Raw genomic sequence first — 55,124 nt, forward strand, 5'->3', positions numbered from 1 at the left:
ATCGACAAGGTCGCCAAGGTGCTGCAGATCGGCCATCTGCTCGACCGCAAGCCGAGCCAGCTGTCGGGCGGCCAGCGCCAGCGCGTCGCCATGGGCCGGGCGCTGGTGCGCGATCCCAAGCTCTTCCTGTTCGACGAGCCGCTCTCCAACCTCGACGCGAAACTGCGCGTCGACATGCGCATCGAGATCAAGCGGCTGCACCAGGCGACCGGCAAGACCATCGTCTACGTCACCCACGACCAGATCGAGGCGATGACGCTCGCCACCCGCATCGCGGTGATGAAGGACGGCATTGTCCAGCAGTTCGGCACGCCGGCGGAGATCTACAACAATCCCGCCAACATGTTCGTCGCCGACTTCATGGGCTCGCCGGCGATGAACCTGGTCAAGGCATCGGTCGAAAACGGCGCCGGCGGCCTTGCCGTCTCGCTCGAGCGGCCGAACGCCGCCCCGCTGACGCTGCCCGTCACGACAGGCGCCAACGGCCTTTCCTCCTATGCCGGCCGGCAGGTGATCTTCGGCATCCGCCCCGAGGCGCTGACCGACCCCGACGGCGCCGACCGCAATGCCCGGTCGCTGACCGAAGGCGACTGCCTGATCGAGGTCGTCGAACCGGCCGGCTCCGACACCTTCGCCGTCACCAAGCTCGGCGGCAAGGAAGTCGTCGCCCGCCTGCGCGCCGATGCCGGTATCGCACCCGGCCAGCACACACGCCTCGCCTTCAATCTCGACAAGGCTGTCTTCTTCGATCCGGAAACGCAGGCGCGGATCGCGTGATCACCAGGTGTTGACATGAGCGGTTCACCAGACATCGTCATTATCGGCTCGGGCGTCGGCGGCGCCACCGTCGCTGCCGGCCTGGCTGTATCAGGTGCGCAGATATTGGTCCTCGAAGCCGGCGATCATATTGCTGATCTTCCCGTCAATCGCGACCAGCGCGCCATCTTCCAGCGTGGCCACTTCCGGCCGAATGAGACGTGGTACGAAGCGAACGGCAGGGGCTTCAACCCCGGCAACTATTACAATGTCGGCGGCAACTCGAAATTCTACGGCGCAGTCCTGTCACGCTACCGCAAAGAGGATTTCGACGTCATTGAACATCGGGAAGGCGTGTCGCCGGCGTGGCCCTTTCCCTATGAAGAGCTGGAGCCCTGGTATTCGAAGGCGGAGCTGATGTATCAGGTTCGCGGCAGTCTTGGCGAAGATCCGACCGAACCGCATCACTCGGTTGCCTACGAATTCCCGCCCGTGCCCGATGAGGCGCCGGTCGCCGACGTCAGGGCACGCCTCAAGGCGAAAGGCCTGCATCCGTTTTCGCTGCCGCTCGGCCTGGATCTCGATGCCTGGCTCTCCAAGGCACGCACGCCCTGGGATGCGCATCCGAATTCGCGGGACGGCAAGATGGATGCCGAGACCGCAGCGCTCGCGGTGGCGCTGAAACACGAGAACGTGCGCCTTGAGACCAATGCACGGGTGATACGGCTCGACACGGGGGCGGGGAGCCGGATCGACCGGATCACCTATGTCAAGGACGGACAGACGCTGACCGTCTCGCCCAGGATCGTTATTCTTTCCGCCGGTGCGGTCCAGTCATCCGTGCTTTTGCTCCGTTCGAAGAACGACCGCTTCCCGAGGGGGCTCGCCAACTCTTCCGATCAGGTGGGCCGCAACTTCATGAACCACAACGCCTCGGCCGTGATAGCGGTCTCGCCGCGCTTCAGGAACACCGCTGTCTACCAGAAGACCTTCGCCTTCAACGACTTCTATCTCTCGGACGGGGAGGGCGGACCGCCGCTCGGCAATGTGCAGTTGCTGGGGCGTATTTCCGAAAAGGTCCTCAAAGGCTCTCTGCCGCAGGCGCCGGAATGGCTTCTGCGTTTCATGACGGACCATGCCATCGACTTCTATGCGATGAGCGAGGACGTTCCGAATCCCGAAAGCCGCGTAATGGTCGACGGCGATCGGATCATCCTTAAATGGCAGAGGACCAACTGGGACGCGCATCTTGCGCTTGTCGCCAAGCTGAAGGCGATCCTGCGGTCGATCGGTTTTCCGATCGTGCTATCCAGACCCTTCGACAAACGCACGCCGTCCCATCAGTGCGGAACGATCCGCATCGGAAACGACCCGGCAACAGCACCACTGGATCCATACTGCCGGTCCTACGATCACGGCAATCTTTTCGTCGTCGACGCCGGCTTTCTCCCCACATCGGCTGCGGTCAATCCCGCGCTCACCGTCGCCAGTCAAGCGCTCAGAGTTGCCCATCACATCGCATCGACGGATTTGCAGACACAGGCAGATCCATTAATGCGCGCCGGCTTCAAATAGGACAGTAAAATGGGATTCGATTATATCATCACCGGTGCCGGTCCTGCGGGCTGCGTTCTTGCAAGCCGCCTCACCGAAGATCCCGATGTCAAGGTACTGCTGCTGGAGGCGGGCGGAGGTGACTGGAATCCTCTTTTCCACATGCCCGCCGGCTTTGCCAAGATGACCAAGGGCGTCGCCAGTTGGGGATGGGAAACCGTTCCCCAGAAGCACATGAAGGGCAGGGTGCTTCGCTACACCCAGGCAAAGATCATCGGCGGCGGCTCGTCGATCAATGCACAGCTCTACACCCGCGGAAGCGCGGCCGATTATGATCTCTGGGCCAGTGAAGACGGCTGCGAGGGCTGGGACTACCGTTCGATCCTGCCCTATTTCAAACGTGCTGAGGACAATCAACGTTTCGCAGACGACTACCACGCCTATGGCGGTCCGCTGGGTGTCTCGATGCCGGCTGCACCGTTGCCAATCTGCGACGCCTATATTCGCGCGGGTCAGGAGCTCGGCATACCCTATAATCACGATTTCAACGGCCGCCAGCAGGCCGGCGTCGGATTTTATCAGCTCACCCAGCGCAACCGCCGCCGGTCATCGGCATCGTTCGCCTATCTCTCGCCAATCAAAAACCGAAAGAATCTCATGATCCGGACGGGCGCGCGCGTCGTCCGCATCATGCTGGAGGCAGGCCGCGCGGTCGGCGTCGAGATCGCGACCGGACACGGTCTGGAGGTCGTGCGGGCTGAACGCGAAGTCCTCGTCTCATCAGGCGCGATCGGATCGCCGAAGCTCCTGTTGCAGTCCGGGATAGGGCCGGCCGACCATTTGACCTCGGTTGGCGTCAGGCCCCTCCACGATCTGCCCGGCGTCGGCGGCAATCTTCAGGACCATCTCGATCTCTTCGTTATCGCCGAATGCACCGGCGATCACACCTATGACGGCGTCGCGAAGCTCCACCGGACAATTTGGGCCGGAATTCAATATGTTCTCTTCCGCACCGGTCCGGTCGCCTCGTCGCTCTTCGAGACCGGCGGCTTCTGGTATGCCGATCCCGACGCACGGTCTCCCGATATCCAGTTCCACCTCGGCCTCGGTTCTGGCATCGAAGCAGGCGTCGAGCGGCTCAAGAACGCCGGGGTCACGCTCAACTCGGCCTATCTGCATCCGCGCTCGCGAGGGACGGTGCGTCTCTCATCCGCCGATCCGGGTGCGGCTCCCTTGATCGATCCCAACTACTGGTCCGATCCTCACGACAGGAAGATGTCGCTGGAGGGGCTCAAGATCGCCCGCGAAATCATGCAGCAGGCGGCGCTGAAACCCTATGTCATGGCCGAAAGGCTTCCCGGGCCGAAGGTCGTGACCGACGAGCAGCTTTTCGACTATGGCTGCGCCAATGCCAAGACCGACCATCATCCGGTGGGCACCTGCAAGATGGGAACCGGGTCCGACGCGGTTGTCGGGCTCGATCTCAAGGTCCACGGCCTGGAAGGCCTCAGGGTCTGCGATTCCTCAGTCATGCCGCGCGTGCCGTCATGCAACACCAACGCGCCGACGATCATGGTCGGCGAAAAAGGATCGGACCTCATTCGGGGCCTGCCTGCGCTGCCGTCGGCGATCTTCGCCCATGAGCGCAATGATACGAGGCCGCGGGCCCGCGCCGAGATCCGCTAAGGAGTAACGACAATGTCTGAAGTGAAAGTTGCAGTGCTTGGCGCCTCGGGCTGGATGGGAAAGGTCCACACGATGGCCTATCAGACCTTTCAGCATTTCTTCGGCGTGTCGGACGGAACGGCGCGGATCGTGGCGCTTGTCGACAGCAACCCTGACGTAGCGCAGGATATCGGCAACAGGGCGCCGGGGGCCAGGATCTACCAGGATTGGAAGCTGGCGGTCACCGATCCCGAAGTCGATCTGATCGATATCTGTCTGCCCGATCATCTTCACTATCCGGTGGCCAAGGCCGCGCTGCTGGCCGGCAAACATGTCTATTGCGAGAAGCCGCTGGCAAACACCGCCGATGAAGCGCGGGAGCTGGCCGAGATCGCTAAAGAGAAGGGGGTTATTACACGTGTCGGACACGCGTTTCCCCGAAACCCCGTTCATGATTTGGCGAAAGAGATCATCCAATCCGGTGAAATCGGCGAGATAAAGCTGTTTCGCGGCTGCCAGCATGTCGACATGTATGGGGATCCCACAGCGCCCTACATGTGGCGTGCCGATGGCAAGCTCGCGCCGACCGGGATCGTCGGCGACACCGGTTCGCACATCTTCAGTTTCATGGATTTCCTCGTTGGCCGCGTCAGCTCCCTGATCGCCGACAATCTCATCGTCACCCCGCGCCGGCCGATCGTCGAGGGGCTTGCCTATGGGGAGCAGGTGAAACTGTCAGGCAACGAGGCCTGGGCCGATATCACCAATCCCGACGCGACGAACCTGCTGTGCCGGTTCGAAAACGGCGCCGCCGGCATCGTCGACTTCAGCCGCGTCGCCACCGGCCGCAAATTCATGCAGACCTATGAAATCTACGGAACGAAGGGCAGCATCGCCTATACCTATGACGAGATTAACCGGCTGCGTTTTTACTCCAACGACGACAGCACGGGACGCCGGGGCTTTCGCGAGATCGACGTCGGTCCTGAGAACCCCACCTTCAGGGCCTTCCTTCCGCTGCCGAATTTCGGCATTGGCTACAATGAAAGCAAGATCATCGAGGTGGCGGAGGTGATCCGATCGATTGTCGCAAACAAACCGATGTGGCCGACATTCGATACCGGCCACCATATCTGCCAGATCGTCGACGCATGCATGGAGTCCTCCCGGCAGAGACGCTGGGTGGATATCCCGCTCAATTGATTGTGGCGAGCCGATGACAATAGACGTTCCGCAGGAAATTCTTGACGCACTGACCGACGTCGATATGCCGCGGCTTCCGCCGGAGGCTCCTGCTTCCGGAGTAGCCCGCCTCGCAGGCATCGACGTGCCGATCCACCGAGCCAGCTGCGTCGTCGTCGGATCCGGCGCTGCGGGTTTGCGTGCGGCGGTGGAAATGAAGCGGCGCGGCGTCGATGTCGTCATCATCAGTCAAAGTGCATGGGGCGGAACTTCGGCCTGCTCAGGCTCCGATAAGCAAACCCTTCACACCGCAAACACGGCCGATCAGGGCGATAATTACAGGGCGATGGCCCGCGCCATCGGCAGCGGCGGCGCCATGGACGAAGACACGGCCTATGTCGAGGCGGTGGGCTCGTCGCGGATGATGGCGTCGCTGCAGTTCTTGGGGCTGCCGCTGCCCCAGGATCCGCTTGGCGGAACGCTGAGATATCAGACCGACCATGACGAGGTCGGCCGCGCCACCAGCTGCGGCCCGCGCACGTCGCGGCTGATGGTCAAGGTGCTGGCGGAGGAGGCGATCCGGCTCGGCGTGCCGTTCTACAATCAGACCACCGCGGTCAAAATCCTCACCGAGGGCTCGGGGGCTGATCGTCATGTCGCCGGCATGCTCGTCATGCGCGCCGGCGACCGTAGGCAGGAGAACCCGCTCGGCATCGCCTTGTTCGTGAGTGACGTGATTGTGCTCGCCGGCGGCGGCCCGGGCGAACTCTATCGCGACAGCGTGTACCCGAACGGCTGCTTCGGCTCCCTTGGATTGGCGCTGGAGGCAGGCGTCGAGCTCGTCAATTTGACCGAAAGCCAGTTCGGCATCGGGACGCGCAGGGAGGGCTTCCCGTGGAATCTGTCCGGCACGTACGTCCAGGCAATCCCACATATCTATTCAGTCGATGGCGAAGGCGCCGAACACCATTTCCTGGCGGAATATTATCGAAGCACCCGGGAGTTGGCGTCGAACATATTCCGCAAGGGCTATCAATGGCCGTTCCACGCCACCCGGATGCTGGATTTCGGCTCGAGCCTGGTCGATCTCGCCATTTACCGTGAGACCGCAGCGGGTCGGCGCGTCTTTATGGACTTCAATCGCAATCCTCTGCCCGTTCCCGGCGACCTGCCATTCAGCCTGGAAAGGCTGGACGAGGATGTTCGGCTCTATCTCGGCAAGGCTGGCGCCGATCAGGAAATGCCGATCGATCGATTGAAGCATATGAACCCCCTCGCGATCGAACTCTACCGCCGCTACAAGATCGATATTGCCGAAGAGCCGCTGGAGTTCGCGGTCAACAACCAGCACATGAACGGCGGCATCATGGTCGATAGCTGGGGCCGCACCAATCTGGGTGGCTGCTACGCGATCGGGGAGGCGGCGGGCACACATGGGGTAACAAGGCCCGGTGGAGCGGCGCTGAATGCCGGGCAGGTCTTCGGCACCCGGGTGGCCGAACACATCGGCGCCGGCGGCGGGGCGAAGCGGGCTGCCGCGGGACGTGTACCGGAGGCGGCGGAGGCGGGCATCGCCAATCTTCTTTCCGCGCTGCGGACCGAAAGCCCGCTCACCGTGAAAGTGGTCCGCTCGGCGGTGCAGGCACGCATGAGCGAGAAGGCGGGCATCATCTGCGATCAAAGGAGCGTCCGCCAGGCCTTGGTCGAAGCGCGGAAGCTGAACGCCGAAATCCGCGCCAACGGCCTCGCCTACGGCCGCGCGGCCGAAGCGGTCCGAGGCGTGCAATGGCGGCACATGGCGCTCGCCTCGGAAGCGGTGCTGAGTGCGCTGGACTTCTTCATCGGCAAGGGCGGCGGCAGTCGAGGAGCACGCGCGATCTGCGATGCACAGGGCGAATTCCTTCCGCTGGCGAGCGTCGGTCCACTGGAGCACTATCGCTTTCGCAAGGAAAGCGAAGCGCATCGCAAGGAGCAGATCATCGTCCGGCTCGAAGGCGATGAGATCAGGCTTTCAACCCGTCCCAACCGCGAACTGGATGAAAGCGCCAGATCCTTTTTCGAGCGGGACTGGCCCGCCTGGCTGACGGGCCGCATCTACGACCTTGGCGCTGGCGTATGAGGCGACGCTGTAACCATATCAATCGGGATTTGCGACCGGCGGAGGAACTCGGATGCGCTCCGTATCGTCAGAGCCTTCTGTGACGGCTTCTTCGCTTTTGCGCACATGCCTCGGCGGATCTTTTCCTTCGACCGGTTTCGGCGACAACTGGTCGTCGGCCTGGATTTCGTCGGTATTGAGATAGTTCTTGCTTTCGCCCATGACGATCATTTCCGATTGGAGAATTGCGGGGCAGGAATGCGACCCTTCTGATCGGCGCGGCCTGTCTCAGGGTCGGAGCCGGGGACGCCGTCGCCCGCCTCGCGGCTGTTGCCCATGCTAACGGGAGGCTTGCGCTGGTCGTCGACATCTGCCTCGGGCAGCTCGTCGTCCTGAGTATCCTCATTCAACGACTTCGGCGGAAGCTTGGCGGAATTGGGAATGGATTTCGTGCGCATCGGACAATCTCCTTTGCAGGCAAACTCCGGCAGCCATCGCAGGTTCCCTGATATTCTGCGATCGCTTACACGGCTTCAGCTGCGGGAACATCGAGCTCTATCATGACGGGTGCGTGGTCGCTCGTATGCTCCCAGCCCCGCGGCTTGCGCCGGACGGTCGCCGATCGAAGCCACGGCGCCACCGTCGGGCTGAGGAGAAAGTGGTCGATCCGAAGCCCGGCGTCGCGCTCGAAACTGTTCCGCCAATATTTCCAGAAGGTGTAGATGCGCTTGTCCGGATGCAGATGCCTGATGGCATCCGTCCAGCCCTGGGAGACAAGCTGGGCATAGGCTTTGCGGACTTCCGGCCTGAAAAGCGCATCGTCTCGCCAGCGCTCCGGCTTATAGACGTCGATCTCCGTCGGCATGACGTTGAAATCGCCGGCAAGGATGGAAGGCACCTCGATTTCGAGCAGTTCGGCGGCATAAGCGTGCAGGCGACGGAACCAGCGAAGCTTGTATTCGAACTTGGCGCTGGGAAAAGGATTGCCGTTCGGCAGATACAGGCATCCGATCAGCATGCCCTCGATGACGGCTTCGATATATCGGCTGTGGGTATCGTCAGGATCGCCCGGAAGACCGCGCCGGGTCAGTATCGGTATCTTGTCCTTTGCCAGTATGGCGACGCCGTTCCAGGATCGCTGCCCGTGCCAGACGGCGCCGTAGCCGGCCCGTTCGACCTCCTTTCGCGGAAAATTGGCGTCGTCGGTTTTCAGTTCCTGAAGGCAGGCGATATCGGGGGCATCCTCCTTCAGCCAGCGGAGCAGGTTGTTCAGTCGCCCGTTGATGCCGTTGACATTGTAGGTTGCAATTTTCATGGGCTCACGCCGCGACGGTGGCCAGATCCAGAAGCTGGCCGCAATCTACTTGTTCACTGGTCGGGCGTCACGGGCATAATTTTTCGCGGCATCCTTCAGAAACGCTCCTGAGTTTCCTCCTCCGGTAGTCCGCGCCCGCAGTCGGCCCAGTCAAGCCGGCTCTCAACGCCGTAATGACCTGCCGGGCGTATCCTGTCGGGGTGATCGAGCGAACCGACTGTCACGCGGATCAGTTCGTCGCCGTCATACTGAAGAAAGAGCGGGGTTCCGCATGCGCCGCAAAAGCCACGTGTCGCGATGGGTGAGGATCGGTATACGGCAGGGGAAGCCTTTGTCCAGGCGAGATCTTGAACCTTGGCCTGGACAAGAACCGCGAAAGGACCTCCCGTCGCCTTCTTGCACATGTCGCAATGGCAGTATCCCGAATGCGGCTGATCGCCGCTGAATTCATATCGGCAGGATCCGCACAGGCAGCCGCCGGTCCATTGGCTCGCCATTGTGGTCCTCTCAGCGCGTTGCGCCGAAGACGAAGGCGATGCCGGCGACGATCGCTGCAGCCGTCAGCGGCTGCCGGCGGATCCGATCCTCAATGTCCTGGACAAAGCTCTTCGCTTCGGCCTTTGCCAGGCGGGCTGTTCCGGAAGCCAGCTCGGAGGCGGATTCGGCCACCCGGCCGGCTTCTTTCTGAAGCGCGCGCAACTCTTCGCGATTTGCATCGAATCTGTCCGAGGCGCGGGCTGTTTGGCCGGTAGAGCGCAAGGCTTGATCGACCAGCGGGTACTCTTGGTCAATCGCGGTCGGATCAGGCTCCCGCTTCACTCGCTCAGCCGCCTCTACATCGCTGCGGCCGGCGGGAATGGAGGTATGAGTGGCGGAAACAGGATCAGAAGCAGGAAACGTGTCTTCGATCGCTTTGTCGAGTTCGCCCTTTCGGGATTGTTTGCGCTGCTCTGCCTGCTCTTTTCGCAAGGACTGGACGGCGGGTGATTCATTCGGGTTCGGCATCGCGGTTTCCTCCGTTGCATTTTGATAATCAAAAGCGACCACGACGAAAGAAGTTCCAGAAAAATGCGTCCGCGCCTCATCCAACATCACGATGGCGGCAAAGTCGACAATACACGCGCAGAGGCAGTATTTTTGATGGCAGCGCTCGTATTTTTAGGGGCGCATCCACTGTTTGCCGGACCAAAGTCCTGCCTTTTCTTAGTACCTAGGTCCGGTTGCATTTAGTTCTCAGAAAGGCGAAAATTCCCAGGAGTCCAAGGAGCGTAGGAACGGCGAAGAACGGATGAACAAGGCAATGGCATTGACTGTCTCGAAACGAGGTTTTTTGAGATTGGGCGGCTGCGCTGCCGTCGCGCTCGTGGTTGCCGCATCACCCGTGACGATTAACCTCGACGGCTCCCTTCGCGTTCTGAGGGCGAAACACGCAGAGGCAAAAGACGGCAATAATGGGAACGGCAACGGTAGCGGAAACGGCGGCGGAAACGGCAACGGTGGAGGAGGGGGCAACGGGGGAGGCAATGGCAACGGGGGCGGAAACGGCAATAGTGGCTCCGGCAACAGCTCAGGTGGAAGCTCCAACAGCAGCGCCGGATCCTCTTCCTCCTCGGCTTCGACGTCGACAGGATCGAAGGCCAGAGCGACCGAAGGTACCGATGGGTCGATCAACGTTCGCCACGCGAACGGCATCACCGAAAGCCTGCGCAGTGGCCGCTATATCATGAAGGACTCGAAGGGCAGGACGATCATAAGCCGACAGGCGACGGCTAGCGACGCAAGCCGGCTGAGCCGATTCCTTCGCTAAGGCAGAATGCGGAAATGCCACCGCAGCGATGCCAGGTCGACCCGGTGCTATCGTCGTTCGCGCCACTGGAGGGCCGCTTCGGTCCTGTTCGAGGCGCCGAGCTTGCTCAGGATCTGGGTCATATGGTGCTTTACGGTCTTTTCCTGCAGGTTGAGGCGCAGGCCGATATGCTTGTTGGACAGACCTTGGGCGACGAGATCCATCACCTCGCGCTCCCTTGGCGTCAGACTGTTCTTGTCGGAGTTTCCGTTATGTAGCGAATTTTCCATCGCCTTCGCCGACATCGTCGGCGAGACATATCGCGATCCGCTGAGGACGGTTTTAATCGCTTCGGCGAGACCGCGGGAACCGACACCTTTGAGAACGTAGCCCATCGCGCCCTGCTGCAGGGCTCCGAGCAGCGTGTCCACCTCTTCGGATACCGTCAACATCAGCACTTTCGTCGTCGGGCTGAGCGCCAGGACGTCGCCGATCGCAGCCAATCCGCCGCCGGGCATCGAGACATCGAGGAGCATGATGTCGGGACGGTTGTTTGAAGCGATCATGGCAGCGTCTTCGCTGTTGGCCCCTTCGCCAATGACCACGAAGTCGCTCATCTCCGACAAGCTGCGCGTTACGCCCTCGCGAAAAAGCGGGTGGTCGTCCACGACGCCGACGGTGATTGGTGTCATCTCTACTCTCCAGCTTCCATAGGCTCGAAGGTCATGGTCACGGTCGTTCCGCCTTCACCTGTCTTGATATCGAAAGATCCCCCCAGGCTGTCGATGCGTTCGCGCAGCCCAACCAGGCCGAGGCTTGTCGGCCTCACCTCCGTCGGGTCGAACCCATCGCCACGATCACTGACCTCCACACAAACATGACCATTGTGCGACACGGCTTTCACGCTCTGCTGAACGCCGCCGCCGTGGCGATAGGCGTTGTTCAAGGCTTCCTGAACGAAGCGATAGATACAGATCTTTACGGCAGCAGCGAGCTCGGGTCCATCCTCGTCGATGTTCGTTTCGACAACGGTTTCGGTCTTGTGCCGATGCGCTTCGACGACCCGCAGCACGATATCGGTGATGGAGGACTTTTCGATCTGCGGCAGCACCAGTCCGCTGCAGATATTGCGGATTTCCGTCATGGCCTCGGCGAGGCTCGAGCGTATCCACGCAAGTTCTTTTTCGCGCGCTTCGGGCTCGGTGGACGCATTGATCAATAAATCGCTGTCCAGTCGCAGTGAAGCATAGGCAATGTGCTGTGCCGGACCGTCGTGAAGATCGGCGCCAATGCTGCGCAGATATGTTTCGTTCAGCGCCGCTACACGCTGCGAAGCGCGCTGCAGCCGCCGCTGGAGCCCGCGATTTTCAGCCAGCAGCGAAGACAATTCCTGGACCCGTTCCTTGAGATCCCTGCGCTGCGCTTCTATCGTGCGGCTTCCGCGAAAAACCAGGGCGGAGAGAACGAGGAAAAAGACGCCAGTGAGAGCGGCGACCGCCCCCCAGCTCTGCAGCCTCGCGTGAGCCAGGCTGTCGCCAAGGCCTTCCGCCGTTTCGTAGAATTCGAGCACAGCGACCGCCTGGCCGGACCACGGCTGGAGAACCGGATTGTAGATTTCCATCAGCGGCTTGCCGAGCGCGCGCTCGGCGCCGCTTTCAGGGTCATCGGAAATCTCGTAGCGCGCAACGAGCGAGCCGGCGAATGCCTTCTCCAGCTTGGCGTTCAGGGGAAACTTCTGGCCCACCAGTTCCTTGTCGTTCGAATAGAGGATGGTGCCGTCGTTTCGCCACAACCTGAATGAGACAAGGCGCCTGCCAAGCGCCCCCTGGCCGAGCGTTTCGTCGAGAGCCTGGGCGCTGCCTTCGTCCAGCAGCGATTCCGTTTGCATGTCGGGAAGCAGCGGCGCCACCACACTGTCGACGTAAAGAGCCGTCGCCGCGCCGGAATTATGAATGACGGCTTCCTCGATCAGATGAGTGACAAGGATGCCCACCAGAAACATGGCGGCGATCGAGACCAAGCCACCCGCGATGAAAAATTGCGAGGCGAGTGAGCGGGCATTCCAGCGGCGCAGCCAATTCATTTTGATACCGGTAAGAGACTTTCCCGACTAAACCTACAGCGTCTTTAGAGTTTTTCCAGACTGTATCAGGGCAGATTCCTGGTATCGAAGACCTCAGCGCCTCTGATGCTCTCGGTCAGTTGGAGGCTATCGCCTGACATGGCTGCGCCGAAGACATAGAGAAGGCCGGCCAGAACGATGACGAGGGCGATGACGGACACGTTCCAGGCATCATTCGTATGAGATCTGTTCCTTTGGGTCATATGCGGATCTCCTTCCGTATCGCTCAAACGACACGGTCAGGCGACCGTTCCGCGTCGGGGACTTCGGTCGAAGGGGCTTGGGACCAAGGTCCGTCCCCGTGGACAACAGCGGATTTAGCCATATCTCAATTTCGATAGAGTTTGGCTTGGAGACTTGTGGTGACAGTTTCTGCGAACATCGAAGGCGCCGCATTTGCCGCGTCTCCCCCTCCGTTCGGGGCAGGCGTCGCCGACCTTTACCAAGCCCTTCTCGTGCCGATTCTCTTTGAGCCCTATGCGTTGGAAATGGCAATCGCAGCCGAACGGTCGAAGCCGGTCAGCGTGCTCGAAGTCGCGGCGGGGACCGGCGCCTTGACACGCGCGCTGCGGGCGAAGCTTGATCCGGCCGCAGAGATCGTTGCCACCGATCTCAGCCAGGCGATGATCGACGTCGGCGCACCATCTGTGACGATGTCGCGAACGCATTGGATGCACGCGGATGCGCAAGATCTGCCGTTCGCCCCTTTGATGTTCGATCTCGTCGTTTGCCAGTTCGGCGTCATGTTCTTTCCGGATAAGCCGAAGGCCCACGGCGAGGCGAAAAGAGTGTTGCGGAGCGGAGGCCATTTCCTGTTCTCGACGTGGGATTCGCTTGCTGAGAACGATTTCGCAAGATGTGTGGACGAATGCCTGACAAGCCTCTTCCCGTCGGATCCTCCCGATTTCCTCAGGCGCTTGCCATATTCTTACTTCGACCCCACCCCGATCAAGGCTGAAGTATCATCGGCGGGATTCGAGGCGGTTTCCTGCGAACGGCTCGAACTGACTTCCATCGCGGCCACAGCACAGGATGTCGCGACCGCTTTCTGCCGGGGCACGCCGCTCAGCGGAGAAATCGAATCGCGGGCGCCGGAGCGCATGTCGGAAATCGTTGATGAGGTGGCCGAGCGGGTGGCGTCCCGCTATGGCGCCCGTCCTTGCGGCAGCATGAGTGCCCTGGTCGTCTCCGGCCGCGCTCCTTAACCTCTTCGGTGTCCTCTCGCGCGTGATTGTCCGTGCCGGGGCTCGTGCGGACAATCATTGTCCTGGCGCCTGGATTGAACCTACGGTCGCGGATTAGGGGATGAGGCGGTAGTTGAGGTAGGGAGAGGCATCGCGCCCATGACGTGCTGTTCGATCTCGACACAGGTTTCGTCATATTCCCGCACCAGCTTCAAATTGAACCGTCGCCTTCGAAGCCGATCACGCGCTTCGACCGCCATCTGATAGGCCTCGAAAAGCTCGAGCTGCCACGGGTCGCGCGCCTGCATGATCAGCGTCCGCATTTGCGGCAGACGCATGGCCAGGCGCCTGCGTCCTGCTTCCCGGCGGTTGGATCGTGTCATCTCCTCGGTCTCCTGCCCAAGCCCGCGATGCGATGGCGTGCGGCTCGAGAATAGCGCGGCTGACGAATAATAAAATCCAGACCAAGGGCCGGGATGCCTCAGACCGAGGTCCGGGGCGTGGAACGACCTCGTCGCGAGCAAGTTGGTTTGGCAGCGGCAAGCAGGCCGCATTGAAAGGAAGGAGGAAAAGATGCTCTTCAAGCTTATTGCAGGCGCGGCAACTGCCATGACCCTGATGTCAGGTGTCGCATTCGCCCAGTCCTCGACCGTCAATGGTGCGGCTGGTGGCGCAATCACCGGAGCTATCGTTGGTGGTCCGGCCGGTGCTGCTATCGGCGGCGTTGCCGGTGCAGTCGTCGGCACGGCGATCGATCCGCCGCCGCAAAAGGTCGTCACCTATGTCCGCGAGGCTCCGGCACCGTCGGCACGAGTGGTCGTGAAGGAAAAGGTGGTCGTCGGCCAGCCCCTGCCGGAAACGGTCGTCGTGACCCCAGTTCCGGACGATCCGAAATATGCCTACGCGGTGGTCAATGACGAGCGTGTCATTGTCGAACCCTCGTCCCGCAAGGTGATTCAGGTGATCAAGTGACCTGATCGTTCACGTGGCTCTGCCGCGTCTTCCAAATCATCTTCAGATCAGCCGCACGATGGACGGCAGGGTCATCGTGCGGCCGCCAGGGTCGAGGAGAGGGAACATGATTTATCCCGAAAAAAAATCTGCTGGTTTCGCCGTGCCGCTGATCGCCATCCTCTTTGCGATCGTAGGCATTCTCGCCGTGCTGGTCGCCACCGGAGGTCACGGCAGCGCCGCGGCGCGCGTCTGGGTTCCCCAGGCGCAAGAGCAGGAGGCGGGCTGATGAATGGCATTGCGACGGTCGCCTTCGGCATCGTCAGCTCGGTTGGCGCCTGCATGGCAGCGGCATCCGTTGCCTCGCATGTTGTGGCGGATTCCGAACCGCGCGCGTTCACGGACCTTGCGGCCCCCGATCTGTGGACGACGAGTCCGGTGAAGGTCGATCCCCATCGGCAGCATTATGAACGAATTCCACCTGTCTATTCCAGCTATGTCACCGAGGCTCCGACCACCACGGTGCCAAGGGTGGCTTCGCAACCCGCTCGTCCGTGGACAGAACCTCAGAAACCGCGGCCAGAATTCGCTGCCGAGCACCTTGCCTGGTGCGCGCAGCGCTACCGTTCCTTCGATCCTGCGACCAACAGCTATCGATCCTATAGCGGCAGGACCCGCGAATGCTCTTCGCCGTTCCAGCAGGATATCGCCGAGAGCCATGAAGGCGGCGGCCCGAAAGTCAATGCCCAGGCAGCAGCCCGATGCGCCGCCCGCTATAGATCGTACCGACCGGAGGACAATACATATCAGCCATGGGAAGGACCGCGCCGCAGTTGCGACATGTCGGATCTGGTCGCGACGAGCAATTGACCGTTGATGGGCGAGCCGTACGAAACTGAACCGAACTGGCTAGCCAGACTAAAGTCCGTGTTGTAATCGCAGCGGTTGTGATATCCGGTTGTATTTGAGGGGCGGAGAGCGGGGATGGCAACGACGCTGATAGCAGAAATCCACCTGGCGCAGACAAGGCTTCCGTTCTTGAGCAGGGCGGAACGCGGAGCCCTTATCCGTCGTATTCTTCGCGAGTTGAAGATACTCCGTCGCGAAGTTCTCGGAAATGTGCCGGCCGATCGCTGCGTTTGGATCGATAAACTGATTGCGTCGGTTTCTTCGACAGTATCGGAAATCGTTACGATGCCGGACGCCGAGTTCAACCGTGTCTTGAACGAGTTCGAAAAGCTCATGGCAACGCTGCATAACATTTCGCACCCGCAGAAGCCGTCGAAGACGGTTCACTAGCGTCGTTAAGGCGACGTACGGCTGCGCCGGAAACCGATCCCGACGCGGGAGCGTTCTCCTTCTATGATCGAAACAAAATCGCCCGCTGACCAGGACGAGAGATCGCCCCGTGACGATGAGCCGAAGCCAGGTGCAGAGGTTTCCTTCCCTTACGACAGGATGACTGTCGAGCAGTTTCGAAACCGCTTCCCTCGTGCCCGCTGGAACGACGTGCGAAAGGCCTGGTTCGTTCCCGGCCGAACGGCGTCCCGTCGCATCGGCCGATGGCTTGCCGAGCTGGAGAGCGAAGCCGACGCGCATGCGGATGCGAAGGGACGCGATGCCTTCGCCTTCGATCCCATCGACAGTCCATATCTGGAACTTGGCAAGGCCGGCTTTCGAATCCGAACGCCCTATTCAAAAACCGTCGTCGACGAACTTCGCGAGGTGCCGTTCTCGCGATGGGGCGGCGATCTTCGAATATGGCACGTGCCCTTTCGATCCTATGAGGAGCTGAGACGCAGATGGCCTGAGATTGAAGCGGCGGCTCGCAGAAACGAACCGGAGGAGAGGCGACGGCGCGCCGACGAGCGGAAGGGAACCGAACAGGAGATGCGCAGCAGGCTTCGCGCAGCGGAACGCAAGCGCCGCCGTTACCCGCTTCCGACCGACGACCTGCCGCCGACAGGACGCCCGGTGGCCACCTCGTATGGGATCGTCGTTTTCACAGAAATCACCGGCGAACTGGTCGATCCGGCTCTCGTCGCGGATTTCTACCCCGGGGTCACCGAGGATCATCTCTGGGGGTACTGGCGGGCCCCGACATTCGACGAACTCGTCCGTACCTGGCCTGCGAAAACGCCTCCCCGTCGGGATGCCGAATGGTGGCAGCCGACGATCGAAGAACTGAGGCCCGCCCGGCGCGCCGCAAGAGCACGCGAAGCCAGGAAGCAAGCGAAGGCGCCGTGACCGGAGCCTGCCACCGGTCCTGCGGACTCGTAGCAGATGCTGTGTCGGAGGATGTCCGGCTGGTGTGGGAACAAATTCCCACGTCGGCCATTTGTTGTCCATGAAAACAGCCCTGCCGATGTCGCTGCTCGCTCTGGCCCTTTCCGTTGGCGGCGCCTCCGCGCGGGAGCTTCTCCCCGAAACGATCAACGCCGCTTCCATTGCCGACATCGGGAAAGGAAAGCTGCAACCCGCAGATCCGGACCCGGCGATCATCCGCCTACAGGTCCTGCTCGACCGCGCGGGCTCGTCTCCCGGCGTGGTCGACGGTCTCTCCGGCGAGAATGTCGACAAGGCGGTGGCCGGCTTCGAGGCGATGAACAAGCTTCCCGTGGACGGCAGGCCGGATCCGGATGTCGCCTCCCGGTTGGAAGACAATTCCCCCGTGGTTGAGAGCTATGTCGTCTCGCCGGAGGACGCCACCGGGCTGGTCGACAGGATTCCTGAGGATTACGGCGAGAAGGCAAAGATGCAGAGCCTCGGCTATACCAGCGTTGCGGAGAAGCTGTCCGAGCGCTTCCACATGGATCTCGATCTCTTGAATGCACTTAACCCTGGCTCGCATTTCGCGCCCGGCGAAAAGGTGTGGGTCGTTAATCCCGGCCCTCCCAGGCAAGGCAAGGTCAAGAGCATCGAGGCTGACAAGAAGACAGGGCAGGTGCTGGCCTATGGCGAGGATGGGTCCCTACTTGCCGTCTATCCCGCGACGATCGGCAGCGAGGACAATCCCGCGCCTTCAGGAAAACACAAGGTCAAGGGCGTCTCGAGAATGCCGGTTTACCGATACGATCCGAAGCGAAATTTCAAGCAGGGAAAGAACAACAAGGTTCTGACGATCCCGAAGGGGCCGAACGGTCCCGTCGGCAGCGTTTGGATCGATCTGACCGAGCCGACCTATGGCATACACGGCACACCGGAGCCGAAGCTCATCGACAAGGTCGGCTCGCATGGCTGCGTGCGGCTGACGAATTGGGACGCCGAAGAGCTGGCCGGCATGGTCAAGCCGGGCGTTCTGGTCGAATTCGTCAATCGTAGTCCCGCCGCTCCGAAGTGAAGCGCAGGATCTGCGACTACCTACACGCTACCGCAGCGTCGAGTTCACGAAGCCTTGGCTTCGAAAGCCGGGGCGAAATCCCCCAGTGATTTCGCTTTGAGGATCGCGCCGCCGATATCCTGCTCCACTATCGCCTCGAGATCGGCAAAGCTATCGATGACATAGTAGATCGGCTGAAGGATATCGATGCGGTAGGGCGTCCTGAGCACGCTCATCAAATCGAACGGTCGGAATTCGCACGACGTGCCTTCCGTTGCCGCCTTCGCTTCGCTCGGAGAGGAGACGATGCCGGCGCCGAAGCAGCGGCGGCCTTGCGGCGTGTTGATCAGGCCGAATTCGACGGTGAACCAGAAAATCCGGAACAGATGCCATGAATAGCCCTTGCCGAGGCGCATGGCGGTTTCGCCGAAATGCCGGACGAAATTGGCATAGCTCTGATTGGTCAGCAATGGGCAATGGCCGAACACCTCGTGGAACAGGTCCGGTTCCTCGATATAATCGATATGCTCGCGGCGGCGCAGGAAGGTCGCCAGCGGGAACTTGCCCTGCGAGAGAAGCTCATAGAAGCGCGAAGGCGGAATAAGTGCCGGCACGCCTTCGACGCCGAAACCTGTGGTCTCGTTCAGGCGTCTGTTCACATCGAGGAGCTGAGGCACTTTTTCCGGCTTGAGCCCCAGCAGTTTGACGCCGTCCAGATATTCCTGGCAAGCCTTGTCGGCCAAGAGCTTCATCTGACGCCGGTAGAGTTCGCCCCAGATCTGATCTTCTTCAGGGGTATAGTCATAAAGGCCGTCCGGGCCGGGCAGTTTGGCGGTGTAGCTGCTTTCCTTGGTCATCGGCTGATCCTCCCGGGAATGGCGATATTTCTGTCATTATGCTCCATGTTTGACGGATTTTCTTTTCTTTCATACCGGGTATCGCCATAGTGGTGGGAGATATTTCCGAGTACGATGGCTACAATGAAAGAATCTGGGAATTTCCGCCGCAAGCTTCTGCAACTGATCCAGGCCGACGGCACTCTGTCGCTGGCGGATCTGGCGGAAAAAGCCGGCATGTCGCAGAGCTCGGCCTGGAGGAAGATCCAGGAACTGGAAGCCGACGGCGTCATCCGCAAGCGCGTCACGTTGCTCGATCCCGGCAAACTCGATCTCAAGCTCTGCGTGATTGCGCACGTCACGCTGGAGGATCACCATGAGGAGGCGGTGGCTTCTTTCGCTTCAGTGGTGCTGGAGCGGCCGGAGATCATGGAGTGCTACGCCTTGTCGGGCGCCTTCGACTACATGCTGAAGATAAGGGCGAGGGACGTCGAAAGCTACGAAGCCTTCATGACCCGCTATCTCATGCGCAACCCGCATGTGCGCACCGTCGTATCAAGCTTCGTGCTGCGCGAGCTGAAATTCTCCACCGAACTGCCGCTCTAACGTTTATCGCGCGCTGTCGCCATGCCGGCTGCCCGGCATCATCACTGGATAGCCTTCGAACGTCTTCAGCGTGTCGAGCACGATCGAGGTTTTCACGTGCTGCACGGATTCGTGCGGCAGCAGAACGTCGTTGACGAATTTCGACAGATCGGCGAGCCCACGGGTCGCCACCTTGAGGTGATAGTCCATCTCGCCGGTCAGCGCATAAGCTTCGAGAACTTCGGGCAGACCGTTGATCAATTGCGAAAATCGGCGGGCATTGTCTCGGTTGTGGGTGGCAAGCGTGACGGAAATGACAACCAGCATATCGAGCCCCAGCTTCTCCCGATCGAGGTGGGCACGGTAGCTGCGAATATAGCCTTCGGCTTCCAATCTGGTACGCCGGCGCGAGCATTGCGACGGTGAAAGCGCGATCCGCTCACCAAGCTCGTTGTTCGTGAGCCTTCCATCCTTTTGAAGTTCCAGAAGGAGGCGTAGATCCAATTTGTCTAAGGGCTCATCCATTGCGCAAAATCTCAAGAATGCTCACAGATCGTGCATAATCTGTTCCTCCGGCACCAAGAACGCAAGAACTTTGCGCCAGTTTTAAGCCATAGTTTGCATAGAATTGAACTCTCCTCTGGAGGAAAAGAAAATGGGTCCGTTCCCGCATGATGCGCCTCCGTCGGAAATCACCGCCGACAATCCGGCCGGCACCGACGGCTTCGAATTCGTTGAATTCGCCCACCCCGAGCCTGAGAAGCTCAGCGAGCTCTTCACACGCATGGGCTATATCGCGGTCGCCAAGCACAAGACGAAAAACATTACCGTCTGGCGCCAGGGCGACATAAATTATGTATTGAATGCCGAGCCCGGTAGCCATGCCGCTGGTTTTGTCGCAAAGCATGGTCCCTGCGCCCCGTCGATGGCCTGGCGCGTGGTCGACGCCAAGCACGCCTTCGATCACGCCGTGTCGAAGGGCGCCGTTCCCTATGAAGGAAATGACAAGGTGCTCGACGTTCCGGCGATTGTCGGCATCGGCGGTTCGCTGCTCTATTTCGTCGAGACCTATGGGACAAAGGGATCGGCTTACGAGGCCGAGTTCGATTGGCTTGGCGAGCCCAATCCAAATCCCACAGGGATCGGCTTTTATTATCTCGACCATCTCACCCACAACGTCTTCCGCGGCAACATGGACAAGTGGTGGGATTTCTACCGCGATCTGTTCAATTTCAAGCAGATCCACTTCTTCGATATTGACGGCCGCATCACCGGTCTGGTCAGCCGCGCCATCACCTCGCCCTGCGGCAAGATCCGCATTCCGCTGAATGAATCGAAGGACGACACCAGCCAGATCGAGGAATATCTGAAGAAGTACCGGGGCGAGGGCATCCAGCACATCGCTGTTGGGACGGAGGATATTTACGAAGCGACCGACCGGCTTGCCGATAACGGCCTGCGCTTCATGCCAGGCCCTCCCGAGACCTATTACGACATGTCCTATGATCGCGTGCATGGCCATGACGAACCGATCGACCGCATGAAGAAGCACGGCATCCTGATCGACGGCGAAGGTGTGGTGAACGGCGGCATGACGAAAATCCTGCTGCAGATCTTCTCCAAGACGGTGATCGGTCCGATTTTCTTCGAATTCATTCAGCGCAAGGGCGATGAGGGCTTCGGCGAGGGCAACTTCCGTGCGCTGTTCGAGTCGATCGAGGCAGATCAGATCAAGCGTGGTGTCATCGGCACGGCAGCGGAGTAAACTCTACGACGTAGTAGAGTTTTCGGGGAGGAGTTGAGCATGGACCAGACATCGATCCAGGCTTCCGACGCGGAAGCGGCGAAGGCAAACAGACTGAAATATATGCCGGGCTTCGGCAACGACTTCGAGACGGAGTCGCTGCCCGGCGCCTTGCCGCAGGGCCAGAACAGCCCGCAGAAATGCAACTACGGCCTTTATGCCGAGCAGCTTTCCGGCTCGCCCTTCACTGCGCCGCGCGGTACGAATGAACGGTCCTGGCTGTACCGCATTCGCCCGAGCGTGCGCCACACCCGCCGCTTCTCGAACGCGTCCTATCCGCTCTGGAAAACCGCACCCTGCCTGGACGAGCATTCGCTCCCGCTCGGTCAGCTCCGCTGGGATCCGCTGCCTGCTCCCACTGAGAAGCTGAATTTTCTGCAAGGGGTGCGGACGATGACGACGGCGGGCGATGCCACGACCCAGGTCGGCATGTCGGCGCATGCCTATGTCTTCAACGAAGACATGGTCGATGATTACTTCTTCAACGCCGACGGCGAACTGCTGATCGTGCCGCAGCTCGGCGCCATCAGAGTGTTCACCGAAATGGGCATCATGGATGTCGAGCCGCTGGAAATTTGCCTCATCCCTCGCGGCATGATGTTCAAAATTCTGAAGAGCGGCGAGCAGGCGGTCTGGCGCGGCTATATCTGCGAGAACTATGGCGCGAAATTCACTTTGCCGGACCGCGGGCCGATCGGCGCCAATTGCCTGGCAAACCCGCGCGACTTCAAGACGCCGGTCGCCGCCTTTGAAGACAAGGAAACACCCTGCCGCGTTCATGTGAAATGGTGCGGCAAATTCTATGTCACCGAAATCGGCCACTCGCCGCTGGATGTGGTTGCCTGGCACGGCAACTACGCGCCCTACAAATACGATCTGCGAACATTTTCGCCGGTAGGCGCCATCAGTTTCGATCATCCCGATCCGTCGATCTTCTCGGTGCTGACCGCGCCCACCGAAGATGCCGGCACCGCGAATGTCGATTTCGTGATCTTTCCGCCGCGCTGGCTGGTCGCCGAGCACACCTTCCGCCCGCCATGGTACCACCGCAACATCATGAGCGAGTTCATGGGTCTGATCCATGGGCAGTATGACGCCAAGGAGGAGGGCTTCGTGCCGGGCGGGATCAGCCTGCACAATATGATGCTTCCTCACGGCCCGGACGCGCTCGCCTTCGAAAAGGCATCGAATACCGAGCTCAAACCGATGAAGCTCGATCACACCATGGCCTTCATGTTCGAGACCCGTTATCCGCAGCAGCTGACGAAATATGCGGCCGAGCTCGAAACGCTGCAGGACGATTACCTCGAATGCTGGGATGGCCTCGAGCGCAAGTTCGACGGAACTCCGGGTATCAAGTGACAGGATCGGTCAAGATCGGCGAAGCTCCCTCCGGCACGGAATTGAGACATGAAACTTGCGACCTTGAAGGACTCCACCAGGGACGGCCGCCTCGTCGTCGTGTCCCGCGATCTGACCCGCTGTTCGGAGGTCGGTCACATCGCCCGCACCCTGCAGGCGGCGCTCGACGACTGGGAGCATGTCGCTCCGAGGCTTCGGCTGATTGCCGAAGGCATCGAGACGGGGGCTCAGCCGACCATCCGCTTTCACGAACATGACGCCGCATCGCCTTTACCGCGCGCCTATCAATGGGCCGACGGCTCGGCCTACGTCAACCATGTGGAACTGGTGCGCAAGGCGCGCGGCGCCGAAATGCCGGCTAGCTTCTGGACCGATCCGCTGATGTATCAAGGTGGCTCGGACGGTTTCCTCGCGCCGCGAGACCCGATCCTGGCAGCAGATGAGGCCTTTGGGATTGACATGGAGGGCGAGGTCGCTGTCATCACCGGCGACGTCGCCATGGGCGCGAGCGCGGAAGCTGCCCGTGGCGCCATTCGTCTGGTAATGCTCGTCAACGACGTGTCGTTGCGCGGCCTGATCCCGGACGAGCTGGCGAAAGGTTTCGGCTTCTTCCAGTCCAAGCCGGCCTCGGCATTCTCGCCGGTCGCGGTGACGCCGGACGAGCTCGAAGAGGCGTGGGACGGCAGCAAGCTGTATCTGCCTCTGCTTGTGAGCCTGAACGGCAGACCATTCGGCAAGGCAAATGCCGGCATCGACATGACGTTCGATTTCGGCCAGCTGATCGCCCATGCCGCCAAAACCCGCCACCTCGTGGCCGGAACGATTATCGGCTCCGGCACGGTCTCCAACAAACTCGACGGCGGCCCCGGCAAGCCGGTGGGCGAGGGAGGAGACGGCTATTCCTGCATTGCCGAATTGAGAATGATCGAGGCGATCGAGAACGGATCGCCGAAGACCCCCTTCATGAGGTTCGGCGACCAGGTCCGCATCGAGATGAAGGATCATGCCGGCCATTCGATTTTCGGTGCGATCGAGCAGACGGTCGGAAAATACGAGGGAGCTGACCGGGAATGAACGAGATCATTCTCTACGACTACTGGCGGTCGTCGGCGAGTTATCGGGTGCGGATCGCGCTCAATCTTCTGGGCCTCGACTACCAGACTGTACCGATCAACTTGCTCGACGGTGCGCACAGAATGCCGGACTATCTCGCGCTCAACCCGCAGGGGCTGGTGCCGACATTGATGATCGATGGCAAAACGCTGACGCAGTCGCTGGCCATCATCGAGTATCTGGCCGAGTTCCGGCCGGAATGCGGATTGCTGCCATCGGATAGGCTCGACCGCCACAGAGTGCGCGCCTTCGCATATGCGGTTGCCATGGACATCCATCCGATCTGTAATCTGCATGTTGTCTCGCATCTTCTGACGCTGACCGACAAGGCCGAGGCTCGCGAGGAATGGATGAAGCATTTCATCGGCGATGGACTTCGCAAGCTGGAGACCATGCTCGGCGAATCCGATGGCGCGTTCAGCTTTGGGGGCAGGCCGTCGATGGCCGATCTCTGTCTTGTTCCCCAGGTCTACAATGCCCGCCGCTGGGGCGTTGATATGACGGATTTCAGACGCATCAGCGACATCGACGCCAGATGCGCCGAACTCCCCGCCTTCCAGGCAGCGCATCCGGACCGCGTTAAACCGTAGCAACTACGCGTCCCGCCAAAAAGAGAATATCGCCGCCTGGCCCAACCGCTTGCCCGTCTCATCGATGAGCTGCCAGACAGTGAAATTTTCGACCCAGAAACGGCGCCCCGATTTCGCGACTCTGAGGCCGCGGCCATTATCGACGAAACCACTGCGCGTGACAGCATCCAGCAGCCGCTGGCGTTCGGCGCGATCAGGCTGCTCGGCCGATAGTCGCGACGGCAGCATGATGAATTCGTCCCAACTATATTCGAAGCAGTTCTGCGCAGTCCGGTTTGCGTAGATGAAGCGCGGGTCGGGCAGTGTATTGTGCGCGAGGACCACGAAAGGTGCATGGCTGTAAAGCCAGTCCGGCCCTTGCCCATCCTCGATAAGAGCGCGGCCGACGATGCGTTTGTAGCTGCCGGTCAAAAGGGCGAAGAAATTTGGATCATTCCTCAGGTCGAGGGCGTGATTGTCGTAGGGGGAAGTCACGAACGGCCTCACTGGTCAAATGTGTCGGTGCAGCCGACATAGCCGATATCAATTGCACGCGTCTATGATGCCTCCAGAACAGCGAAGGGCCGGCATTTACCTTGTCTCATCACTTCTGATTGTGACGCTTGCCAGAAGATTGCCCTTGTGCATTGATCTGACCTGCTGGGGTAGCTGTCAACATTCTCTGCGAAGCTATTGTTCTTCGGACCGTAATTGGCGTCGGCTGGTCGCGAATGAGGCGGGGTAGAGCAGGTTTTCATCATCCGGCTATTCAGACCTGCGAAAGCTATGCTGCGAATGACGACAGGAGAAATCCAGGTGCTTGGGGACCGGGGTAGAATGCGGAAATCCGTCTCGTTGATATCGATGCTGCTGGCGTTCGTCGCCCTAGCCGGGGAGGGGCATGCGGCCATTTCCTACGAACGTCTGGAGACCGCGCCGGGAGAGCGCGCCCTTACGATAAAAGGCGTGTTCGAGAGTTCCGACGATGCGATGACGCTTGTCGACGAATATACGCAGTACCAGCCGAGCTATGTCACCTTTGACTCGCCCGGCGGAAACGTGGTCGCCGCGATCAGGTTCGGCCGGGCCCTCCGCCTCCTGAATGCAAAAACGATACAGATCAGAGCCGCCGAGTGCGCGTCGGCTTGCGCCTTCGCCTTCGTCGGCGGCGTTGAAAGATTTGCCGAGCCGGGCTCTATCGGCGTGCATCGGGTTTTCCTGTCCGACGATGTTGCCATCGACAACAAATTGGCCGTCTCGACTGTTCAAGCACTGACCGGCGAGATCATCGGCTATCTCACCGACATGGGGGTAAGCCCCAACCTGCTGCAGCTCAGCCTGTCGATCGACAGCACCGATATACGGTATCTCACCGCTGCGGAAATGCGGGACTGGAATATCAACACGCCCGAGGATATGCCTTCGGCACAGGAAAGCGCGCCGCCCTCGCCAGGCGCCGCACCGCAGGAGAGCGCAACACCCGCCGACATGCCGTCAGAGCCGAGTGATTCCGAGGAGGCGGGCGCACCGGAACCCGGCGACCTGACCACGGAGGCGGTTGATTTCGCAAACCGATACAATGACGAATGGTCGAAAGACAGCGCATCGGCGTTGGCCTTCATGAAGGGCGTCTATGCCGACGAGGTCTCCTTCTTCGGAAACTCGGTCGACAAAGACGCCGTCCTGAAGGAAAAGGCAGCCTTCGCCCAACGCTGGCCGGAGCGCATCTACAGCGTCAAGCCGGGCTCGGTGACTGCCAGCTGTGCCGGAAAATGCGAAATGTCGGGAATTGTTGAATGGTTTGCCGGAAATAGGGACACGGGTAAGACGTCCTCCGGGATGGCCGAATTCTCTTACGTGTGGAACACGGCCTCCCTGCAGATCGAGTCCGAGACCGGAAAGGTGCTCGCCACGGACAAGGGGGCCAAGGCGCCGGATCGGTTGATCCATCAGTGGACAGGACTGGACGACATCTGCCGCACGAGCGTCGATCGCACTGGACCCGAAACGCTGCGGGCATGCAGACGGCGCGACGAACTCGGTCCGCTGCTCAATCGCGCCGACTGGTGCTATGGCGAAAAGGACGAAGCCGAAATAAACTGGGAGTGGCACAAATGCGATGCCAACTCCCGGAGGTACGCAGAGTAGATATTGCCGGTCCGCAGGCAATGACCGCAAAGTTCGGCAGCTTGCCTGAAGGAAGAGATCGGTGAAAACTCATCTTCCTGAGTGAGGCCGAGCATGTCGGAAGACGAGCATGCCCCATCGAATGCCGTCTCTTCGGGATCCGACGATCCCGAGAAGCCGGCGGAGCGTTACAAACTCGGCCTCTGCCTCTCGGGCGGCGGCTATCGGGCCATGCTTTTCCATGCGGGATCGCTTGTGAGGCTCAACGAGGCCGGTCTTCTGGCGAAGCTCGATTTGATCTCGTCGGTCTCGGGCGGATCCATCGCCTCCGGCCTGCTCGCCTATATCTGGCCCCGGCTGGTGTTCAAGAACGAGGTCGCCGTCAATTTCAAGACGGAATACCTGGATCGCATTCTCGCCCTCGGTCAGGTATTCGCGGATGGCCCGAGCTTCCTGAAGGGCGTGTTCAATCCCTTCTCAAGCGCGGCCGAGGAAGCCGCCAAACTATACGAGCGACATCTGTTCGACGGACGATCGCCAACCCTCAGAGATCTTCCGCGCTCGCCCTGGTTCGTATTTTGCGCCAGCAATCTCAGCACCGGTTCGCTCTTCCGGATGTCCAACCGCTATATCGCGGATTACCGGATCGGTGTGTCGTTTCGTCCGGCATTGTCGCTGGCAACCGCGGTTGCCGCTTCGGCAGCATTTCCGCCAGTGCTGTCGCCGCTGCGATTGGACCTGTCGCAGTTTTCCTGGGAAAGGCAAAAGCTCGACGACACCGTTGGCGATCCCGTTGCTCCGGAAAGGGCAATATTGAGCGACGGCGGCGTCTACGACAATCACGGCATCGAGCCCGCGCTGAAACGCTGCGACTGCCTGCTCGTCAGCGATGCCGGCGCGCCTTGGCGCTCCTCGACCCGCGGATACTGGAACTATCTCTCCCAGCTGAAGCGCGTTCTCGATACGACAGACAATCAGGTGCGGTCGTTGCGGCGCCGAGACCTGATTAGCGGCTTCAGGGCTGCAAAACAGGCCGATATGCTTGGCCTCGACGATCTCGCGAAATCGGCGCTGCGCGCAAGAACCCATGGCGTTTATTGGTCGATCGACAGCAAGGACGCCGAACTCAAACCCTACGCCTCTTACACGCTGCCGCCGTCATCGGTCGTTCCCTCCGAGATCGGCACCTACCTCCATTTCCTCGGCGCTGATGAGACGGAGCACCTGACGAATTGGGGGCACTATGTCTGCGATGCTATGCTCAACCGGTTCTATCAACCGCTGCTGGCGCCGTCCTCCGGCCCGCCGTTGGCATCCGGGACGGTGAAACCCTCCTGGGCGGCGAGGGCGAGCAAGCGCCTGTTCGACATTCTGCCGTTTTGACGAGAGCCGGAGGTGTCGGGCTACACGACCGTGCGCCATGTCTGCCAATTCAACCGGAAAGTGGCCTTATTATTCCAAGGATCGGGGGGTTACGAACCTCTCGAGATAACCGGTACCTGCCGCGATCTCGTCCCATCCGTCGAGATCGAAGTCAATGACGGCAAGCCCCGCTGTCGGGAACTTCTTCCGCATGCGTCCCACGGCATCGGCATTGCCGTCCGCCACGATAAGCGAGGCCGCATTCTCCATGCCGGGATTGTGGCCGACGATGAGCAGCGTGCGAATGCTAGGTTCGACGGCTCGGATCACATCGAGGATGCGCTCCCCCGATACCTCGTAGATATCCGCCGCTTCGCGTTCGGGGATCTTTTTCAAAAGGGCCCCGCGGACAAGCTTCCAGGTTTCCTGCGCCCGGCGGGCCGGCGAGACGAGGGCTAAATCGGGGATCAGCTTTTCGCGCCTCATATAGGTGCCGATAACGGGTGCTGCCTTGCGCCCGCGATCCGCCAATGGCCGTTCATAGTCGGACACACCGTCGGGCCAGGCGGATTTGGCGTGGCGCAGAAGGATGAGGCGGCGTTTCGGCAGCATGGTTTCGGCGTCGCTTCGTTTCGTGGTGACTCCCGGAGCATGAAGGCCGCCTGCGATACAGCTCGCAAAATAAACGGATGTCACTGGCAGGTCCAGTTGTCTCGTCTTACGTTTACGAACTTGAGCATCCCGCGGATAGGGCGTTTCGCTGCTCTTGCGATTGTTTCTCTATTTGTTCCTCAGAGGATTCTCCGGGCACTTGTTAGTGCCCGGACGGCCTCCTGTATCGGGTTGGCCATTTCTTCTGTCGGAAATGGCCAACGCTTTTGACCAGACTTGAAGTCTATTCCTTAAAACACTGAAGAACCGCAATCCTGCTCAGCTGCACCCGCTCGTCGCACCGCATGTGTCGCACTTTTCGCAGGTGCCGTTCCGCACCATCGTGAAGTTCTGGCACTCCGAGCACATGTTGCCGGTATAGCCCTGCATGATCGAGCGCTGGCGGCGTTCGGCTTCCATCTTCTTGGCTTCGGCCTTGGCCGTTGCCGCGTCGGCTGCCGCCTTGTCGGAGAAGAGGGCGGTGGCGTCGCTGGCGATTTCCTCGAGCACCTCTTCGGCAATCTCCTCGGCCAATTCCTTGGCGCGCTCCTCGTAATCGCGCTTGAAGGCGACGATCTCGGAGGTGGAGACGGCAACCGTCGGTTCCAGCTTGCGGGCAGCGGCACCTGCAAATGCTGTTACCGTGCCGGTGGAGGCGGCGCGGGCAGGGGCTGCGGTGGCCGCACCCTTGGGTTCGCCGACCTGCCGTTCGCCGCCGGTGCCGGGCACCAGCGTCGGCTTGTAGCCGCGGGTCCAGCCGGTGGAGAGCAGGTTGGTCTTGCCTTCCTGAATGCCCTTGCCGAGCGCCGTGTTCGAGAAATCCGACGTATCGACATGCGCGAGGTCATGACGGCCGAGATAGGAGACGGCCAGTTCACGGAAGACGTAGTCGAGGATCGAGGTGGCGTTCTTGATGGCATCGTTACCGATGACCATGCCGGCCGGCTCGAACTTGGTGAAGGTGAAGGCCTCGACATATTCCTCGAGCGGCACGCCATATTGCAGGCCGAGCGAGATGGCGATGGCGAAATTGTTCATCATCGCACGGAAGGCAGCCCCTTCCTTGTGCATGTCGATGAAGATCTCGCCGAGGCGGCCGTCGCCGAATTCGCCGGTTCTGAGATAGACCTTGTGTCCGCCCACGGTGGCCTTCTGGGTATAGCCCTGGCGGCGGTTCGGCAGCTTCTCGCGTTCGCGCGAAACACGCTCGATCACCCGTTCGATGATCTTCTCCGTGACGGTAACGGCTTGGGCGGCGACCGGCGCCTGCAGCAGCTCCTCCAGCGCATCCTCGTCGTTTTCATCCTCGATCAGCGAGGCATTGAGCGGCTGCGACAGCTTGGAGCCGTCACGGTAGAGGGCATTGGCCTTCAGACCGAGCTTCCAAGAGAGCATATAGGCGTTCTTGCAATCCTCGACGGTTGCCTCGTTCGGCATATTGATCGTCTTGGAAATCGCGCCCGAGATGAAGGGCTGGGCAGCCGCCATCATGCGGATATGGCTTTCCACGGAGAGGTAACGCTTGCCGATCTTGCCGCAGGGATTGGCGCAATCGAAGACCGGCAGATGCTCGGCCTTGAGAAAGGGCGCGCCTTCCAGCGTCATCGCACCACAGACATGGATGTTGGCGGCTTCGATGTCCTTCTTCGAGAAGCCCATATGGTCGAGCAGGTTGAAGCTCATGTCGGCGAGCTGCTCGTCGGAAACCTTCAGCGTGTCCTTCAGGAAGTCGGCGCCGAGCGTCCACTGATTGAAGACGAACTTGATGTCGAAGGCGCTCTTCAGCGCGGCGTTGACGGCTTCCACCTTCTCGTCGGTGAAGCCCTTGGCCTTCAGCGTCGACGGGTTGATCGCCGGCGCCTGGTTCAGGTTGCCGTGGCCGACTGCATAGGCTTCGATCTCGGCGATCTGGCTTTCCGAATAGCCGAGCGTGCGCAGCGCTTCCGGCACGGCGCGGTTGATGATCTTGAAGTAGCCGCCGCCGGCGAGCTTCTTGAACTTGACGAGGGCGAAGTCAGGCTCGATGCCCGTCGTGTCGCAATCCATGACGAGGCCGATCGTGCCCGTGGGGGCGATGACCGAAACCTGGGCATTGCGGTAGCCGTGCTTTTCGCCGAGTTCGAGCGCCTTGTCCCAGGCCGATTTGGCATGGGCGGCGAGATCCTGGTCGGGGTTTTCCGAATGGATCAGCGCGACCGGATCGATCGACAGCGCCTCATAGCCGGAGGTTTCGCCGTAAGCGGCGCGGCGATGGTTGCGGATGACCCTGAGCATGCTCTCGCGGTTCGGCGCGAAATTCGGGAACGGGCCGAGCTCGCCGGCCATTTCAGCCGAGGTCGCATAGCAGACGCCGGTCATGATCGCCGTCAGCGAACCGGCGATGGCACGGGCCTCAGCGGAGTCGTAGGGGATGCCCGACGACATCAGCAGGCCGCCGATATTGGCGTAGCCGAGGCCGAGCGTGCGGTATTCGTAGGAGAGTTCGGCAATGCGCTTCGACGGGAACTGCGCCATCAAGACCGAGATTTCGAGCACGACGGTCCACAGGCGAACGGCATGTTCGTAGTCGCCGATATTGATGCGCTTGGTGGCCTTGTCCTTGAACTGCAAGAGGTTCAGCGAAGCGAGGTTGCAGGCCGTGTCGTCGAGGAACATGTATTCCGAGCACGGGTTCGAGCCGCGGATCGGGCCGCCGGCCGGCGAGGTGTGCCAGTCGTTCATCGTCGTGTTGAAATGGATGCCCGGATCGGCCGAAGCCCAGGCGGCATAGGAAATCGTTTCCCAGAGGTCGCGCGCCTTCAGCGTCTTCATGACCTTGCCGTCCTTGCGGGCGGTCAGCTTCCATTCGCCGTCGTTCTCGACGGCGCGCAGGAAGTCGTCCTTGATCGAGACGGAGTTGTTGGAGTTCTGGCCCGATACCGTCAGATAGGCTTCCGAATCCCAGTCCGTGTCGTAGGTCTTGAATTCGAGATCCTTGTAGCCTTGGCGGGCGAACTGGATGACGCGCTGGACGTAGTTCTCCGGAACCTGATCCTTCTTGGCGGCGCGGATCTCGCGCTTCAGGGCAGGGTTCTTGGCCGGGTCGAAGCAATCGCCGTTGTCGCCTTCGCAATTGAAGCAGGCCTTCATAATCGCCTTCAGGTGCCTGGCGACGATCTTGGAGCCGGTGACGAGAGCCGCAACCTTCTGCTCTTCCTTGACCTTCCAGTTGATGTATTCCTCGATATCGGGATGGTCGATGTCGACGACCACCATCTTGGCGGCGCGGCGGGTCGTGCCGCCCGATTTGATGGCGCCGGCGGCGCGGTCGCCGATCTTCAGGAAGCTCATCAGGCCGGAGGAGCGGCCGCCGCCGGAAAGCTTCTCGCCTTCGCCGCGCAGCATGGAGAAGTTGGAGCCGGTGCCGGAGCCGTATTTGAACAGGCGCGCTTCACGCACCCAGAGGTCCATGATGCCGCCTTCGTTGACGAGATCGTCCTCGACCGACTGGATGAAGCAGGCATGCGGCTGCGGGTGTTCGTAGGCGGACTTGGACTTGGTCAGCTTGCCGGTGAAGGGGTCGACATAGAAATGGCCCTGGCCGGGGCCGTCGATGCCATAGGCCCAGTGCAGGCCGGTGTTGAACCACTGCGGCGAGTTCGGAGCGACCCGCTGGGTGGCGAGCATATAGGCAAGCTCGTCCTTGAAGGCGGCAGCATCTTCTTCCGAAGAGAAATAGCCGCCCTTCCAGCCCCAATAGGTCCAGGTGCCGGCGAGGCGATCGAAGACCTGGCGCGCATCGATTTCGGAGCCGGTCTGCTCCTCCTTGGGCAGGGTCTTCAGCGCCGCATCATCGGGAACGGAGCGCCACAGGAAGGAAGGAACGTCATTCTCCTCGACCTTCTTCAGCCGAGTGGGGACGCCGGCCTTGCGGAAATACTTCTGCGCCAGAACGTCGGTCGCGACCTGGGAGAACTGCGCAGGCACGTCGATATTCTCGAGGCGGAAGACGATTGACCCATCCGGGTTCTTGATCTCGCTCGTCGCCTTACGGAATTCGATATCCGCATAGGCGCCTTGGCCGGCCTTCGTGAAACGACGTTCGATGCGCATAGTCTTGACCTCGCGTTGGCGCCCGTCCCCAGGGCGCAAATTTCCTATCCGGCGGCACATTGTCGTCGTGCAGCCAGTCTCGTTTCCGTATCGTGACAGGGGTGTCATCCGGAGATGTCCTTCCTGTATCTTGTGGTGATGGTGGCTGCAAACACTAAATATAGTATTAACAGCTTATTATCGCCAGCCCCGATGTCACTTTTTTTGGAGGCAGAAAACCGCGCAGAAATCCTCTCTGGCTTAGGCCGGTTCCGGCACAACAGCCTGATTCTGCGTCTTGTTTTTCAAAGGGAACCGGGCTCGTACCTCCGGTCCTGTCGCCGCCGCAACATCAGGAACAGTAAAGTTTGAAACCGCTGATTCCGTCAAGGGCTGGTTTTTAATTGAATGGTAACCACAACATCTTGTGGACGCGCCTGTGGAGATTGGGGAAAGCCAGGGAGCGCTGAAAATACAATGACTTGCGGACGTTACCGGCTAAGGAAAGTGCCGCAGCGGCAAAAAAGTGTCCTGCGGCAAATCTTGTGATGGCATTTCCGGCGCAAATGAGCTTGCCGATTCGCTGAGGAAATCAGCGCTGTCTAAAGTGCGCCGAGGATGACGGCGCAATGCGGGTTTGCGGCGATCAGCGCGCGCCAGCGCCCTTGGCGATCGGTTCCTGGTAGGTGAAGCCCATGTCCCAGGGGAAATAGATCCAGGTGTCCTGGCTGACCTCGGTGATGAAGGTGTCGACGGTCGGCACACCCTTCGGCTTGGCGTAGACGCAGGCGAAATGCGCCTTCGGCAGCATGGTGCGAACCTGCGCCGCGGTTTTGCCGGTATCCGTCAGATCGTCGACGACCAGCACGCCTTCGCCGCCGTTTTCGGCAAGCTCGGGCGCAATTCCCTTGAGCAGCACCATGTCGCCCTGATTCACATAGTCATGATAGGAGGCGATGCAGACTGTCTCGATCAGCCGGATGTTCAGTTCCCGGGAGATGATCGCGGCCGGCACCAGGCCGCCGCGGGTGATGCAGACGATCGCCTTGAAGGCTTGATCGAGGCCGGCAAGCCGCCAGGCAAGGGCGCGCGCATCGCGGTGGAATTGATCCCAGGAAACGGGAAAGGCTTTATCGGGAAGGGACATCGGGCTGCTCCGCGGCATGAATAGAGACGAAACGCCGTTGACCGGCGACCGGACGGCTTCAGCGGCAAAACACAAATCGCGCAGCCGGAACTGCGCGAGATCGCGAGCTGCTGCGCGAGGCATGGCCGGGGCTCGAAGCCTTCATCGGTCGCAGCAATTAGCGGGATTTGCCGGTAAAACGCAAGAGGAGCCGCTCATCGCGACAACAGGGTCAGCGCCGTCATTGATTGCAGCAGGCTCTTCGTCGTGCCGCCGAAGATCGCCTGCCAAAGCCGGGAATGGGTATAGGCGCCCATGACGAGAAGATCGATGCTGCTGTCCGACAGCCGGTTTTCGATGACATGCGAGGTATTCCTGTCGACGCTGTGGCCCGTCGCGAGCGTCGTCTTCACGCTATGGCGTGCAAGTGCGGCGGCGATCTCGGCGCCTGATGTGAGCGGCGACTGCAGAGCGGTATCGGCCCGGTCGACCGAAAAAATCTCCACTTCCTCGGCCGCTTTCAGGAAGGGCAGCGCATCGAAGGTCGCGCGCGCCGCCTCCTTCGAGCCGTTCCAGGCGATCAGCACGCGCTTGATCGGCTTCGGCTGGCGGATGACGTAAGGGATCATCAGCACCGGCCGGCCGGCTTCGAAGAGGAAGCCGTCGACGTCGACATGGCTGTCGGAGGGGTTGGCCGGGTCGGCCTGCGATGCGATCAGAAGATCGGCGCTGCGGGCGCTTTCGATCAGCGGTGCGGAACCGTAGCCGGTGGAGGTGGCAAAGCTGCGCCATTCCGAGGAGGCGTCGGCGGCCTGCGCTTTGGCGCGAAAGATGCGTTCCACGGCGACCGTTTCACTATGCGCCATATCCTGCAGCGCCTGGACGGCGACGGGATCGGGAATTTCCATCGGCGCCACCAGCGGCACGGCCGGTATGGTTTCGGCATGCAGGCCGATCACGTGAGCACCGTCTTCGGCGGCAACGGCAAAGGCAAAATCGGCAACGGCGGCGCTATTGTCTGCCGTATCGAGAATGGCGAGAATAGTTTTGTAAGACATATCAATTCTCCTTGCGCTGAAATGACGTGCGCGAGGGACGGAATGCACCAGACCGTTCTCCCGTTCTTCCTTGACGAGGATCAAGTCCGGCTTCTCATGCCTCGGCGGAATGGTTTTCTGCGATCTCCTTGTTCCGGCGGATGGCGTCGATCATCGCGTGGACCTCGGCGCCGGCCGCATCGATTGCCGCCTGCGTGCGGCCGCGCACGACGATCTCGGTCGAGAATTTCTGGCCGATATAACGCGGGTAGGAACCGATGCTGGTATCCGGATGCGCTTTCTGGATCGCGGCAAGGGGCGTGCCGATATCACCTTCGCCATAAGGGCAGGCGATGGCGAGCGAGAGAACCGGCGTGCCGGTCCGAAGCGTCGGCAGCACATTGTCGACCATCGCCTGAAAGACCTGCGGCACGCCGGCCATGACATAGACATTGCCGATGATGAAGCCGGGTGCCGTCGACACCGGATTGGGGATATGGGCGGCACCCCGCGGCATGCGGGCCATGCGCTGGCGCGCCTCGGTGAATTCCATCTCGCGGCGACGGTACATATCGGCCAGCAGCGTCATCGCCGCTTCGTCATATTCGCAGGGCAGGCCGAAAGCTTTGGCGATCGCATCGGCGGTGATGTCGTCATGCGTCGGCCCGATGCCGCCCGAGGTGAAGACGTAGTCATAGCGAGCGCGAAGCGCATTCAGCGCCTCGACGATCGCCTGCTCGTCGTCGGCGACGATTCGCACTTCCTTGAGATCTATGCCTGACAGGGTGAGCAGATCGGCGAGGTGGCCGATATTCTTGTCCTTGGTGCGGCCGGAAAGGAGTTCGTCGCCGATGGCGAGCATGGCGGCGGTGACGACGGTGTCATGGCTCATAGGATGTTCCGTGATGTGAGGCTGGTCAATAGGTAGCGCCCTCAGGCTGCTTTGCAAACACGCGCGCGTAATGCCGAAAAGGATGAGCGATTTCGGACGATACCATGCTCTTTAGAACGAGCCGATGCGTCACTTTCGCGCCAAATCAGAACCGCAAGCGAATTTTCGTCTACGCACGTTGAACACTGAGTTCTCCCGCGCAGGGCTACCTTCGGCCCTGGGCGCTGGTAGAAATCCGCCGGTTACGAAATTCCCCGCTGTTTCAAGGAAAATGGAAGATGGCGAAAGTTCTCGTTCTTTATTACTCGGCCTATGGCCATATCGAAACCATGGCCTATGCCGTTGCTGAAGGCGCGAGGTCGGCTGGTGCCGACGTCACCGTCAAGCGCGTCCCGGAACTGGTACCGGAAGAGGTCGCCAAGGCCTCTCACTACAAGATCGACCAGGCCGCGCCGATCGCCACCGTCGATGAACTGACGGATTATGACGCAATCATCGTCGGCGCCGGCACCCGCTTCGGCACGGTCGCCTCGCAGATGCGCAATTTCTGGGACCAGACGGGCGGCCTTTGGTTCACCGGCAAGCTCGTCGGCAAAATCGGTTCGGTCTTCACCTCTTCGGCGACCCAGCATGGCGGCCAGGAATCGACCATCCTCGGCTTCATCCCCACCTTCCTGCACCAGGGCATGGTCGTCGCCGGTCTGCCTTACGCCTTCCAGGGCCAGATGGGCACTGAGGAAGTCAAGGGCGGCTCGCCTTACGGCGCCTCCACCATCACCAACGGCGACGGTTCGCGCCAGCCTTCCGAGATCGAACTCGAAGGCGCCAAATACCAGGGCGCCCATGTCGCCCGGCTCGCTGCCAAGCTCGCTTGATCTCGATGCGTAAATGATGAAGGCGCGATGGGCGTGAGCCCGCCGCGCCTTTTCAGTTTCTCGGGCCAGACGAAACGAGCGGCGCCGACAGTCACTTTCGCGTTAAAATACCTGCCCATTCATTCCGTGGCGCTGCCGGCAGAGCCAATATTATTTTTACGCCCCACGGCTCTTCCCATCGCCCATGACGCAAGATATTGAAAACGCCGCAAGCGGGCGTGGCGAAACTGGTAGACGCAAGGGACTTAAAATCCCTCGGCCTTAGGCTATACGGGTTCGATCCCCGTCGCCCGCACCAGCCTACGCTCTGTGAGCTTCGGCTCGGCGAGCCGAAGAGAGCAGCCAAGCGAAGTTTGTCGCGCCGTAGTTCCGTCAGGAACGAAGGCGGACCGGTTCGATAATGCCCCGGTTAGCTGCAACAATCGTTATGATCCTGTTGGAATATGCCTGTATCTTGCGCGTAAGAGCGCGTTATTGCTTGACAATGACATTTTCGGTGCAAGGATTGCGCCGCGGCGGTAGAGTAAGTGTTGTCTTGTGGGAGTAAGACGATGGTTTACGATTGGAGCGGGACCAGGGTTCGGCGCGTCCGGATCTTCAGGACGAGCGTCGCATTTATTCTTGCAACTGTTGTGGCTGTGATACCGCTGTTTTTCTGGGCAACGGATTTGCCGGGTTTCTGATCCGCAATAGTCAGCGTTCTGTGAAAGGCAGGCTGTTTGGAGCTCTGCTCTCGCGCCATCTGTTGATCACCCAGCCGGCAGCGAGGCCGAGGGCAGCGCCCATGGCCTTGATGCCTGCGTCATGCAGGCGCGGATGGCGGGTCGGCGCGAAATACTGCAGATATTCGATGGCGACCGCCCCAATGATCAGCAGCACGGTCACCAGTTTCCACTGCTTCGGATAGGCGAGCGCAAAGGCAAGGCCGAGCAGAACATAGGCGGTGCCGCGGTCCGCATCGACCGTCGTCACCGTGTCCGGTCTCAGCCCGATCGGCGAAACCGTGACAAACAGGATGAGGGCGAGCAGCAGCCAGGCGAGCGGTCTTGCGAATTTGAAGATCATCATCGCTCCATATAAGTGGCAGGCCTTTCCATTGACAGTTAAAATCAGTTCATCTGCCGCCGATTTTGCAATTGGCTTAAGAAAGGCTCTATGGGCTGAGCCGGCCGGTCATTCAACCTTTCCTTTAGCCGCCGGCCTGTGCCATAGCGGCGGTGACCAATCATGAGAATGGACCACGCCCGTGACGAGACTTGACGTCGAAAGCGCCGAAGAGGCAATGCGCAGCCTCTTTCCGGCAACGCCGCTGCAGCTCAATGACCATCTCTCGGCCCGCTACGGTGCCGATATTTGGCTGAAGCGCGAGGATCTGTCGCCGGTGCGCTCCTATAAGATCCGCGGCGCCTTCAATTTTTTCCGCAAGGCGATCGGGCAGGGGGCGGCCGGCAAAACCTTCGTCTGTGCCTCGGCCGGCAACCACGCCCAAGGCTTTGCCTATGTCTGCCGTCATTTCGGCGTGCCGGGCGTCGTCTTCATGCCGGTGACGACGCCGCAGCAGAAAATCGAGAAGACCCGCATGTTCGGCGCTGAATTCATCACTATCCGGCTGTTCGGCGACTTTTTCGATCAGTGCTATCAGGCGGCGCGCGAGCATGTCGAGGCGGTCGGCGGCGTCATGGTGCCGCCCTTCGACCATGCCGATATCATCGAGGGGCAGGCGACGGTCGCTGCCGAGATCATGCAGCAGCTGCCCGAGGGAACCGTGCCCGATATGGTGGTTCTGCCCGTCGGCGGCGGTGGACTGGCCGCCGGCATCACCGGTTATCTCGAGGGCATCGTGCCGAAATCGGCCTTCGTCTTCGCCGAACCGGCCGGTGCGCCAAGCCTCAGGCGCAGCATCGAGGCAGGCAAGGTGACGACGCTTGCCAAGGTCGACAATTTCGTTGACGGCGCAGCGGTCGCCCGCATCGGCGACCTGAATTTCGCCGCCCTTCGCGATTTTCCGGCAAGCCAAGTGCAGCTGATGCCGGAAAACGCCATCTGCGTCACCATCCAGGAGATGCTGAACGTCGAGGGCGTCGTGCTGGAGCCGGCGGGCGCCCTGTCGCTGACGGCAATCGCCGCGATGGACGCCCAACCGATCCGCGGCAAGACCATCGTCGCCGTCGTCTCCGGCGGCAATTTCGATTTCGAGCGCCTGCCTGACGTAAAGGAAAGAGCCATGCGTTACGCAGGGCTGAAGAAATACTTTATCCTCAGGCTGGCCCAACGTCCGGGAGCGCTCCGGGATTTCCTCAATCTGCTCGGCCCCGACGACGATATCGCCCGCTTCGAATATCTGAAAAAATCGGCGCGCAACTTCGGCTCCATCCTGATCGGCATCGAAACCAAGGCGCCTGAGAATTTTGCCCGACTGGTTGCAAATTTCGAAGCTTCCGGCATGGGTTACGAGGATATCACCGAAAACGAGATCCTCGCTAACCTGATCATTTGACTTGGCGATCGGAAGGGCGTCGTGCTAGAGACACGACATGGCTTCGTTCATTTCAAATCTCTTTTCGATGTTCTCCGGCGGCGGCAAACCGGCCGGTGAGGCGGCAGCCCCGTCCGGCGAGCCGCAGCTTTATGGCGATTGCACGATCTATGCGGAGCCGCGCAAGGAGGGCAGTCAGTATCGCCTTGCCGGCCGTATCGAAAAGAAGGTCGGCGACGAGGTGCTGGTGCGCAATTTCATCCGCGCCGATATGTTTTCCTCCTCCGACGATGCGATCGAATGCACGGTTCGCAAGGCTCAGCAGATTATCGATCAGCATGGTTCGTCGCTCTTCGGTGACGGCGAGAAGGTTCGTCAGGTCTGAAATCGATCCCGATCAATCGGAATCGGCCGCAGCCCGGAAATCCCGTTGCTTTTCAACACCGTGACTTGCGCTCTAGAAGGAAGCAGGTTTGCATACGTAATCTTAAAGGATTGCGGTGAAAGCTATTGCCTGCAGGATTTGCAGGGCTGCCCTCGTGTTCCACTTTTTCAGACGCTCGATCATTGGATCCGCCGCCGTGCCGGCAGGGTGCCGAAGGCACCGGCCTGAAGCCGAGGTGTTGTCATGGAAGCGCTGAACCTCGCGCTCTTCGTCGTCGAAGCCATCGCCTATTTCGTGCTGATGGTGACGCTTCTGCATTTCCGCCATCGGCTTGGCCTCGGCGTCTTTCTGACGGCGCTCGGCGTCATGCATTTCATGGAGACTTATCTGGCGGCGGTCTTTTACGTCTCGCTGCCGTTCGGCGATGTGTCGCCGGGCTCATCCGTCTTCTTCTCCGGCAAGCTGATGATGATCCTGATGCTGTATCTGTGGGAGGATGCCGCGACGGTGCGCCAGCCGATCTACGGCCTATTTCTCGGTAATCTGCTGACCGTCGGCATCGCCTGGGTGCTGCAACTGCACCAGCCGCTGCAGCTGTCGTCGAACCACACGCCCGACGTCGATTTCCTGAAAGAGATGGGCTGGCTGATGATTTGGGGCACGGCGCTTCTCTATGTCGATTCGCTCGGCATCATCCTGCTCTACGAAAAGCTCGGCGATTTCTTCCGCAGGCGTGTCGTCCTGCGTTTCATGATCTCCGGCTTTGTGCTGCTGACTTTCGACCAGATCGGCTTCTTTGCCGCACTGCACTATTTCCTCGATGTTCCAGTCGCCGTATTCTGGGGTGGCTTGAAGGCGAAGATGCTCTCCGTCGGCCTCTATGGGGCGATGTTTGCTGTCTATGAATATCGGATCCGCCGCCTTGGCGCTGACGCCGCCGCGCGCTCCATCAGCGACGTTTTCAGTGATCTCACCTTTCGCGAGCGCTATAATGACCTTCTGGAGCGCACCGGCCGCGATATGCTTACCGGCGTCTATGACCGCACACGCATGGAACTCGAAGCGCCGGTGATGCTGCGCGAGGCCTTGAGGCAGGGGCTGCTTGCCACCGTCCTCATTATTGACGCCGATCACTTCAAGGATGTCAACGATGGTCATGGCCATCTTCAGGGCGATGAGGTGCTGAGGGCGATAGCCGCCCGTCTCGGCACGACGCTGCGGTCCAGCGACCGCATCTTCCGCTTCGGCGGCGAGGAATTCGTCGCCGTCTGCCCCGGCACAAGCCATGAGGAAGGGTTGCTCCTTGCCGAACGCCTGCGCTGGACGATCGAGACCAGCGTCAAAACACCGGACGATAAGCCGGTCACGGTCAGCATCGGCGTTGCGACCGCTGACGAGGACGGCATAAGCTTTACGACGGTGCTCACCGCCGCCGACGGCAGGCTCTACGCGGCAAAGAAAAGCGGCCGCAATTGCGTCGTCGGCCGCTCCGCCATGGTGCAATCAAGTTAGGCGGCGGGTCGCGTCACCCACCGCAGCGCGGCGTTGCGCTGTTTGGGATGTTGAGAAATCGAACAGATTCCTTCAAGCCTATGGTTTTTGCCACCCTCAATGTGGCAATCGTCCTATTTCGTATTGCTCACCCGCGCCATGCGTAAGAGTTGGGATAAAGTAGCCGTAGCAAGGCTGGCTGCGCAGGGAGCGGGGGCTGGGCAGGTTTTGCCAACCCCTGCTGCAGTCAGGCGGCACGGAAGATCTTGGCGCCCGACGGCGCGCTCGTCATGCCGCCATCGACGGTGATTTCTATGCCGGTGACGTTGGCAGAATCGTTCGAGGCGAGATAGAGCGCTGCCTTGGCGATTTCCTCGGCTTCGCTCATGCGGCCGAGCGGGCTCAGGCCGCCCATGCGAGCCTCGAGCGCCGACATCGCATCTTCCGTTGGTGCCATCGGCGACCAGATCGGCGTCTTCGTGCCGCCTGGCGTCACCTGGTTGACGCGGATGCCGCGCGGCGCAAGTTCCGACGCCATATTGCGCGTCATGGCGCGCACCGCAGCCTTCGTCGCCGCATAGGCCGACCAGCCGGGAGCGCCGAGCACGGCATGCACCGAGCCGTTGAGGATCACCGAACTGCCGTCGCTGAGATGCGGCAGGGCTGCTTGCACGGTGAAGAACACTGCGGTCAGGTTGGTGTTGATGATCCGATTGAACTGCTCCGGCGATGTGTCACCGAGCGGTGTTGCGCCGCCGATGCCGGCGTTGGCGAAGACGATGTCGAACTTACCGACCTTCGCGGCCGCTTCCGCAAAAGCCTTCTCGGTGGCGACGGCATCGGTGACATCGACGTTCAGCGCCAGCACACCGGCCCCAAGCGCCTTTTCGGCGGCGGCAAGCGTTTCCGGGTTGCGGCCGGTGATCACCACCTTGGCACCCTCGTCGATGAAGACTTTGGCAGTCGCAAGACCGATACCGCTGTTTCCGCCGGTGATCAGGGCGACCTTGTTTCTTAGACGCATGATTCATGCTCCTCTTGGAAATGACAACGATCTGGATTACGATCGCTATCTATAAGGATTATGATTGCAATCCACATGAGTCAAGAGGCAATACGGGAGAGTCCGATGGGCCGTTCGCAGCTGGAAAAACAGAAGACGCACGAGAAAATCGTCGAGACTGCGTCAAAGCGGTTGCGCGAAGAGGGGTTGGAAGGCATCGGCGTCGCCGACCTGATGAAGGAGGCCGGGCTGACCGTCGGCGGCTTCTACAAGCACTTCGCCTCCCGTGACGATCTCGTCGCCGAAGCGATCGAGTCCGCTTTCGATTCATGGGGGCGCAGGCTGGAAGCAGAGGGTGTGGACCCCGCGAAGATGACGGCTGCCGATGTCGCCGATCGCTATGTCAGCGCCTATCATCGCGACAATCCTGGCGAAGGCTGCCCTTTCGCCGCGCTGACCTCCGATATCGCGCGCAGCAGCGAGAAGGCGCGGCGCATTGCCACGGAGCGGCTCGAACGCAATTTCCAGGCTTTGGCCGGCAAGGCCACCGGAGCAAATGAAGGGGAAAGACGGCGAAAGGCAATCATGGCTTTCGCCATGATGGCAGGCGGCGTCGGCCTTGCCAGGGTTTCCTCGGATGAGCCTCTTTCGGGCGAAATCCTGGAGACGATCCGGGATTTCGTCGCCGATATCGGCAAATGACGAACGGCCAGCAGGTGCCGGCCGTTCAATGGAGGATTCGGAAGCCGATCAGGCTGCGAGTGCGATTTCCTCGACGCGCGACTTGGCGGCGCCAATGGCCTTTTCGGCGGCTTCCGGGCCGAAAGCAAGGCCTTCGACATAGATGGTCTCGATGTCGGTGATGCCGAGGAAGCCGAGAACCGATTTGAGGTAAGGCACGGCATGGTTCAGGGGAGCAGCCGGTCCCTGCGAGTAGACGCCGCCGGAAGCAAGGACCACATAAACCTTCTTGCCGGTTACGAGGCCGACCGGGCCGCTTTCCGTGTACTTGAAGGTCACGCCTGCCCGGGCGACATTGTCGATCCACGTCTTCAGCGACGAATAGATGTTGAAGTTGATAAGGCCGGTGCTGATGACGATCGTGTCGGCGGCAAACAGCTCGGCGACGAGTTCGTCGGAGGTCTTGATCGCGGCCATCTCTTCGGCGGTGCGGGCTTCCGCCGGCTTGCGGATCGCGCCGGTGAAGAGGTCGTCGATATGCGGCAGCGGCGTGGCGGCAAGGTCGCGGCGGACGACGACGCTGCCCGGCTTCTGGTTTTTCAGCTTCTCGGCGAGATCGGCGGCGATCGGGGTCGAGAGCGATTCGGCACGCGGGCTGGACGTCAGAAGAAGAATGGACGACATGGATCATTTCCTTTCGAATTGAACGGAACGGCTCGTTGCTGGGAGATGAGCCGCGGTGTCGAACAGGAAAATAAGTCTGGCCTGCTATCGAAAAAACGGAGATAATGTCGATCGAAGCTATCGATGGAATGGATGGAAGATGCTTCCGAACCCCACCCTGGATCAATTGCAGGTGTTTTTGACCGTTGCCGAAACCGGCAGCTTCTCGGCCGCTTCGCGGGCATTGAACCGGGCGCAATCGGTCATCAGCTATACGATCGCCAACTTGGAGGCGCAGCTCGAAGTGCCGCTGTTTGAGCGTTCTGGCGCACGTCAGCCGAAGCTGACCGAGGCGGGCAAGGCGATGCTCGAGGATGCGCGTCGCATTCTCGGTGACCTGCAGGTCATGCGGGCTCGTGTCAAAAGCCTGAGGGAAGGTCTCGAAGCGGAGGTCTCCGTGGCCATCAGCGTCATGGTGCCCTCGCGGGCCGTGGTGGACGTGCTGCACGAATTCCGCGAGAGGTTTCCGACCGTTTCATTGAACCTCAACGTCGGCGAGCTCGGAATGGTCATGGATCTCATATTAACGGGCAAGGTGACGATCGGCATCGGCGGCGCTGTCCTCAAGCAAGATGATTCGCTCATCACCGAGCGAATCGGCCACTCCTTCATGTTGCCCGTTGCCGCGCCCAACCATCCGCTAGCCCAAATCAGCCGGCCCTTGACACTCGGCGACGTGCGCGAGGAAGTGCAACTCGTCGTTAGCGACGCCTCAGGCCGCACGAAGGGGCGGGATTTCAACGTCCTGTCCTACAAGACCTGGCGTGTCAGTGATATCGCGACGAAACATCAGCTTATCAAGGCCGGGCTGGGCTGGGGCGGTCTTCCGGCCTCGATCTTGCATGACGACTTGCGGAGCGGCGCGCTCGTCCATCTCGATCTGGATGCCTATGAGCAGGGCGAGTATGCCATCTATTCGATGCGCCAGCTCGCGAACCCGCCCGGACCTGCCGCCGCCTGGATGATCGAGGCGTTCCGCACCCGGCTTTCCTTCTGCCCCAACCAAGCCGATTTCCACGCCCAGATGGCGGAACTGCGCGACACCGTTTCGCCGCTTGCGGCCGAATGACGAAGGCGCGCGGCCGCGCCTTCGCTGTCTGTCTCCGCTTAAAGGACCAGCCGGAACTTCGAGAAGCCGTCGGCACCGTCGCCGGCCTCCTCGATCTTGACGCTCTTGACTGCAGCGAGGAACTGTTTTGCCTTCGGGCCGCTGTCGAAGGTAACGGTCGTGCCCGGCAGCGGCTTGAAGGTCCAGTTCGCATCGGCCGACGGATTGATCGTGCCTTGGTCGTGGACATAACGGACGATGACGTCGCGATTGGTATCAGGCGCCTGGAAGATCACCTTATCCGCTGCAATCTCCGGGAAATTGCCGCCGCCGCCGGCGCGGTAGTTGTTGGTGACGACGACGAACTTGTGAGCCGGATCGATCGGCTTGCCATTAAAGTTGAGATTCTGGATGCGGTTGGCATCCGGATTGATGGCCTTGCCGGAGGAATCATATTTCGGCGGCTGCGACAGGTCGATCTGATAGGTCACCCCGTCGATGACATCGAAATTATAGGACGGGAAGTCATTGTTGAGCAGCGGCGCATCCTTCGATCCGGCTTCGATATGATTGAACATGCCGGCCGACATTTCGAGCCAGTTCTTCACTTGCGCGCCGGTGATGGCGACCGCCTGCACCGTGTTCGGATAGAGGTAGAGGTCGGCGACGTTCTTGATGGCGATATCGCCGGCCGGAACGTCGGTATAATAATCCGCGCCGCCGCGACCGCCGGCCTTGAAGGGAGCCGCAGCCGAAAGCACCGGCAGATCCTTGAATTCGGTGTCGGCGAGCATCTGCTTGATGTACCAGGTCTGAGCCTGGCTGACGACCTGGACGGAAGGATCGTCGGCGACGAGCGCGAAATAGGAATAGAGCGGCGCGGAGGTCTTGCCGACGGGCGTGCGGACATAGGCGAGCGTCGCCTCATGCTCTGATTTGGCGGCCTCGACCACCTCTTTCTTGTCGGCGTAATCGGCGACTACTTTCTTCTTGTCGTCGCGATGATAGATCGGCCGGGCTTCCGAGGTGAAATCGACGATCTTCCAGCTGTTGCCGTCCTTTTCCAAGAGCAGGTCGATAAGGCCGAGATGCGAGCCCCAGAAGCCTGCCATCACGGCGGGCTTGCCATGCAGTGTGCCCTTGACCGGGTCGGCATTGGCGATGCCGTCCCAGCTCTTCGGACCGGGGAAGACGAGATGCTGGTGACCGGTGAAGATCGCGTCAATCCCGTCGACTGCGGCCAGATGCAGCGACGCGTTTTCCATTTTTTCGGACGGCGCGGCTCCGTCGATGCCGGAGTGGGAGAGTGCGATGACGATATCGGCGCCTGCCTCCTTCATCGCCGGGACCCAGGCTTTGGCGGCCTCGACGATGTCGCGCGTCTGCGCCTTACCCTCGAGGTTCTTGATATCCCAGAGCATGATCTGCGGCGGCACGAAGCCGATGAAGCCGATCTTGACCGGGCTCTCCTTGCCGGCGCCGTCCTTGATCTGCTTTTCCACGACGACGTAGGGTTTGAAGAAAAGGTCGTCCTGCTTCGGGTCCGAGGCGAGCTGACCTTTGGTCAGGTTGGCGCAGACGAAGGGGAAGTTGGCGCCCGACAGCACCTTGAACATGAAGTCGAGGCCGTAGTTGAACTCGTGATTTCCGAGCGTGCCGACGGTATAGCCGAGCGTGTTCATCGCCTTGATCACGGGATGGACGTCGCCGTCCTTCATGCCGTGCTGATAGGCCATATAGTCGCCCATCGGATTGCCCTGGAGGACGTCGCCATTGTCGACCAGCAGCGAGTTGACGGCCTCGGCGCGGATCGCGTCGATGATCGTTCCGGTGCGCGCCAGACCCATCGTGTCGTTCGGCTTGTCGGCATAATAGTCATAGGGGAAGACGTTGACGTGAATGTCCGTCGTTTCCATCAGCCGGAGATGCGCCTGGTTGGCGCTGGCGCGCGCGCTGAAAGGGTGCAGCAGCACGAGGGCGGAGGTGGCGGCAATGCCGCCAAGCAAGGAACGGCGGCTCATCAAGCCAACGTCGAAAATGGAAGACATGGAAGCTCTCCTTCAAAGATCGTGCATCGTCCGGCTCCTCAGAATTAGGACGATTTGGCGAGGAGTACACTGCGAAAATGACAGCACGGCAAACAATCAGTGGCAAAGGCGCAATGGTTTTGAAACGCAACTTGTAGTCTGAGGCAGTATCCCTTGGGAAGGGGCACGAGCAGGGTCGTGATTGCAAAGGACAAAGATTTCGGAGGCAACGCATCCAGTGCGGACGACAACGCGGAGACGTTTACGGCGGCGATACGGAAAGTCGCTGGCGGCGGCAGATCCTCAATCTACATCGCCCGCGGGCGGCACCAGCACCAACCGCAGCTCCTGACCGATCTCAGCCGCTCCTCGGCGTAATAGCGGTGCGGCCCTACGCTTTCAGCGTCGACGGATGAGGTGGGCGGTCGCCGCCGGTCGCGGCTCTCAGCTGACGAACCGCCAGCACCGGCCGTATTTCCTTATGGAAAAAGCGGAAATAGGAGGCGACCTGTGCCCGCGCATTCGAATTCACATCGAACTGCACGCCGATGCGGCCATTGTGCTTCCAGCGGATGATGCCTTCGAGCAGTCCGAGATTTTCGGCTTCGATGCGCACCTTGCTGCCGGAAGCGGCATGGAGCGGCGTCTTCGTCTCCAGGGCGGCGCCGGTCGCCGACAGGTTGAGAATGCGGACATCCACTTGGCTGTTCAGATATTTGACGCTGCCGAAGACACGGCAGTTTTGCCGGTCGGCCTTTCTTGCCGTGATTTTCAAGTTGCGGGTCATACTGTCTCCCTTGGATACAGTCGGAGAGCATAGCGCCCGAAAAATTGAAATGGTTTTAGTGGCTTGGCTAAAATTGCAGTGAAACTGTCAGTTAGGGTTACTGCATGTCACGGAGATGCGTGCAGCGATTCTGGAAGCCAATCTGTGTAAAACGGGCTAACGCAGGTCGACACTCAATCAACTGCGACGCCGCTGGCTTTGGCAGCCCTGCGTCCCACAACATGTTCGCGCCAGACCGTGAAGATGCCGGCGGCGACCACGATCGCCGAGCCGACGATCGTGTTGAGGCTCAGCGTTTCGCCATAGATCGTCACGCCGATGATCGAAGCGTAGACAAGCGACAGATAGGTCAGCGGCTGGACGGCGGCGGCATCGAGACTATCGTAGGCGCGGATGAGGAAATAATGGCTGGAAATGCTGGTCATGCAGACGAGCGCCATCCAGCCCCAGTCGCCGGATGACATCCAGCTCCAGTAGAACGGCCCGATCAGCGTCATCGCAACGGCGCCGACGACACCCGTATAGAAGAAGCTGGTCGTCGAAGAATCGTCGCGGCTGACGAGCCGTGTGGCGATGACGTAAAAGGCGAAATTGAAGCAGGAGGCGACGGCGAGAAGCAGCTTCACGTCGAAGAAATCGCCTTCCGGCTTCAGGATCAGCAGCACTCCGAAAAGCCCGGCGCCGATTGCCGCCCATCGCCGCCACCCGACCCGCTCGCCGAGGATCGGCATTGCCAGCAGTGCGATCAGGATAGGCGTCGCGGAAAAGATCGCCTGCGAACGGGCAAGGCCGATCACGGCAAAACAGGTGATGGCCAGAACCACCTGAACCGCAAGCAGCAGGCCGCGGGCCACCTGCAGGGCGGGGCGTTTGGTGCGAGCCGTCGCCTTGAGACCGCCGTGCATCTTCGAAGCGAGAATGATTGTGAAAAGCCCGAAGGCCCAGTAGCGGATCATCGTCACGAAGATCGGCGGATAGGCGGATGCCAGGTGTTTGGAGATGGCGTCCTGCAGCGAAAAGATGGTCAGCGCCAGCAGGGCGAAAATGTAACCGTGGGTCTTCGATTTCATGACATGCCAATCAGCGGGAGACGCCCGCGCGCGGCGAAAGTCTGGTCAGGCATTCGGAAAATAAGCAAGGCCTCAAAGCCCCACATTCGGCCTGTCGATGATTTCTCTAAGCGCGAAACTCGAATTGATCTTGACCACATGGGGAAGGGCCGACAGCCAGTCGCGATGGATACGCTCATAGTCTTCGAGATCGCGGGCGGCGACCCTGAGGATGTAGTCATATTCGCCCGACATCAGGTAGCAGACGAGCACGTTCGGGCAGAGCTTCACCGCTGACTCGAACTCCGCCAGCGTCTTGGCGAACTGGCCCGAGAGGGAAATATGCACGATGGCGATCATCTTGTAGTCGAGCGCCTTGTGCGAAAGCCGCGCATGGTAGCCGTCGATGACGCCGCTCCTTTCAAGAATGTCGAGCCGGCGCGAACAGGCCGAAGGGGAAAGCCCGATCCTTTCGGCGAGCTCGGCATTGGTGATGCGGGCATTGGCCTGCAAAACCTTCAGAATCGCAAGATCGATGGTATCGAGATCGGCCATTCGAAGAACCTTCGAAGAGAGAGGGCAAAGACGCAATAATCATCGAAAAATCGCGTTTGCGCAAACCGTCTTTGCAAGGACATTTCGCAGCCTTGGTGGTTGGATCGGTGGCAGAGGAGATCCGCGACCGCGGAGACAAAAGGAGAGGAACGCGAAATGCGTGTCGGTTGCCCGAAGGAAATCAAGAATCATGAATATCGCGTCGGCCTGACGCCTGCTTCGGTGCGCGAATATGTGGCGCACGGCCACGAGGTCTGGGTAGAGACCAAGGCGGGCGCCGGCATCGGCGCCGATGATGCCGCCTATGCCGCGGCTGGCGCGAAGATCGCCGCCTCCGCCAAGGATATTTTCGAAAAGTGCGACATGATCGTCAAAGTCAAGGAGCCGCAGCCTTCCGAATGGGCCCAGCTTCGCGATGGTCAGCTGCTCTACACCTATCTGCATCTAGCGCCCGATCCCGATCAGACCAAGGGTCTTCTCGCCTCCGGCGTCACCGCTATCGCCTATGAGACGGTGACTGACGAGCGCGGCGGCCTGCCGCTGCTGGCGCCGATGTCCGAGGTCGCCGGGCGCCTGTCCATTCAGGCCGGGGCGACTGCCCTGCAGAAGGCCAATGGCGGTCTCGGTGTCCTGCTCGGCGGCGTGCCCGGCGTGCTGCCGGCCAAGGTCGCCGTCATCGGCGGCGGCGTCGTCGGCCTGCATGCCGCCAGAATGGCCGCCGGACTCGGCGCCGATGTCAGCATTCTCGACAAATCCCTGCCGCGCCTGCGTCAGCTCGACGACATCTTCGCTGGCCGTGTCCACACCCGCTATTCCAGCATCCAGGCGCTGGAGGAGGAGGTCTTCTCGGCCGATCTCATCATCGGTGCCGTGTTGATCCCGGGTGCTGCCGCTCCGAAGCTCGTTACCCGCGAGATGCTGTCCGGCATGAAGAAGGGCGCCGTCATCGTCGACGTCGCCATCGACCAGGGCGGCTGCTTCGAAACCTCGCATGCGACGACGCATTCCGACCCGACTTATGAGGTCGAGGGCGTGGTGCATTATTGCGTCGCCAACATGCCCGGTGCAGTACCGGTCACGTCGGCGCATGCGCTGAACAACGCCACGCTGGTTCATGGGCTTGCGCTTGCCGACCGCGGCCTGCGCGCCATCGCCGAGGACAAGCACTTGAGGAACGGCCTCAACGTGCACAAGGGTCGTATCACCAACAAGCCGGTCGCCGAGGCGCTCGGCTATGAGGCCTTCGCACCGGAGAGCGTGCTCAACGTAGCGTAAGCTGCCTGACCCGCGGTCAGGTGAGGGCGCCGGTCTCTGTCAGGGCCGGCGCCTTTGCCTTGTCGATCCGACACTGGAAGCAATTGTTGCGCGCCGAACGCACATGCACATAGGCGATGTCGGCTCGTGCCAGCAGCTTTTCGCCATAGGCCGCAATTTCGCTGACCAGGGTCACCGCGCCGGTACCGTACACGATGCGGTTGTTCTCATTGTAGCCGCGGACGATGAAGTCGCGGCTCGTCGTCAGCACCGGCGGCAGAATCTCCTCGGCGGCATAGCGCCAGCAAGGCTGCTTGTGCAGGAAGATCGGCCCGGTTTCGGCATAGGGCTGCAGCGCCGGGAAGGGCCGGTAGGCGAAGACCAGCAGTTCCTCGCCCTCTTCGATATTCTGCAGACAATGGCGGCAAGGATTGCCGTCGCCGTCTGATATCATCGTCTCGGGCAGGTTGTCATAGGCATCACGGCCACCGTTCCAGAGGACTTCGGCATCGGCGGTCGGCATTGCGGCAAAACGAATGGCGGTCATGGAAAATCTCCTTGTGATCGCCGTGAAATTGCGCCTGGACCTCCGCCCGAGCCACCCGTTTCTTGCCTGTGTTGTCGTTTGCGGAGATCGTCGCGGCAAACTCAGTTTCCGAAGTCGGGGCATTCCTCGACGTTTGGAGGAAGTTTCTACCTCTCCTCCCTCATTCCTGTCCTCGCATCAAGTCCGAGGACAGGAATGAGGGCGGCGAGCGACTGGAAAGCAATCAAACCGTCAGCTTTTCCGCGCAAGCTCCAGAAGCTCCTTGTCACTCAGCGGCCGCACAATGCCGGTGCCGGTCGAGACAGGGGAAAAGCCGTACATCTGATAGAGCTGCAGCGCGCGCGGATGGTCGAGATTGTTGGTGGTCGTGGTGACGCGCTTCGGATCGAGCGCCCAGATGGCATAGAGCGCCTGCAGCAGAAACCATTTGCCGATGCCGAGCCCGAGCGCATGTTCGATCAGGCCGAAATGGCTGAGTTCAATCGTCTCCTCGTCCGCGCAGAAATACTCGTAGAAGCCGGCCGGTGCGCCGTTCACGTAGAGGACGCTGATATTGTTGCGCTTGTCGTTCAGCGTTTCTGCCAGTTGCTCGTCGCTCATGCGCAGCCGGTCCACCCACTGCCAGCGCGCGCCCACCTGTCGATAGAGATAGCGGTAAAAGGGCAGCGGTATGCCTGGCGCACGCATGATCGCAGTCTGGATATTGACGGGCACCGGCATGCTGGCCTTGGGCGCCGCCGTCATTTCAAGACGGGTGATATGAGCTTTGAGCGAAACGGGCGTCTTTGCCATGGCGGTCAGGCTTTGACCGGCGTCGGCGGACCGGTGACGACAGGCGTATCGTCACGACTGCCCCATTCGCTCCATGAGCCGTCGTAAAGCTTGTTGTCGTGATGGCCGAGGGATTCCAGCGCCAGGGTGATGATCGCGGCCGTGATCCCTGAGCCGCAGGAGGTGACGACCGGCTTGGAGAGATCGATTCCGGCCTCTTCGATGGTTTGCCTGAGTTCGGACAGCGATTTGAACCGGCCCTGGTTGGCGAAGACGCCGGAGGGCAGGCTTCGGGCGCCGGGCATATGGCCGGAGCGCATGCCGGCACGCGGCTCGGGTTCGGTAGCGGCGAAGCGGCCGGCGCTGCGGGCGTCGGCAATCTGCATCGCGCCGCTCGAGACGATGTCGCGCATGGTGTCCAGCGTGACGACGCGGCTCTCATCGAAGTCAGGCGTAAACGTCGCCGGGGCATAGTTGGGGGCCGCTGTTTCGAGCGGACGGCCCTCAGCCTTCCAGCCGTCGAGACCTCCGTCCAGGACGAAGACGTTCTTCGCCCCCATCACCCGGAACAGCCACCAGACGCGGGGCGAGGCAAACACGCCGATACCGTCATAGACGACGATGCGATCATTCTCGCTGATGCCGAGCTTGCCGACTTCGGCGGCGAAATAATCGGGCGAGGGGATCGTGTGCGGCAGCGCCGTAGAGTGGTCGGCGATCTTGTCCTGATCGAAGCGGATGGCCCCGGGAATATGGCCGGCGGCATATTCGGCATCGGCGTCGCGCTTTTGCGCCGGCAGGTAGAAGGAGGCGTCCAGCACGCGCAGATCCGGCTTGCCGAGCTCGGCTTGCAGCCATTCGGCCGAGACAACGAAACGGCTCTTGCTCTCAGTCATTATGGTCTCCCCTTATCAGGCTTCTACGCCGGGCGTGCCGAAGCGGATGCGGAAGCGCCGGTTCTCCTTGCCCTTCTTTTCGATCTTGGCGATGTGGATCTGACCGATTTCCTGCGTCTCCGAGACATGTGTGCCGCCGCAGGGCTGGCTGTCAATCGACGAGTTCTCGCCGATACAGACGAGGCTGACCCGACCAAGCCCCACCGGCGGGCGCACGTTCTTCGACTTGACGATGCCCGGATTGGCCGCCAGCTCGTCGTCGGTGATCCATTGCAGATAGACCGGGTGGTTCTGGCCGACCAGTTCCATCAGCTTGGCCGTGACCTCGTCCTTGTCGATCGTCTCGCTCATGTCGAAGTCGACGCGGCTTTCTTCCTCGCCGACGGCGGCTCCGGTGATCGGATAGGAGCAGATGACCGACAGCAGGTGGCAGGCCGTGTGCATGCGCATCAGCCGGTAGCGGCGCGGCCAATCGACATGCAGCACCAGCGTCTCGCCGACCTCCGGCCGCGGCTCGTTTTCGAGCGGCACGTGGATGATGACATCCTTGCCGGCGCCGTGTTTTGTCTGGCCCAGTCCGATCTTGGTTCCGTCGGCGCGTTCAAGCTGGCCAGTGTCACCGGGCTGGCCACCCGATGTGGCATAAAAGCAGGTCTGGTTGAGCTCGATGCCCCCGTCGTCGTGAACGGCAGTGACGACCGCCTCGCATGTCGAGAGATAGAAGTCGTCGCGATAGAGGGCATTGACGGGCATGAGGTCTCACACGGGCTCGTAGGGAACGTGTATGTCGGACGAACCAGTCATCCAGCCGGGAACGGGTAGTCCCTTCGATCGCAGAAAATCTGGATTGAAGAGCTTCGATTGGTAGCGGTTGCCGTAGTCGCAGAGGATTGTCACCACCGTGTGACCGGGCCCGAGATCGCGGGCGAGATTGACCGCGCCGGCAATGTTGATCGCTGTCGAGCCGCCGAGGCACAGCCCTTCGTTTTCGACGAGGTCGAAAAGATAGGGAAGAGCTTCGGCATCGGAAATTCGATAGGCATAATCGGGCGTGAAACCCTCGAGATTGGCGGTGATGCGACCCTGGCCGATGCCCTCGGTGATCGAGGATCCCTCGGATTTCAGCGTGCCGTTCTGGTAGAATTCATAAAGAGCAGCGCCGTCGGGATCGGCGATGCCGATCTTGACGTCGGGATTAAAAGCCTTGAGGCTGGCGGCGACACCGGCAAGCGTGCCGCCGGAGCCGACGGAGCAGATGAAGCCGTCGACCTTGCCGTCGGTATCGTTCCAGATTTCCGGCGCCGTCGTTTCGATATGCGCCTGGCGGTTGGCGACGTTGTCGAACTGGTTCGCCCAGATTGCCCCGTTCGGTTCGCTCTTCGCCATTTGTTCGGCAAGACGCCCGGACACCTTCACATAGTTGTTCGGGTTCTTGTAGGGAACGGCCGGCACTTCGACGAGTTCGGCGCCGAGCAATTTCAGCGCGTCCTTCTTTTCCTGGCTCTGGGTTTCCGGGATGACGATGACGGTGCGGTAGCCGAGCGCCTTGGCGACTAGCGTCAGCCCGATGCCGGTATTGCCGGCCGTGCCTTCGACGATGACGCCGCCGGGTCGAAGCAGCCCCTTCCGCTCCGCATCGCGGATGATGTAGAGCGCGGCACGGTCCTTGACCGACTGGCCGGGGTTGAGAAACTCCGCCTTGCCGAGAATGGTGCAGCCGGTCGCAGCGGAGGCGCCCTTGAGTTTGATCAGGGGCGTATTGCCGATGGCTTCGAGGACGGAGGGATGGAAGGTCATGGAATCTGCCTCTTTCGAACTCTTACTTTAGGAACGGTCTTTTCCCTTCACAAGGCTGTGTTGGCAAGAAATGCTATTCCATACCCCTGGTGGTCACGATAAAATTTCGCTTTCCTCATCCGAAATGGCCCGCGACGGCGATCCCACCGTGCCTTGGTGATCCGAAAACTGGCTTTCCCCGTATTGGATGACGACAAAGCGACAACGGAACACGGGCGGCGGGCCTGGCCGAAACCGACATGATTCACGATCAGATCGACACGATCGACGCATTGATGTCGCACTATGTCGCCGGTTCCTTGCCCGAGGGCTACGACGCGCGCCGGCCGGTCGACCATCCGACTCCGTTTAAGCCAACCCGAATGATTCAATTTAACCCGGAAAAGCTCTAGACGGGTCTTTCAACGACGAGCGCAGCCATTTCGGCCCCGGCGACATCTCGGTTGCCGACGAAACTGTCGATCACCGGCCGGTTGCCGAAAAGGACAGGCCTTGCATTGCCTTCGCGCTGTCCGACGGACCGATCCGGCTGACCCGGTCCTTTCGTCAAATGATCGGCGACCTGATCGGCTGAAAGCAGCCACAATGGTGTGATAGAGCCGTAAATCCGGGAGACGCAAAGAACTTCCGGGCCTGTTTCGTGCTGGTCAGGCAGAGCCGGAGGAGCATGTCATGCGTGATTTCATCGCCCGTCCCGAACATGGAATCGTCTGGATCTCGGGCGCGAGCTCAGGTATCGGCCGGGCGCTTGCGCTGAAGCTTGCCGGCGAAGGATACAAGGTCGCCGTCACCGCCAGAAGCCACGAAAAGCTGGTCGAGCTGCAGGCCGAAGCCAGCGGCCTTTCCGGGAATATTATCGTCCTCGACGGTGATGTCACCGATGCCGAGGACATGGAACATGTCCTGGCCTCTATCGAATATGAGCACGGCACGCTCGCAATGGCGATCCTCAATGCCGGTATCTACCTGCCGGTCCACGCCGAGGATCTGAACCGCGCCGATTTCGAAAAGAGCTTTGCCGTCAATCTTTCCGGCGTCGTCAACTGTCTGTTGCCGGCGATCCGCCATATGAAGGCGAAAGGGCAGGGACAGATCGCCATCGTCTCTTCCGTCACCGCCTATGGCGGCCTGCCGACGGGGGCTGCCTATGGCGCCACGAAGGCGGCGTTGATCAACATGGCCGAAAGCCTGAAATTCGATCTCGACAAGGTGGGCATCCGCATTCAGCTCATCAGCCCGGGCTTCGTCGACACGCCGACGGTGGGCAAGAGCGCCTTTTCTATGCCGGCGGC

At 60.7% G+C, this 55,124-nt stretch carries 57 protein-coding genes, 1 tRNA gene and 1 pseudogene (1 of these 59 running past the window's edge); 30 read left to right on the forward strand and 29 right to left on the reverse strand.

Going from position 1 to position 55,124, the window contains the following annotated elements:
- The 5 genes from FHT70_RS10405 to FHT70_RS10425 form a co-directional block, all read left to right on the forward strand.
- Positions 1-777 (forward strand): ATP-binding cassette domain-containing protein (locus tag FHT70_RS10405; RefSeq protein WP_183700787.1); only part of this gene is annotated, 777 nt, incomplete at its 5' end.
- A 15-nt stretch (positions 778-792) separates the two neighbouring features.
- A complete protein-coding gene (locus FHT70_RS10410; protein ID WP_183700789.1) occupies positions 793-2,331 on the forward strand; it encodes a GMC family oxidoreductase in 1,539 nt (512 codons plus the stop codon).
- A gap of 9 nt (positions 2,332-2,340) precedes the next feature.
- On the forward strand, positions 2,341-3,996 hold the full coding sequence (locus tag FHT70_RS10415) for a GMC family oxidoreductase N-terminal domain-containing protein (protein WP_183700791.1): 1,656 nt from the start codon (positions 2,341-2,343) through the stop codon (positions 3,994-3,996).
- A 12-nt stretch (positions 3,997-4,008) separates the two neighbouring features.
- The gene (locus tag FHT70_RS10420) at positions 4,009-5,178 is read left to right on the forward strand and encodes a Gfo/Idh/MocA family oxidoreductase (protein WP_183700793.1); all 1,170 of its coding nucleotides are present in this window, start codon (positions 4,009-4,011) and stop codon (positions 5,176-5,178) included.
- A gap of 13 nt (positions 5,179-5,191) precedes the next feature.
- The gene (locus FHT70_RS10425) at positions 5,192-7,276 is read left to right on the forward strand and encodes an FAD-binding protein (protein ID WP_183700795.1); all 2,085 of its coding nucleotides are present in this window, start codon (positions 5,192-5,194) and stop codon (positions 7,274-7,276) included.
- A gap of 18 nt (positions 7,277-7,294) precedes the next feature.
- Here FHT70_RS10425 and FHT70_RS10430 read toward each other — a convergent pair whose 3' ends face one another.
- The 5 genes from FHT70_RS10430 to FHT70_RS10450 form a co-directional block, all read right to left on the reverse strand.
- Complete coding sequence (locus FHT70_RS10430) at positions 7,295-7,477, reverse strand: hypothetical protein (protein ID WP_085777852.1); 183 nt, start codon at positions 7,475-7,477, stop codon at positions 7,295-7,297.
- 5 nt (positions 7,478-7,482) lie between these two features.
- The gene (locus FHT70_RS10435; RefSeq protein ID WP_183700797.1) at positions 7,483-7,713 is read right to left on the reverse strand and encodes a hypothetical protein; all 231 of its coding nucleotides are present in this window, start codon (positions 7,711-7,713) and stop codon (positions 7,483-7,485) included.
- Positions 7,714-7,778: 65 nt separating this feature from the next.
- The gene (gene xth / locus FHT70_RS10440; RefSeq protein WP_183700799.1) at positions 7,779-8,570 is read right to left on the reverse strand and encodes an exodeoxyribonuclease III; all 792 of its coding nucleotides are present in this window, start codon (positions 8,568-8,570) and stop codon (positions 7,779-7,781) included.
- A gap of 95 nt (positions 8,571-8,665) precedes the next feature.
- Positions 8,666-9,067 (reverse strand): GFA family protein, encoded by a 402-nt coding sequence (locus FHT70_RS10445; RefSeq protein ID WP_183700801.1) that lies wholly within the window; start codon positions 9,065-9,067, stop codon positions 8,666-8,668.
- A gap of 10 nt (positions 9,068-9,077) precedes the next feature.
- Positions 9,078-9,575, reverse strand: coding sequence for a hypothetical protein (locus FHT70_RS10450; protein WP_183701055.1), 498 nt, complete (start codon positions 9,573-9,575; stop codon positions 9,078-9,080).
- A gap of 301 nt (positions 9,576-9,876) precedes the next feature.
- Between FHT70_RS10450 and FHT70_RS30260 the strand changes: the two genes are divergently transcribed.
- Positions 9,877-10,377, forward strand: coding sequence for a hypothetical protein (locus FHT70_RS30260; RefSeq protein WP_246721811.1), 501 nt, complete (start codon positions 9,877-9,879; stop codon positions 10,375-10,377).
- A 47-nt stretch (positions 10,378-10,424) separates the two neighbouring features.
- On the opposite strand, the gene FHT70_RS10455 is transcribed toward FHT70_RS30260, so the two are convergent.
- The 3 genes from FHT70_RS10455 to FHT70_RS10465 all read right to left on the reverse strand — a co-directional run bounded on the left by FHT70_RS10455 (position 10,425) and on the right by FHT70_RS10465 (position 12,681).
- Positions 10,425-11,048, reverse strand: coding sequence for a response regulator transcription factor (locus FHT70_RS10455; protein ID WP_085777855.1), 624 nt, complete (start codon positions 11,046-11,048; stop codon positions 10,425-10,427).
- 2 nt (positions 11,049-11,050) lie between these two features.
- On the reverse strand, positions 11,051-12,439 hold the full coding sequence (locus FHT70_RS10460; RefSeq protein ID WP_085777856.1) for a sensor histidine kinase: 1,389 nt from the start codon (positions 12,437-12,439) through the stop codon (positions 11,051-11,053).
- Between the two features lie 65 nt (positions 12,440-12,504).
- A complete protein-coding gene (locus FHT70_RS10465; protein ID WP_176536270.1) occupies positions 12,505-12,681 on the reverse strand; it encodes a hypothetical protein in 177 nt (58 codons plus the stop codon).
- Positions 12,682-12,840: 159 nt separating this feature from the next.
- Between FHT70_RS10465 and FHT70_RS10470 the strand changes: the two genes are divergently transcribed.
- A complete protein-coding gene (locus FHT70_RS10470; RefSeq protein WP_183700803.1) occupies positions 12,841-13,683 on the forward strand; it encodes a methyltransferase domain-containing protein in 843 nt (280 codons plus the stop codon).
- Positions 13,684-13,763: 80 nt separating this feature from the next.
- Here FHT70_RS10470 and FHT70_RS10475 read toward each other — a convergent pair whose 3' ends face one another.
- On the reverse strand, positions 13,764-14,045 hold the full coding sequence (locus FHT70_RS10475) for a hypothetical protein (protein ID WP_097598724.1): 282 nt from the start codon (positions 14,043-14,045) through the stop codon (positions 13,764-13,766).
- 190 nt (positions 14,046-14,235) lie between these two features.
- Here FHT70_RS10475 and FHT70_RS10480 point away from each other — a divergent pair, with 190 nt between their 5' ends.
- The 6 genes from FHT70_RS10480 (at position 14,236) to FHT70_RS10505 (ending at position 17,953) form a co-directional block, all read left to right on the forward strand.
- Positions 14,236-14,634 carry a DUF1236 domain-containing protein gene (locus FHT70_RS10480; RefSeq protein WP_085777859.1) on the forward strand — a complete coding sequence of 133 codons (399 nt, stop codon included), beginning with the start codon at positions 14,236-14,238 and terminating at the stop codon, positions 14,632-14,634.
- A gap of 106 nt (positions 14,635-14,740) precedes the next feature.
- Positions 14,741-14,902: a hypothetical protein gene (locus tag FHT70_RS10485; RefSeq protein ID WP_183700805.1), complete on the forward strand. Its 162-nt coding sequence runs from the start codon at positions 14,741-14,743 to the stop codon at positions 14,900-14,902.
- On the forward strand, positions 14,902-15,483 hold the full coding sequence (locus FHT70_RS10490; protein ID WP_097598723.1) for a BA14K family protein: 582 nt from the start codon (positions 14,902-14,904) through the stop codon (positions 15,481-15,483). Before FHT70_RS10485 ends, FHT70_RS10490 begins: the two co-directional genes overlap by 1 nt.
- A gap of 114 nt (positions 15,484-15,597) precedes the next feature.
- Positions 15,598-15,912, forward strand: coding sequence for a hypothetical protein (locus FHT70_RS10495; protein WP_183700807.1), 315 nt, complete (start codon positions 15,598-15,600; stop codon positions 15,910-15,912).
- A gap of 63 nt (positions 15,913-15,975) precedes the next feature.
- Positions 15,976-16,860: a hypothetical protein gene (locus FHT70_RS10500; protein WP_183700809.1), complete on the forward strand. Its 885-nt coding sequence runs from the start codon at positions 15,976-15,978 to the stop codon at positions 16,858-16,860.
- 100 nt (positions 16,861-16,960) lie between these two features.
- Entirely contained in the window at positions 16,961-17,953 is a 993-nt protein-coding gene (locus FHT70_RS10505) for a L,D-transpeptidase (RefSeq protein ID WP_183700811.1), read from the forward strand.
- 44 nt (positions 17,954-17,997) lie between these two features.
- Here FHT70_RS10505 and FHT70_RS10510 read toward each other — a convergent pair whose 3' ends face one another.
- The gene (locus FHT70_RS10510; protein ID WP_183700813.1) at positions 17,998-18,789 is read right to left on the reverse strand and encodes a phenylalanine 4-monooxygenase; all 792 of its coding nucleotides are present in this window, start codon (positions 18,787-18,789) and stop codon (positions 17,998-18,000) included.
- A gap of 123 nt (positions 18,790-18,912) precedes the next feature.
- On the opposite strand from FHT70_RS10510, the gene FHT70_RS10515 reads away from it, so the two are divergent.
- The gene (locus FHT70_RS10515) at positions 18,913-19,374 is read left to right on the forward strand and encodes an Lrp/AsnC family transcriptional regulator (protein WP_097598719.1); all 462 of its coding nucleotides are present in this window, start codon (positions 18,913-18,915) and stop codon (positions 19,372-19,374) included.
- Positions 19,375-19,377: 3 nt separating this feature from the next.
- On the opposite strand, the gene FHT70_RS10520 is transcribed toward FHT70_RS10515, so the two are convergent.
- Positions 19,378-19,878 carry an Lrp/AsnC family transcriptional regulator gene (locus FHT70_RS10520; RefSeq protein ID WP_064801992.1) on the reverse strand — a complete coding sequence of 167 codons (501 nt, stop codon included), beginning with the start codon at positions 19,876-19,878 and terminating at the stop codon, positions 19,378-19,380.
- Between the two features lie 130 nt (positions 19,879-20,008).
- Between FHT70_RS10520 and hppD the strand changes: the two genes are divergently transcribed.
- From hppD to maiA, 4 genes are read left to right on the forward strand one after another with little or no spacing between them, the layout of a single operon-like run.
- Positions 20,009-21,118, forward strand: coding sequence for a 4-hydroxyphenylpyruvate dioxygenase (gene hppD / locus FHT70_RS10525; RefSeq protein WP_183700815.1), 1,110 nt, complete (start codon positions 20,009-20,011; stop codon positions 21,116-21,118).
- 39 nt (positions 21,119-21,157) lie between these two features.
- Entirely contained in the window at positions 21,158-22,519 is a 1,362-nt protein-coding gene (hmgA, locus tag FHT70_RS10530) for a homogentisate 1,2-dioxygenase (RefSeq protein WP_183700817.1), read from the forward strand.
- A 48-nt stretch (positions 22,520-22,567) separates the two neighbouring features.
- Entirely contained in the window at positions 22,568-23,593 is a 1,026-nt protein-coding gene (locus FHT70_RS10535; RefSeq protein WP_183700819.1) for a fumarylacetoacetate hydrolase family protein, read from the forward strand.
- Positions 23,590-24,222: a maleylacetoacetate isomerase gene (gene maiA / locus FHT70_RS10540; RefSeq protein ID WP_183700821.1), complete on the forward strand. Its 633-nt coding sequence runs from the start codon at positions 23,590-23,592 to the stop codon at positions 24,220-24,222. The genes FHT70_RS10535 and maiA overlap by 4 nt, the downstream gene beginning before the upstream one ends.
- Before the next feature lie 3 nt (positions 24,223-24,225).
- On the opposite strand, the gene FHT70_RS10545 is transcribed toward maiA, so the two are convergent.
- On the reverse strand, positions 24,226-24,696 hold the full coding sequence (locus tag FHT70_RS10545) for an MEKHLA domain-containing protein (RefSeq protein ID WP_183700823.1): 471 nt from the start codon (positions 24,694-24,696) through the stop codon (positions 24,226-24,228).
- A gap of 342 nt (positions 24,697-25,038) precedes the next feature.
- Here FHT70_RS10545 and FHT70_RS10550 point away from each other — a divergent pair, with 342 nt between their 5' ends.
- Both FHT70_RS10550 and FHT70_RS10555 read left to right on the forward strand, forming a co-directional pair.
- Positions 25,039-26,349, forward strand: a complete 1,311-nt coding sequence (locus FHT70_RS10550) for a hypothetical protein (RefSeq protein WP_246721805.1) — start codon at positions 25,039-25,041, stop codon at positions 26,347-26,349.
- A gap of 93 nt (positions 26,350-26,442) precedes the next feature.
- Positions 26,443-27,711: a patatin-like phospholipase family protein gene (locus FHT70_RS10555; RefSeq protein WP_183700827.1), complete on the forward strand. Its 1,269-nt coding sequence runs from the start codon at positions 26,443-26,445 to the stop codon at positions 27,709-27,711.
- 69 nt (positions 27,712-27,780) lie between these two features.
- On the opposite strand, the gene FHT70_RS10560 is transcribed toward FHT70_RS10555, so the two are convergent.
- The 5 genes from FHT70_RS10560 to FHT70_RS10580 form a co-directional block, all read right to left on the reverse strand.
- A complete protein-coding gene (locus FHT70_RS10560; RefSeq protein WP_183700829.1) occupies positions 27,781-28,302 on the reverse strand; it encodes a histidine phosphatase family protein in 522 nt (173 codons plus the stop codon).
- A gap of 318 nt (positions 28,303-28,620) precedes the next feature.
- A complete protein-coding gene (locus FHT70_RS10565) occupies positions 28,621-32,433 on the reverse strand; it encodes a vitamin B12-dependent ribonucleotide reductase (RefSeq protein WP_183700831.1) in 3,813 nt (1,270 codons plus the stop codon).
- Positions 32,434-33,058: 625 nt separating this feature from the next.
- Positions 33,059-33,559: a xanthine phosphoribosyltransferase gene (gene gpt / locus FHT70_RS10570; RefSeq protein WP_183700832.1), complete on the reverse strand. Its 501-nt coding sequence runs from the start codon at positions 33,557-33,559 to the stop codon at positions 33,059-33,061.
- A 194-nt stretch (positions 33,560-33,753) separates the two neighbouring features.
- Positions 33,754-34,596: a universal stress protein gene (locus tag FHT70_RS10575; protein WP_183700834.1), complete on the reverse strand. Its 843-nt coding sequence runs from the start codon at positions 34,594-34,596 to the stop codon at positions 33,754-33,756.
- Between the two features lie 94 nt (positions 34,597-34,690).
- Positions 34,691-35,467 (reverse strand): competence/damage-inducible protein A, encoded by a 777-nt coding sequence (locus FHT70_RS10580; RefSeq protein ID WP_183700836.1) that lies wholly within the window; start codon positions 35,465-35,467, stop codon positions 34,691-34,693.
- Positions 35,468-35,745: 278 nt separating this feature from the next.
- Here FHT70_RS10580 and wrbA point away from each other — a divergent pair, with 278 nt between their 5' ends.
- Positions 35,746-36,342 (forward strand): NAD(P)H:quinone oxidoreductase type IV, encoded by a 597-nt coding sequence (gene wrbA, locus FHT70_RS10585; protein WP_085777878.1) that lies wholly within the window; start codon positions 35,746-35,748, stop codon positions 36,340-36,342.
- 212 nt (positions 36,343-36,554) lie between these two features.
- Positions 36,555-36,640 (forward strand) — tRNA-Leu (locus tag FHT70_RS10590).
- 395 nt (positions 36,641-37,035) lie between these two features.
- Here FHT70_RS10590 and FHT70_RS10595 read toward each other — a convergent pair.
- Positions 37,036-37,410 carry a VanZ family protein gene (locus FHT70_RS10595; RefSeq protein ID WP_183700838.1) on the reverse strand — a complete coding sequence of 125 codons (375 nt, stop codon included), beginning with the start codon at positions 37,408-37,410 and terminating at the stop codon, positions 37,036-37,038.
- Positions 37,411-37,588: 178 nt separating this feature from the next.
- On the opposite strand from FHT70_RS10595, the gene ilvA reads away from it, so the two are divergent.
- The 3 genes from ilvA (at position 37,589) to FHT70_RS10610 (ending at position 40,715) form a co-directional block, all read left to right on the forward strand.
- A complete protein-coding gene (gene ilvA, locus FHT70_RS10600; protein WP_183700840.1) occupies positions 37,589-38,839 on the forward strand; it encodes a threonine ammonia-lyase in 1,251 nt (416 codons plus the stop codon).
- Between the two features lie 37 nt (positions 38,840-38,876).
- A complete protein-coding gene (locus FHT70_RS10605) occupies positions 38,877-39,203 on the forward strand; it encodes an HlyU family transcriptional regulator (protein WP_183700842.1) in 327 nt (108 codons plus the stop codon).
- A gap of 243 nt (positions 39,204-39,446) precedes the next feature.
- A complete protein-coding gene (locus FHT70_RS10610; protein ID WP_183700844.1) occupies positions 39,447-40,715 on the forward strand; it encodes a GGDEF domain-containing protein in 1,269 nt (422 codons plus the stop codon).
- A gap of 226 nt (positions 40,716-40,941) precedes the next feature.
- On the opposite strand, the gene FHT70_RS10615 is transcribed toward FHT70_RS10610, so the two are convergent.
- On the reverse strand, positions 40,942-41,718 hold the full coding sequence (locus FHT70_RS10615; RefSeq protein ID WP_183700846.1) for an SDR family oxidoreductase: 777 nt from the start codon (positions 41,716-41,718) through the stop codon (positions 40,942-40,944).
- Positions 41,719-41,823: 105 nt separating this feature from the next.
- On the opposite strand from FHT70_RS10615, the gene FHT70_RS10620 reads away from it, so the two are divergent.
- Positions 41,824-42,399, forward strand: coding sequence for a TetR/AcrR family transcriptional regulator (locus FHT70_RS10620; protein WP_183700848.1), 576 nt, complete (start codon positions 41,824-41,826; stop codon positions 42,397-42,399).
- Positions 42,400-42,447: 48 nt separating this feature from the next.
- Here FHT70_RS10620 and FHT70_RS10625 read toward each other — a convergent pair whose 3' ends face one another.
- Positions 42,448-43,062 (reverse strand): FMN-dependent NADH-azoreductase, encoded by a 615-nt coding sequence (locus tag FHT70_RS10625; RefSeq protein WP_183700850.1) that lies wholly within the window; start codon positions 43,060-43,062, stop codon positions 42,448-42,450.
- Between the two features lie 139 nt (positions 43,063-43,201).
- Between FHT70_RS10625 and FHT70_RS10630 the strand changes: the two genes are divergently transcribed.
- A complete protein-coding gene (locus FHT70_RS10630) occupies positions 43,202-44,170 on the forward strand; it encodes a LysR family transcriptional regulator (RefSeq protein WP_183700852.1) in 969 nt (322 codons plus the stop codon).
- Between the two features lie 38 nt (positions 44,171-44,208).
- On the opposite strand, the gene FHT70_RS10635 is transcribed toward FHT70_RS10630, so the two are convergent.
- From FHT70_RS10635 to FHT70_RS10650, 4 genes are all read right to left on the reverse strand, one after another.
- Complete coding sequence (locus FHT70_RS10635) at positions 44,209-46,197, reverse strand: bifunctional 2',3'-cyclic-nucleotide 2'-phosphodiesterase/3'-nucleotidase (RefSeq protein WP_183700854.1); 1,989 nt, start codon at positions 46,195-46,197, stop codon at positions 44,209-44,211.
- A gap of 370 nt (positions 46,198-46,567) precedes the next feature.
- Entirely contained in the window at positions 46,568-46,963 is a 396-nt protein-coding gene (locus FHT70_RS10640; protein WP_183700856.1) for a PilZ domain-containing protein, read from the reverse strand.
- Positions 46,964-47,136: 173 nt separating this feature from the next.
- Positions 47,137-48,033 carry a DMT family transporter gene (locus FHT70_RS10645; protein ID WP_183700858.1) on the reverse strand — a complete coding sequence of 299 codons (897 nt, stop codon included), beginning with the start codon at positions 48,031-48,033 and terminating at the stop codon, positions 47,137-47,139.
- Between the two features lie 72 nt (positions 48,034-48,105).
- Complete coding sequence (locus FHT70_RS10650) at positions 48,106-48,567, reverse strand: Lrp/AsnC family transcriptional regulator (RefSeq protein WP_097598696.1); 462 nt, start codon at positions 48,565-48,567, stop codon at positions 48,106-48,108.
- Between the two features lie 156 nt (positions 48,568-48,723).
- On the opposite strand from FHT70_RS10650, the gene ald reads away from it, so the two are divergent.
- Positions 48,724-49,842: an alanine dehydrogenase gene (ald, locus tag FHT70_RS10655; protein WP_097598695.1), complete on the forward strand. Its 1,119-nt coding sequence runs from the start codon at positions 48,724-48,726 to the stop codon at positions 49,840-49,842.
- A gap of 16 nt (positions 49,843-49,858) precedes the next feature.
- Here ald and FHT70_RS10660 read toward each other — a convergent pair whose 3' ends face one another.
- The 5 genes from FHT70_RS10660 to FHT70_RS10680 form a co-directional block, all read right to left on the reverse strand.
- Positions 49,859-50,368, reverse strand: a complete 510-nt coding sequence (locus tag FHT70_RS10660) for a DUF1203 domain-containing protein (protein WP_183700859.1) — start codon at positions 50,366-50,368, stop codon at positions 49,859-49,861.
- A 231-nt stretch (positions 50,369-50,599) separates the two neighbouring features.
- Positions 50,600-51,160 (reverse strand): GNAT family N-acetyltransferase, encoded by a 561-nt coding sequence (locus FHT70_RS10665; protein WP_183700861.1) that lies wholly within the window; start codon positions 51,158-51,160, stop codon positions 50,600-50,602.
- A gap of 5 nt (positions 51,161-51,165) precedes the next feature.
- Positions 51,166-52,035, reverse strand: a complete 870-nt coding sequence (gene sseA / locus FHT70_RS10670; RefSeq protein WP_183700863.1) for a 3-mercaptopyruvate sulfurtransferase — start codon at positions 52,033-52,035, stop codon at positions 51,166-51,168.
- 15 nt (positions 52,036-52,050) lie between these two features.
- Positions 52,051-52,788, reverse strand: coding sequence for an alanyl-tRNA editing protein (locus FHT70_RS10675; RefSeq protein ID WP_183700864.1), 738 nt, complete (start codon positions 52,786-52,788; stop codon positions 52,051-52,053).
- 6 nt (positions 52,789-52,794) lie between these two features.
- Positions 52,795-53,832, reverse strand: a complete 1,038-nt coding sequence (locus tag FHT70_RS10680) for a cysteine synthase A (protein ID WP_183700866.1) — start codon at positions 53,830-53,832, stop codon at positions 52,795-52,797.
- Between the two features lie 224 nt (positions 53,833-54,056).
- On the opposite strand from FHT70_RS10680, the pseudogene FHT70_RS10685 reads away from it, so the two are divergent.
- Both FHT70_RS10685 and FHT70_RS10690 read left to right on the forward strand, forming a co-directional pair.
- Positions 54,057-54,406, forward strand: a pseudogene (locus tag FHT70_RS10685) (hypothetical protein).
- A gap of 98 nt (positions 54,407-54,504) precedes the next feature.
- Positions 54,505-55,124: the 5' portion of an SDR family NAD(P)-dependent oxidoreductase gene (locus FHT70_RS10690; protein ID WP_183700868.1), read on the forward strand. Its footprint extends 217 nt past the window's final position; the window shows 620 of its 837 coding nt (coding positions 1-620); the start codon lies at positions 54,505-54,507; its stop codon lies beyond the right edge, outside the window.

The organism is Rhizobium sp. BK049 (assembly GCF_014193135.1).
Lineage (GTDB): Bacteria > Pseudomonadota > Alphaproteobacteria > Rhizobiales > Rhizobiaceae > Rhizobium.

Bases quoted from the DNA above. Each gene is read 5' to 3' on its own strand.
- FHT70_RS10555 (WP_183700827.1), top strand. From the start codon at position 26,443: ATGTCGGAAGACGAGCATGCCCCATCGAATGCCGTCTCTTCGGGATCC.
- sseA (WP_183700863.1), bottom strand. From the start codon at position 52,035: ATGACTGAGAGCAAGAGCCGTTTCGTTGTCTCGGCCGAATGGCTGCAA.
- wrbA (WP_085777878.1), top strand. From the start codon at position 35,746: ATGGCGAAAGTTCTCGTTCTTTATTACTCGGCCTATGGCCATATCGAA.
- FHT70_RS10420 (WP_183700793.1), top strand. From the start codon at position 4,009: ATGTCTGAAGTGAAAGTTGCAGTGCTTGGCGCCTCGGGCTGGATGGGA.
- FHT70_RS10425 (WP_183700795.1), top strand. From the start codon at position 5,192: ATGACAATAGACGTTCCGCAGGAAATTCTTGACGCACTGACCGACGTC.
- FHT70_RS10510 (WP_183700813.1), bottom strand. From the start codon at position 18,789: ATGACCAAGGAAAGCAGCTACACCGCCAAACTGCCCGGCCCGGACGGC.
- FHT70_RS10560 (WP_183700829.1), bottom strand. From the start codon at position 28,302: ATGCTGCCGAAACGCCGCCTCATCCTTCTGCGCCACGCCAAATCCGCC.
- FHT70_RS10495 (WP_183700807.1), top strand. From the start codon at position 15,598: ATGGCAACGACGCTGATAGCAGAAATCCACCTGGCGCAGACAAGGCTT.
- FHT70_RS10460 (WP_085777856.1), bottom strand. From the start codon at position 12,439: ATGAATTGGCTGCGCCGCTGGAATGCCCGCTCACTCGCCTCGCAATTT.
- FHT70_RS10580 (WP_183700836.1), bottom strand. From the start codon at position 35,467: ATGAGCCATGACACCGTCGTCACCGCCGCCATGCTCGCCATCGGCGAC.
- FHT70_RS10515 (WP_097598719.1), top strand. From the start codon at position 18,913: ATGAAAGAATCTGGGAATTTCCGCCGCAAGCTTCTGCAACTGATCCAG.
- FHT70_RS10505 (WP_183700811.1), top strand. From the start codon at position 16,961: ATGAAAACAGCCCTGCCGATGTCGCTGCTCGCTCTGGCCCTTTCCGTT.
- maiA (WP_183700821.1), top strand. From the start codon at position 23,590: ATGAACGAGATCATTCTCTACGACTACTGGCGGTCGTCGGCGAGTTAT.
- FHT70_RS10465 (WP_176536270.1), bottom strand. From the start codon at position 12,681: ATGACCCAAAGGAACAGATCTCATACGAATGATGCCTGGAACGTGTCC.
- xth (WP_183700799.1), bottom strand. From the start codon at position 8,570: ATGAAAATTGCAACCTACAATGTCAACGGCATCAACGGGCGACTGAAC.
- ald (WP_097598695.1), top strand. From the start codon at position 48,724: ATGCGTGTCGGTTGCCCGAAGGAAATCAAGAATCATGAATATCGCGTC.
- FHT70_RS10635 (WP_183700854.1), bottom strand. From the start codon at position 46,197: ATGTCTTCCATTTTCGACGTTGGCTTGATGAGCCGCCGTTCCTTGCTT.
- FHT70_RS10475 (WP_097598724.1), bottom strand. From the start codon at position 14,045: ATGACACGATCCAACCGCCGGGAAGCAGGACGCAGGCGCCTGGCCATG.
- FHT70_RS10480 (WP_085777859.1), top strand. From the start codon at position 14,236: ATGCTCTTCAAGCTTATTGCAGGCGCGGCAACTGCCATGACCCTGATG.
- FHT70_RS10610 (WP_183700844.1), top strand. From the start codon at position 39,447: ATGGAAGCGCTGAACCTCGCGCTCTTCGTCGTCGAAGCCATCGCCTAT.
- FHT70_RS10645 (WP_183700858.1), bottom strand. From the start codon at position 48,033: ATGAAATCGAAGACCCACGGTTACATTTTCGCCCTGCTGGCGCTGACC.
- FHT70_RS10490 (WP_097598723.1), top strand. From the start codon at position 14,902: ATGAATGGCATTGCGACGGTCGCCTTCGGCATCGTCAGCTCGGTTGGC.
- FHT70_RS10415 (WP_183700791.1), top strand. From the start codon at position 2,341: ATGGGATTCGATTATATCATCACCGGTGCCGGTCCTGCGGGCTGCGTT.
- hppD (WP_183700815.1), top strand. From the start codon at position 20,009: ATGGGTCCGTTCCCGCATGATGCGCCTCCGTCGGAAATCACCGCCGAC.
- FHT70_RS10605 (WP_183700842.1), top strand. From the start codon at position 38,877: ATGGCTTCGTTCATTTCAAATCTCTTTTCGATGTTCTCCGGCGGCGGC.
- FHT70_RS10620 (WP_183700848.1), top strand. From the start codon at position 41,824: ATGGGCCGTTCGCAGCTGGAAAAACAGAAGACGCACGAGAAAATCGTC.
- FHT70_RS10565 (WP_183700831.1), bottom strand. From the start codon at position 32,433: ATGCGCATCGAACGTCGTTTCACGAAGGCCGGCCAAGGCGCCTATGCG.
- FHT70_RS10665 (WP_183700861.1), bottom strand. From the start codon at position 51,160: ATGGCAAAGACGCCCGTTTCGCTCAAAGCTCATATCACCCGTCTTGAA.
- FHT70_RS10485 (WP_183700805.1), top strand. From the start codon at position 14,741: ATGATTTATCCCGAAAAAAAATCTGCTGGTTTCGCCGTGCCGCTGATC.
- FHT70_RS10550 (WP_246721805.1), top strand. From the start codon at position 25,039: ATGCGGAAATCCGTCTCGTTGATATCGATGCTGCTGGCGTTCGTCGCC.
- hmgA (WP_183700817.1), top strand. From the start codon at position 21,158: ATGGACCAGACATCGATCCAGGCTTCCGACGCGGAAGCGGCGAAGGCA.
- gpt (WP_183700832.1), bottom strand. From the start codon at position 33,559: ATGTCCCTTCCCGATAAAGCCTTTCCCGTTTCCTGGGATCAATTCCAC.
- FHT70_RS10630 (WP_183700852.1), top strand. From the start codon at position 43,202: ATGCTTCCGAACCCCACCCTGGATCAATTGCAGGTGTTTTTGACCGTT.
- FHT70_RS10640 (WP_183700856.1), bottom strand. From the start codon at position 46,963: ATGACCCGCAACTTGAAAATCACGGCAAGAAAGGCCGACCGGCAAAAC.
- FHT70_RS10575 (WP_183700834.1), bottom strand. From the start codon at position 34,596: ATGTCTTACAAAACTATTCTCGCCATTCTCGATACGGCAGACAATAGC.
- FHT70_RS10625 (WP_183700850.1), bottom strand. From the start codon at position 43,062: ATGTCGTCCATTCTTCTTCTGACGTCCAGCCCGCGTGCCGAATCGCTC.
- FHT70_RS10675 (WP_183700864.1), bottom strand. From the start codon at position 52,788: ATGCCCGTCAATGCCCTCTATCGCGACGACTTCTATCTCTCGACATGC.
- FHT70_RS10445 (WP_183700801.1), bottom strand. From the start codon at position 9,067: ATGGCGAGCCAATGGACCGGCGGCTGCCTGTGCGGATCCTGCCGATAT.
- FHT70_RS10660 (WP_183700859.1), bottom strand. From the start codon at position 50,368: ATGACCGCCATTCGTTTTGCCGCAATGCCGACCGCCGATGCCGAAGTC.
- FHT70_RS10535 (WP_183700819.1), top strand. From the start codon at position 22,568: ATGAAACTTGCGACCTTGAAGGACTCCACCAGGGACGGCCGCCTCGTC.
- FHT70_RS10680 (WP_183700866.1), bottom strand. From the start codon at position 53,832: ATGACCTTCCATCCCTCCGTCCTCGAAGCCATCGGCAATACGCCCCTG.
- FHT70_RS10520 (WP_064801992.1), bottom strand. From the start codon at position 19,878: ATGGATGAGCCCTTAGACAAATTGGATCTACGCCTCCTTCTGGAACTT.
- FHT70_RS10595 (WP_183700838.1), bottom strand. From the start codon at position 37,410: ATGATGATCTTCAAATTCGCAAGACCGCTCGCCTGGCTGCTGCTCGCC.
- FHT70_RS10430 (WP_085777852.1), bottom strand. From the start codon at position 7,477: ATGGGCGAAAGCAAGAACTATCTCAATACCGACGAAATCCAGGCCGAC.
- FHT70_RS10450 (WP_183701055.1), bottom strand. From the start codon at position 9,575: ATGCCGAACCCGAATGAATCACCCGCCGTCCAGTCCTTGCGAAAAGAG.
- FHT70_RS10410 (WP_183700789.1), top strand. From the start codon at position 793: ATGAGCGGTTCACCAGACATCGTCATTATCGGCTCGGGCGTCGGCGGC.
- FHT70_RS10500 (WP_183700809.1), top strand. From the start codon at position 15,976: ATGATCGAAACAAAATCGCCCGCTGACCAGGACGAGAGATCGCCCCGT.
- FHT70_RS10615 (WP_183700846.1), bottom strand. From the start codon at position 41,718: ATGCGTCTAAGAAACAAGGTCGCCCTGATCACCGGCGGAAACAGCGGT.
- FHT70_RS10435 (WP_183700797.1), bottom strand. From the start codon at position 7,713: ATGCGCACGAAATCCATTCCCAATTCCGCCAAGCTTCCGCCGAAGTCG.
- FHT70_RS10650 (WP_097598696.1), bottom strand. From the start codon at position 48,567: ATGGCCGATCTCGATACCATCGATCTTGCGATTCTGAAGGTTTTGCAG.
- FHT70_RS10455 (WP_085777855.1), bottom strand. From the start codon at position 11,048: ATGACACCAATCACCGTCGGCGTCGTGGACGACCACCCGCTTTTTCGC.